Raw genomic sequence first — 57,671 nt, forward strand, 5'->3', positions numbered from 1 at the left:
GAATTTGGAAAGATACATATTAATCTTTTGTGTTTTCATTCGACTCATGTATAAAATATTTTAAATATCCGTTTGTTGCTATAAAGCTTAGGAGAAAATAAATAATTGCTATATCCAAATATGAACTATTTCCTGAGTATAAGCCTAAACAACAAATAAATAAACTTACAATAGTCGTAAAACTGTTTAACAATAATAGCTTGGTAAAAATATCTGTTTTCTTAATAAATAGGTAGGTTATTAAGCAAATAAATAACGAAATAATCATTAAAAAGATATTAAGCATAATTTAAAATAAGTATATATAAATAATCACCTATAATACTACAAACTGCAAATAAAATTAATTTAAATTCCTTAAATAATTTTAATATTATGTAATCTTAACCAATCTTTACATTATGAAATAGCTATTGTGATAAAAATGTTATAAAAATATGTTGCTTTCTTTTACATTCGGCATTAACGTATTAACATTAATATTTTTAAGGTAAATTGTAATGTCACCAATAGATGTTTTAATAGTAGACGATGAAGAGGATATACGAAATATCATTGCTGCAATTTTGAAAGATGAAGGCTTTAACCCTAGGGTTGCCGCTAATAGTACTCAGACTCTTAAAATACTATCCGAAAAACCAATCTCTGCTGTTATACTTGATATTTGGCTTCAAGGAAGCGAAATGGACGGCCTTGGAATTTTAGAGATAATTAAAAAACGCTATCCTTTAATACCAGTAATAATTATTAGTGGTCACGGTACTATAGAAACAGCAGTAAATGCTATCAAAATGGGGGCTTATGATTATATAGAAAAACCATTTAATAATGATAAATTAGTTATTTTACTGAAAAGAGCTTGTGAAGTAACAAAGTTAAAACGTGAAAATATAGATTTGAAATCAAAGGTTATAGATAAAACTGAATTAGTAGGTAGATGTTCGGTAACTCTAAAATATAAAATGGAAATAGAAAAGGCCGCTAGTTCTAGCAGTCGTATAATGATTCACGGTAAAGTTGGTAGTGGTAAAGAACTTGCAGCAAGGTTAATTCATAAACAATCTAAAAGGGCTAATAATCCATTCATTATTTTCAGCCCCACCTGTATGACTGCAGACAAAATAAACCAAGAATTATTTGGCGAAGCGGAAAAACAAGCAAATAATAATAAACGTCCTACTATCTTAGAATTTGCTAATAACGGTACTTTATATATAGATGAGATTAGTAATATTCCTATGTCTATCCAAGTAAAATTATTAAAATTTCTTAAAGACCAAACTATCACAAAACCTTGTGGGGGCAATATTAAGGTTGATATAAAAATTATTACCGGCACTTCTAAAAATATCCAAGACGAAGTTAATAACGGTAAATTTCTAGAAGATCTATACTATCGTCTTAATGTATTCTCTCTAAAAGTACCTGCATTATATGAAATAAAAGAAGATATACCATTACTTGTAAAATATTTTGTTAAGCAACTTTCAAAATTTTCAGGTTTAAAAGAGCGTGCCTTTGCAGATGAAACTATTGCAGCTCTTCAATCCTATGAATGGCCAGGCAATATTAGACAATTACGTAACGTTGTTGAATGGACTTTAATTATGAATCCGCTAACTACAGGTAATAATGAAATTATCAAACCTTATATGATACCTTCAGAAATATTAGCAAATAGTGCTAATCTTACAAAGCTTGAAGATAGTTTTGATATGTTAGCTATGCCGCTTAGAGAAGCCAGAGAAGTTTTTGAGCGTCAATATCTAGCGGCACAAATGAGTCGTTTTAACAACAATATTTCAAAAACATCATCATTTGTCGGTATGGAAAGATCGGCTTTGCATCGTAAATTAAAATTATTAAGCTTACATGTACCTACTGCAAATAGAATAAAGGAAGAAGAATATGAGGCAGCAAATACTTAAAGTCATATCCATAATTATTATTTACTTGTTATTAAGCAGCTGTTTTGAATCTACCCGTGATGCAAATGGATTACTTACAGATCACCAAAGTACGGTAATTCAGAATTATATAATATCACAAAATTCTAAAAAACTTCAAGTGAACCTTAAAGAGAAGTTCGGTTCAAATTTAAAAGGAGTAAAATTAATAGGAGTTAAACTAATAAATGAAGATTTATCAGGAATAGATTTAACTTCCTGTGAAATATTACGTACTAATTTTGCAGGTAGCAATTTAGAAAAATCTATATTAACAAATGCTATAATACAAGAAAGTCATTTTGCCGATTCAGTAATAAAAAATATTTCCGGATATAATGCTGACTTTCGAGGTTCAATTTTTAACAAAATAACATTACAAAATACAAATTTTGTTCAATCAAATTTTAGTGATACTGCATTTAATAAAACTACTATAAAAAATGTTAACTTTGAAAACTCTAAATTTAGTCATGTATTATGGAGCAATACTACTATCGATGGTGTTAATTTTCAAAAAGCTAACCTAAAGAATAATAGCTTTAAAAATACTAATATAACAAATTCAATATTTTACGGTACGGATTTAGAAAAAAGTGTAATAAATAATACCAATTTTACTAATAATTATTTTGAATCTAGCGACCTAAGTCAAACTAAATTAACAACAGTAATAATTAAGGATTCTAACTTCACACAAAGTATTTTTAATGAAGTAAGCTTTAATAATGTACAAAGTAACAATTCTTTCTTTTCATACGCTTCCTTCCAAGATTCAATATTACAAAATATTATTTTTACTAAATGTGATTTACAAAACAGCACAATTAGTAGTGCAGTTTTAAATCAGTTTAAAATTGATAATAGTATATTAAATAATATGAGTCTAAACAATAATAAATTTAATAATTTATCTATAAAAAATAGTACTGCTCATTTTGTAAGGATTAATAAAACTAAAGGTTCAAATCTTACTTTAGATAATATTAGCTATACTAACAATATTTTTAGCAATAATGATTTTAAACAATTTATAGTAATTAATACCGATTTAACTGGCAGTGAAATAATAAACTCAAATATAACTAACGGACAATTTAATAATGTAAATTTTACTAAAACTGTCATACAAAATGTAAATTTTACAGATGTTAAAATTAATTTAGGAAATTTAAACCAAGTAGCTCTAATAAATTCCAATCTAATAAATACTATAGTTATTGATTCTACCCTTTCTAATTCACAAATAAATAATATTAACTACCAAGCATATTCTAGTTTTATTAATACTAATGTTTCTAATAATATTATTTTAAATAGTGATAATTCGAATAAAACCCTACCAAATAATATAATAATACACTCAGCAAAAGATCTACAAAAAATAACTAACTTAGCAAATATGAATTTAACAAATTTTGATTTGAGCAATTTAATATTTGATAGAGTAGATTTTTCAAATAGTATTTTTAAAAATGCTAACCTAACAAATACGGCAATTAAAAACTCTTTCTTACAAAACGTAGATTTTTCTGCAACAACAATTTCTAAAACAGATTTTTCAAACTCAATATTAACAGATAGCATATTTAAATCAGCTAAAATTGATCAGGCTAACTTTAGTAAAGCTGACCTAACAAACGTTGATTTTAGTGATGCAACAATTAAAAATACTTCGTTTAACGAAGCTAAGATAGGAGGAATGAACGGGGTGGAATAATTTATTTAAACATCATAGCTAAACAACTGCAAAGAGTACAGCAATACCATGCAATAAAGCCAATCACACAACGTGGCAATGAGTATACTTCACGTAAATAAAAATTAGTAGAAGACAATCAACTTAAAAAAGAGCAAGGAGTCTATAAGCTGAGGAGCAAAGCATAATACGAGCACTGGAGGACTGACAAAAACAATATATCCAATTTTTCAAGTTGATCAAGTATATGTCCTACATTTGGTTGCTTTTTAAAAACCTTACTTTAGTAGAAAAATATTAAACGGTATAAATGCATTATTATTTATAAACGTAGGACATTGTTTCTTCATTCTATTAATCATTTGTTGTTATTTAAGATTATTTTCTTTTGTTTTCCGGCTATCCTTTTATAGATTTAGTAGTTTAATCAGTTTCTACAAATATTTCCTGAGGAGTTTGTAGCTGATCAATTTGCTCAATAATGTTTTAATCTTCTTTTATCTTTGGTTTTACTCCTTTCACATCAATATATTTTATAACTTTTTTAATTTTATTTAAGATTCTTTTACTTGTTTTTGGAAAATTTTTGGGGCAATGACTTAATCAAGTTAATAAAACTACTACATATTTCTTTTAGAATATTAACTGCAGGTAAAGCTATTTTCTGTATTCATACATAATATTTTACATAACCCGCTAGCAACAACCTAATATTTTAGACTCATATTCTTAGACATAGGAGATTTATGTCTAAGAATATCCCTAACTTCAGTTAGATTATTAGCTAAATAAAGTAATGCTTTTTCTCCTCTAACTTGGTAGATTGATTAGCACATAACTAGCTATATCTGCCTGAACATCTATAGTATCAATAAGTATTATATTTTTAGTATCATTAAAAGAAAGGATGTCTTTGTTTGCGTTATATGGCTATCTTCTCTTAATTTATCTAGCACATCATATAGTTTATAAATACTTATCCAACACATCCGACATGATTTTACGAGCTATTGGGGCAGCTGCTTTACTCCCCCCTCCCCCATGATCAATAAAAACAGTAATGGAATATTGAGGATTATGATAAGGAGCGAAACCTAAGAATAAGGCATGATTACGCCTTTTCCAAGCAATAGAATCACGGCTTAAATCGTCTTTAGCATTTAGTTTACTTTGTACTTGAGAAGTACCTGTTTTACCAGCAAGTTTCCTATTTTCCCCTAGAATTCTATTATAGTACGCTGTACCTCCCGCAATATTAACAGTATTATATAAACTGTCTTGTATTATTTTGATATTTTCAGGCTTAATATTGACATTATAAAATTCCGGATTATTTTTTAATATTCTGGGTGTATAGAGCTTGCCATGGCTTGCAATAGCTGTAATAAATCTTGCAAGCTGAATTGGTGTCACTCCTAAAAATCCCTGCCCAATTGCTAAATTAAAACTATCCCCTATTGACCAAGGCAACTTGAATTTTTTCTTTTTCCATTCTTTGGAAGGGATAAAACCCGTATTTTCAGGAGCTAAATCAATACCGGTCTTTGAACCAAATCCAAATTCTCTGGCAACTTCAAGAATTTTATCCGGCCCTATTATTCTTGCTAATTCATACATATAAATATTACAAGAATGTTTTAAAGCAGACATCATATCAAGAGTACCATGTCCACTATGATTCCAACATCTAAAGCTATTAGTATTCAGGGCAGAGCTACCATCACAAAAAACGGTTTTATTAGGATCAATCCCTAGTTCAAGGGCTGCAAGTACAGTAATTATTTTAAAAACTGAACCTGGAGGATATGAGTTTTGTATCACCTTATTAATTAAAGGTTTATACGGATCTCCTGTTAAACTTTGCCAATAATTTTCAGATAATTTACTGAAATTATTGGATTCAAAACCTGGTGTAGAAGCACAAATTAATACGTTTCCGGTTCTAGTATCCAGCACTATTGCTGAAGAACCTTTAGGATTTAAATATTGCCATATCTTTTGTTGAAGAGAAGCATCAATATTTAAATATATATCTTCACCTGATTTAGTAGGGGTACCTGATATTTCTCTTACCTGTTTACCGTAAGCATTGACTTCTACTTTTTTATAACCAAATTCTCCTCGTAATTTGTTATCATAATATTTTTCAATACCGGACTTACCTATATTAAAATCACTTAAACTATATATATTTAACTCTTTCTTCTCTTGCTCATTTATTTGACCAAGATAACCTATTAAGTGAGAAGTAACACTTGAAAAAGGATAAAACCTCAAATATCCTATATCAATAAATATTGAAGCTAGTTTATGTTTTTGTTCTTCAATCACTGATACTTGCTGCCAATCAAGCTGATCAAATATTACTAAAGGTACATGACGACTAGATTTTTTAATCTTTTGTTTAATAAAATTAAATTTTTCTAAAGATAAATTTAAAATATTACTAATTATTTCTAATTCATCTCTATAATTATTATTAATGCTTCTATCTATTACTAGTTGATAGCATGGTTTATTAGTAGCTAGAATATTGCCGTCTAAATCATAAATGCTTCCTCTACTAGGAGGTAGTACAACAAAATTAATACGGTTTTTATCTGATAAAGTCTTATATTCTTCACTTTTAATAAGCTGTAAATAAAACATTCTTATTCCAAGCAAAGATAAAAATCCGAGTTTACCGACTCCGATTACAAATGCCCTTCGTGAAATTAACTCACCATGTAGTATTTTTTTATTTAGCATACTTCTTAAAGTAATTCATAGGCGGGTCAAGTATAAGACGAACTAAATTATAAGAAAATATAGTTGTAAAAAATTGAAAGGAAATTGTTAAATATCCGTCTGTGTCTAACTTTTTGATTGTTACTAGTAAATACTTAAAATATAATATAAATAAACAATAAACGCAAAAAATAATGAAATGTATCAAATAATTTTTAGTTACACAATATTTTGAAGATACTTTATAAATCATATATGCCAATAAAAAAACTAAAGAATTTGTACCGATAGGTGTCCCACTTATTTGATCTATCAATAGACCGAGGAAAAACATTCCAAAAATATTTAATGAATATAACGACATAAAATAATAAATAAATATAATTTCTACCGCCGGAAAAATTCTGCTTTGAATATTTATTCTATAACTTACCAACGGAAATAATATTATAAAAAAACATAATAAAGCAAACAATAATTTTAATATTATTTGTAAGCTATTTTTATATATTTCTTGTTTTATTTTTAACATAAAGAGTTTTTTATATTATTTTGTCGGCAATTGTCATGTTACAGTTTGATTGGCAATTAGGTTGTCATCCCGCGACTTAATCGCGGGATGACAACAAGAAATCTAATGAACCCAACAATCAAACCATATCCAACGTGTACAAAATATAAATTAATTTTCTATTTTGTACAGTGTAAAAAAATGAATATAGACTCTACTAATTCACAACAAGTTTATTCATTAAATTTCCATTTTTTGACATAAAAAACCTCCTTTTTATCTTATAAGTAAAGATTAATTTTTAACTTTCCTCTTCATTTTGTTCTATCGGTTCTAAACCATATAAAGATATCATACGTTCAAAAACTCTACCGGCAGTCGGAGCAGCCGTCCAGCTTGCTGTCGCAAAACCAAAGCTTTCTTTATTAGGCTTTGGTTCATCAAACCTGATAAAAATAACATATTGCGGATTAGATGCAGGTAGTACACCTAAAAATGATGAAGCTCTACTATTTTTAAGATATTTCTTTTTACCTCCTGCACCTTGTGAAAGTTTTTCTGCTGTACCTGTCTTGCCGCCAACAAGATAGCCTTTGACTTCTGCCCTTTTGCCATTACCTTCTTTTACTACCGATCTAAATAATTTCTTCATTTGGGTAGAGGTATTTTCACTAAAAACCCTTGTACCTATTACTTTTTCATCCTTTCTTTTTAATAAAGTAAGATCATATAAAGTACCGCCGTTAACAACCGGTAACATTGCTCTAACAAAATGCAAGGGACTAATTGAAATGCCATAGCCATACGACATAGTAACACTCGTTAACTCATTCCACCTTTTTTCGGAAGGAAATAACGGCGTACCCCGTTCCGGCAATTCTATTTGTAACTGATCTAATAACCCTAATTTTTTTAGATATTTTTTAAAATTGCTTTTGCCAATTTCAAGCATAATTTGACTTGTACCAATATTTGAAGAATATAGAAAAATCTCAGGTACACTATGCCACCCTTGCCTTGGCGTATAATCCTTAAGCTGGAACCCTCCTACTTTCATATAACTAATGTCATAAGCATCGTTCATATTTATTGCACCGGTATCAAAACCGACTGCCAGAGTTAATGCCTTAAACACTGAACCCATTTCATAAATGCCAAGACTTGCTATATTAAATAACTCTTCTGGTCTTGCTAAATTAGGATGATGAGGATCGAAATCAGGCTTATTTACTAATGCTAAAATCTCGCCGTTATTTGGATTGGCAATAATTCCTACTGCTCCTATAGCATTAAATTGCTTTAAAGTTTTATCAATCTCCTCACTTAAAATACTTTGCAACCTTATATCAATTGATAATTTAAGTGGCTCTTTCCAGTTCCCTGGTTCATTTAATGCATGATCGGAATTAGTTAAATACTTATCATAAGCGAGTTCTAGGCCACTAAGCCCCACCGAATCTCTACCTACATAACCGACAACATGGGACAATAAATTAGAAAAGATATAAATTCGTTTCTGCTCTTCTTCAAAATCAAAACCCAGTAACCCAAGACTAGTGATTTTTTCTTGCTGACTAGGTAATAAATCTCTTTTAACCCATATAAAATTTTTATTTGACTTAAGTTCTGCAAGTAATTTAGCTTTATTAATATCAGGTAAAATTTCCGCTAGCTTTTTTACAGAAGTTTCAGGATCAAGTACTATTTGTGGATTAGCAAATAATGACGCAGAAGGTAGATTAACTGCTAATAAATTACCGTTACGATCAACTATTTCTTTTCTAAATTGATTATTTTTTTTACAAGAATTGAGATTCTTATCGTAAACACTAGTAGCAACAATTATTAACCTATAAGATAAAGTACAAAAAAGAAAAGAAAATCCACAAATAACAATCAATAATCGGATTTTTATATTTTTACTACAAACATTCCAAATTATTAGACTTTTAATTGCAGGTTTCCATTTTTCTAAAATATATTTCATAAAATAAGTTGTCATCCCGTGACTTGATCACGGTATCTATATATAAATATTAATTTTTTGGATACCGCTCTAACAAGTGGCGGTATGACAATCACTTCACCCTACTCGAAACAGTCTGTATATACTTATTATTCGTAATTCTTCTATAACGCCATTTACTGTCCTTAGGAATACTAATATTATGAACAACTTTAATATTTTGGGTAGTAGTAGGTAGCAATGGATCCTTTATCATTTGATAAGATTTAACTGTTTCTAATTTTAAATAAGCCGCTACAAGCTTTTTTAGCCTAGCCGGTGACATTAGATAAGCTTGCTCTGCTTTTAAAATATGAATATTATTATTCTCACTATTTATTTGTTTTATAACACTATTTAATTGATAATCAAGGGTTGAGACCCGCTCCTTTATGCTAAACAAACTACATACTGCTATAATTGTTATCAATAATGTTAAATAATGGAATTTTCTTATACTCATAACTCATTTACTCATATATCAACTTTTGCTGCCCGCAGCTTTGCCGATCTTGCTCTAATATTCAATGCTACTTCTTTATCTGACGGTGCTAACACTTTGTTAGTAATAATCTTAAGCCATTTATTTGGATTAATGACCGTATAGTCTTTAGCATACTTTGATCTTGCTACCAGCTTTTCCGAATTTTCTTTAAAGAAATTCTTAACTATTCTATCTTCTAAAGAGTGAAAAGATACCACAACTAAACGTCCGTCTTTATTTAATATATTCTGCACATTTGCTAAAAATCTTTCTAATTCTCTCAGTTCATCGTTAATATAAATCCTAATAGCTTGAAAGGTTTTAGTTGCAGGATCAATTTTGCTTTTTCTAAATCCTATACTACTCCTAACAATCTCGGCTAACTTACCTGTACTATTAATTCTCACTGTTTTTCTATATTCTACAATTCTCTTAGCAATTCTGCGTGAAAAATGTTCATCACCATACTTGTAAAGTATGTCGGCAAGCTCCTTTTCTTTCACCGTATTTATAAATGTATCTGCACTTAACCCTTGTCCGCTCATACGCATATCTAATGGGCTGTCATGTAAAAATGAAAATCCTCTATCTGCTATATCTAACTGCATTGATGAAACACCCAAGTCTAGAACTATCCCATCAAATTTTTTGTCCTTAAGCTTTGTAAAACAATCCGCAAAATTCGTTTCTATAAAATCAAACCTAATACCATAATTTTGTTTAATTCTTTCAGCTATTTTAATCACATGCGGATCACGATCTAAAGCTATCACATAGCATTTACAGCTTTCTAATATTGCTTTGCTATACCCTCCTGCCCCAAACGTACAATCTAAATAAGATTCACCATCTTTTGGAGCTAAATTTGCTAGCATTTCATTTAGCATTACCGGTATATGAGATTGCGGCATTAATTTGCATTCCTTAGAGTTAACCGTTTTTCATGGGCAATTTTTTGAGCAGAATTTAAATATTTCTCAAAATTCTGTGGCTGCCAAATCTCAAAAATCACTCCCTTACCTACAAAACATGCTTGCTCCTCAATCCCTGCATGATGCATTAAAGACTGTGGCAATATAACTCTTCCCTCACCGTCAAACGAAAGTTGTACAGCTTCCCCAAATATTATGGTCTCAAATGCATCACGTTCCTTAGAATAAGGATCAAGTCTTTCAATCATTTGCTTTAATTTTTCTATATGCGAAATACCACACACCTCTATACAGTTATTCCTAATCGATGGATAGGCAATTACGCCATTAAATAATTCTTTTCCTAGTACCGCACGGTAATTCGCCGGCACCGACACCCGACTCTTTTTATCAACACCATTTATATACTTCGATAAAAATACATTCATTGGTATAGCCTGGGTTAATTTGGGATTTAATGGAAAATTATAGGATATTATAGGAATATAACGGAGTCAAGGGTTTTAATAACTTAACATTTAAAATATTGACATCAGTTTTAAACTAAGCTAGTTTAAAATCAGTTAAAAATTTAAAGGTTGAAAATGCAAGTAGTTGACATCCCAATGTAAAAACTCATTTATCCAAATTAATAAAATGAGCTGCAAACGGTGAAGAAATAATTTATGTAAATCAGTCAAGCCTACAGCTACAGTCAACGTGTATCATATAATTCTAAGAAGCAACAACGTAAACGTAGATGTTGGAAAGGGAAAGTTGTTATAAAAGAGTATTTTGATAACTTACCCAATAATTTTATAGATTTTTTACCTATTAGATACACATATTTTATTGCAGTGATTAAATAATGATAAACACCTGCCACATCAAATAGCAGAAGTTATAGCTAATCCTTATAATATAATTTTTGTAAGCAGTATCAACAAAAAACACGGGAGATTAATATTAAAAAATCTTTAGGAAAGCTAGAAGCTCCAAATAATCTAGAAAAAGCCATTAAGGTTAATGCATTGAAAAAATTACTGATTTCTACAGCTCATAGCACTTAATATTGCAAACTTGCTGTTATATCATAAAAACCCATTTGTATAGATTATTAATAGCCCAAGCAATAGTATAGAGGTTTAACCTTACTAACTTGTAATACTCACATATCTAAATATTCAGACATACGATTAAAGCTTAATAATATTAATTAAGTATTTTTACAATTTTAATATAATCAAGATTAATGAGACCTTTAAAAAGGTATTGATTTATTAATTTGTGTTATATCTTATTTTTAATATAAATAAAGGTTAATTATACCACAATTTGAATGTATAGCTACTTTACTTAGATCATTAGGAAATTACTTCTATACTCTACTATCATGCATTTATAAAAGATAATACTACCAATCTCCTAATAGATTTTGAAGAATGTGACAATAACACAAATTATAAATTTTATAATTGGGCAAGTATTAATGAGAAAATGTCCGGAAGAAAATAAATATACTAATTAACTCCATAATAAAAGATAGATACAAAATAAATTTTGTATTTTAGTTTTAAAAATTTTCGGTTTCTATTTTCGGCACCACTATACGATGTTATCGGGAATATAATAAAAGATTCAAATATACCAACTTTTTAATATAGGCTCTAATAATACCAAAGATTATATTATTTTTCAGAAACTTTACTTCATAGGCTTTAGTACTAACCATACATACTGTGCCGGATTTATTATATTTGATTCTTCCTTAACATTTTTATCATTTACTAAAGATGGAGTAGTAACAATTTGTTGTGTACTTTTTGCCATATTAGCTATTTTTAAAAATACAAGAATATTGTAAAAAGAATAAAAAACTTTAGACCAAACTAATGATTACTACTTATATGCTTATAGGATATACTAAGTAAAAAAGAAAATAAGTTTATAGAATATCAAGATAATATATATAATCCTGATAAAGATATTTATGAAAAAAATAGTATATTAAAAAATAATAACCTATATAAAAACTTAACTTAAATTTATGCTTAAAATACCTATAAATAATATTATCGTATTCATATACCTAATATCTATTCTACTCATTGGTATATATTACCGAGCTAAACATAGTAGTTTTAAGAACTATGCAAATGTTGAAAGCACAGTACAAAATAATAAACTATTACTAATAGCTACAATATTTGCAAGTTCTGTCGGAGGTGCTACCACATTCGGCATTATGGAAAAGGTTTTTTTAGGGCATGAATATTATGCTTACGCTCTTATACTTACAATACCGATAGATATATTAATTGCGATCTATGTAGTACCTCTAATTGCCAAACATTATGGAGCCGAAAGTATCGGCGATATACTAAGTACATATTACGGTAATATAGGTCGTTTTATCGGAGGAGTTAGTTCAGTTATAGTTTCAGTAGGGTTTTTGGCTGCTCAAATAAGTGTAAGCGGCTATATTTTTCAATATATCTTAGCAATAAATTATGTGAACGGGGTAATTTTAAGCTATAGTATAGTACTTATATATACTACAATTGGCGGTTTTCAATCTATTGTTTCCACTAATTTTTTACAATTTTTGGCGATGATAATCGCTATACCGACCATAACTTTTATCAGTTTAAATAAAATTGGTTTTGTAAATTTTATTAATAACTTCCAAAATGCAAATTTTGATCAAAGCAACTTACTGTCTTATACGATTACAGCAGCTTTAAACTTTAGCGTCATGAATCTATACCCTACATTTATCCAAAGAGCTTTAATTAACAAAAATTCAATACAAACTACTAAAGCAATATATGCAAAATCCGCTATATATTTATTCTTTTTAATTTGCATCACTTTAAACGGTTTAATTGCTTATAAGCTTTACCCAACCCAACAGTCAAATTTAGTATTACCTTATTTAATCAACCAAATCATCCCGCCTTTAATTCAAGGGATAGTCATGAGCGGCCTCTTAGCTGTTGTTATGTCTACTGCCGATTCTGATTTAAATGTTACTTCTATAGCTCTTGTTAAAGACATAATTAACCCTATACTTAAAGTAAAAAATCAGCATAAATTATTATTAATCGCCCGAATTATCAATATCCTAATAGGAAGTCTTGCAATAATTGTAGCCTTAAAATTTAATAATGTAATTGACTTAGTAGTGTTCTTCACCGGTTTTTGGGGGCCTGTAATATTAGTACCGTTAATAACAACACTTTTTGGTATCAGAGTATCTGAAAAAATAATGTTCTTATCATCACTTAGTGGAGCAGCCACTTTCTTAATATGGGAATATTATTCTCTATATCTAAAATATTTTAACCTCAAAGGAGTATTTGTAGGAACAATGACTAGCCTGATAATATTTATTTTAGGGCAGTATTATTCTAACTTCATTGTGAGAAAAGATTAATAATTAAATTATGAGGATCTTATGTTTAGACACAATAGTATCATTAAAAACGAAGAAGAAAATAAGTGCATAGCTATTCCCATTAAAAGAGAGAATGGTTTTATAAGATTTAGATACCATACAATTTATCAATGTTAAAACTGGATATTTACCTTGGACAACCCCTTATGCCCTAGACAGATCTTTGCATAAAACCTCTTCTCCAACAACAGAGAAAATATCGGTCATAATACATTACCGGAAATAAAAGAAAATGCTTCTTCTTAATTGGAATTACAGTAAAAAAACTATTGCGTGATAGCCCATTTCTGTAAAAGTGGGAATCCAATAACCACAATGCATAAGTACTATATAGTTTCTAAAACTAAAAAGTTTAAATTGCTTTACTTTTTTGAATTCGCACTTTTAAAGAAATGACCTTAAACGTTTTTCAAAACCATACAACTAATAAACATTTCTAATATCATGAGTTATAAATATTTATTTTATAACTTATATTAAAGCTACAACTTTTTTAGGGATAAAATTATGGCTCTTTACACAAGGTTGCAAAACATGATCTAAATGTTTACTATTATTGACGAGACAAATGAAACTCCTGAACCTATTTATAAGTGGAAGCGTAATAATTAATTATATTAAAAAAGGACTCAGAAGGATTACAAGACACTTGGATTATTTATTCTGTACCTAGTTATCAATAATAAAGCTATTAAAGAACCATGAGCAAAATGTATTAGTCATGAAGAATTTTAAATCATGAAATTCTGTGATATATAATAAAAAAGCATTAGCTGACAAAGTTAAATTAACTGCAGCTAAATTAATATAAAGTACAATAATTATGTAATGATTTAGTTAACCAGCATTCTATAAGCATTAATTTACAAGATCAATTAGTTATAAAATATTAGAGGATAAAAAATAATTAGCATGTGGGGATATGATGAGTAAGTCTTTGATTATATCTGAAGTAATTGAGATTTAATATGGCATTTGAAAAATATACAAATATAAAATGGAGTATGAAATGAATCTAAATTAAAAAATAATAAAACTAAAATTAGGGTTACTAGAATTGGCCAAGAGCCTTGGTAGTATATAATCAGCATGCAAAGCATGGGATATATTTTAGAGATAGCTATTATAGATTTAAAGAACCATATGAAACAGGTGAAGAAGACACATCATATGAGATTAATTGCAAGAAACCAATAATAGCTAATAGAGTAGATCTTGCTATAGAGAAAGCAGTGTATGGTCTAACAATAGATTGTTCAACTTATAGTTAATTAAGGGTATCAAATGAGTTAAAGAAGAAGGGAATATTAGTATTACCAGGAGGAGTAAGATCAATATGGCTTAGAAATGTAACAATTTAAGGCTTATAACTCAAATGGCTCAATATCATTCTAACTGAAGCACAGATACAAACTTTAGAGAAACGTAAGAATAATAAAGAGATACATGGGAGATATAACATCCAGATTATCTTAATTCTCAAGATACTTACTATTATGATCAACAGTAAATTCCTGTACTGCGTATTTTAACTGGTATCGGTGCAAATACAAAGGAAATATAGAGCATCATGCATTTGAACTATTTTTTTGGTATAGAAGGAATAGAGAACTATAACCAAAGTATATTCTCCTCAAACAAATGGTATTGGTGAAAGATTTCATAAAACTATGAAGAATGTATTTTTTTGACATGGGCACGAGACAGAAGATCTATTCTTCTCTTGAATTGCTATAAAAAGATCTAAATGAGTGATTATTTAATTATAATTATATGAGACTACATTCTGGAAATATAGTAAGACTCATATGCAAACTTTTGAGAACAGTAAAAAGCTGGCTCTTGAAAAGAAATAATGAGATACTATCTTTTAAGTATTATGTTTAACAGCAACACTTAACTGACAAATATTCTAATAATTTATAATAGTGTATGTAAGATTAAATCTTGATTAGTTAAACTTATGCAATGTTCTAAAAATCAGCTCAGCAAGTGATTTACTAATTCCATTGACTTTAACAAGCTCATCTATAGTTGCATCGCACACTGCTTTGTATGAACCGAAGTAATGCAGCAATGATTTTTTACGAGCCTCACCTATACCCTCTATGTCATCAAGACTTGATAATTTGATGGCACGCGATCTACCTAGTCTATGATTCCTTATAGCAAAACTATGAGCTTCATCTCGTAAGATTTGCAAATATTTCATAACTGACAAATTCTTATCCAAAGTAAATACTTCCTTACCTATCATATGGAATTGCTCAAGACCAGCATTTCTATCAGAACCTTTTGACATACAAACAAAAGGAATATTTATTTTAAATTTATCCATTACCTCTTTAACAACGCCTAAATGTCCCCTACCACCGTCTATAATCATTAAGCTTGGCAATTTATATGACTCTTGATTTAATCTTGTAAGCCTCCTTGTTAGAACTTGTCTTAACATCTCATAATCATCACCCACCACAACATTGTATATACCGTTGGTGTCATCCCATGGCTTGACCACGGAATCCAGATTGTGTATCAATGTACTCGATCCCGCGATCAAGTTGCGGGATGACAATGAGAAAACCCGATATTCCTTTTTATCAAAACCTGACTTACTGGCAACAACCATAACTCCGACAGCAAACTTACCTTGAATATGACTATTATCGTAAATTTCTATTCTTTCAGGAATCTCAGAAAGATCAAATAATTCTTTAATTTCAAGCATAATCTCTTGATTTTTTGTAAATTTCTTCAAATATTGCTCAATAGAAAACAAAGCATTTGTTGTGGCATTTTGAACTAGCTTGGCTTTACCTCCACTAATAGGCATTATAATATTGAGTTTAGTAATATTATTGATTTTCTTAATTGCTGCTATAACATCCTCTTTATCATCAACCTCATTATTAATAATAATCTCCGATGGTAATTGTTGTTTTTGATAAAATTGCAATAAAAAATATTTTAGCACTTCCTCTTTAGTGCTATTTTCTGTGGAAGTAGGAAAATAAGGAATATTACCACATGCCTGCCCTGCCCTATATAAAAACACTTCTACGCAATAATGTCCGTTCTTTTCTACAATAGCGATTATATCTGCATCTTTAACAATATCTGAGATACCTGCTTTAAGCTGCACATAACTAAGTGCTTTAATACGATCTCTAATTTCTGCTGCCTCCTCAAAACACATCTGACTACTTAGCTCTTCCATCTTTTGAGATAGGTTCTGTTGGAGTTCCTTAGTACAACCTTGTAAGAAAGCTTGCACCTGTATTACTAGCTCTGCATAATCTTTTTTATTTATCTTACCGACACAAGGAGCATAACAACGTTTTATTTCATATTGTAAGCAAGGACGAGTACGTGAATTAAAGTAATTATCTGTGCAGGAACGTAATTTAAAAATTTTTTGTAGTTCGGTCAAAGTAGTATTAACCGCCGTAGGCGAAGCAAAAGGACCAAAAAACTTGCCATCACTTAGAATTCTACCCCGATATTTTAGCAATTGTGGAAAATCATGATCTAAACGTAACTTGATAAAAGGAAAAGACTTGTCGTCCTTAAGAAGAATATTAAATTTTGGCTGAAATTTTTTGATTAGCTGCGCTTCTAAAAGCAGTGCCTCAACTTCGGAATTAGTGATGCTATATTCTACAAAACGAGTATTTGCAATCATCTGAAGCGTCTTATTATCTAAATCTAGTTTAATATAATTAGTAAGACGCTTTTTTAAATTTTTAGCTTTACCGACATAGATAACTTGCTTGTTAACGTCATACATTCGGTAAACCCCTGGACATTCAGGAGCATCTACAAGTCTAGATTTAATTAACTCACTTCCGGTAGCATCTGAGGTCATATATAGGGTATCCTATGTCATGCCCGACTACACAGGAATGACATTAAATTATTTGTTGATCCATGTAATAATGTTGCTAATTCCTCACTGTATTATACGGATTGTCATTTGCTACTTTAACATCCACTGTTTTTCGTGTATTATCATCAAAGAAAAAAGTTATTTTAAAACTGCTTCCTACATTTAAAGGTCCTTTTAAATCATAAAGCATAATATGCATACCACCAGGCTTAAAATCAACGTTAATATCACCAGAAATTAAAAACGGATAATCTACTTTTACCATCTTACTAACACCACTCTCATCAGTAATTGTTTGATGCAGTTCTATTTTATTTGCGATATCTGCAGATATATTCACTAAATTATAACTACTACTTCTACTATTTACTAATGTAAAATACATAGCAGAATTGCTAACCTTACCTTGTACATTTGCTGCAGTAGGTCTTGCCCAAGGCTGTATAAAGTTAACAGCTACCGCTGCAGGTAATAGGTTAATGGACTCATAAGAAGAATTTGTAGAATTAGGATTTTGAACTGTTTGGTTATCAGCATAGCTTACCAGACAAATTAAAGTTATAAAACTAATTAACAATGTTTTTAGCATCATAATACCTTAGATAAATTAAAATAAAATATTAGCATAAATTAAATATAAATCTAGTTTTTTAAAAGATATTTTTTGTACACTTCTTGCGGTAACCTCTCTATAGTATAATGATCTAAAAAATTTATTAATTGTTTTTCGTCTGTTTTTCCTGTTTCACTTAACATCCAACCAACCTACTGCTTTACGCATTAAATCATGTTTATTGTTTAAGAGTAATTTTGCTATTGCAAAAGTCGTATCTAATTCATTATTATTGATAAAATACTAAGTAACAACATAGCTATGCGTATTTCCTAAAGAATTTTCGATTTTTGTTAATGTAAAACGGTAACCCTTTTCTTTACCCTATAAATAAGCTCTGATTATATGATGGACTAAAGCATCTCTAAATTCTAATTATTTACGTGTTTTATATTGCATAAAATAACTAATGCTCAAAATCTTTCTTCATTAAATTCTGAAGTAATAAGCCGACTTAAATTATCTAATTGCTAAATAATAACTTTTAGCTACCTTATGTAAAGTTGGCACGATAACTCCAATAACCCGATCATGCTCTCCATAATCTCCTTCCCTAGTTTTGAAGAATAGCGTTCTACATTCTAAAGAAATAGTATCTAAGCTAAGCAAAATATTCCCAATTTGTTGTAAATTTTCTCTCATGCTCAATAAGCCATTTTTTACGATCTGGCCCTGAACCGTAACCACCAAGCTCACCGTTATTGTTGATGATGCGGTGACACGGAATAATTATAGCGAATTTATTTGCACCATTAGCATTTGCAACGGCTCTATAAGATCTTTCCCTACCCATTACTTTAGCTTGAGCAAAGTAACTTCTTGTTTCACCATAAGGTATATTCATTAGCTCTTGCCATACTAATTTTTGAAACTCGCTTCCTAAAATATATATAGGCGTATCAAATTTTTTTAAAGTACCGGTAAAATACGATTTAAGCTCCTCTTCGATTGATGAAAGCGGTTTAGTGCGACCTTCAATAATAACTGATTTTGTTTTAATCTTAAGTCTCTTAACTTTATTCTCTACTCCTTTACTTTCAGCAAAATCGAGCAAATAAAGTCTCTCTTCATTGCTAATTGCTAGGATGGAACCAATCGGAGTATCAAGCCAAGCTGATTTTAAAACATTATTAATTTTCATATCCATATTGTAGACTGTACAAATAAATAACATTAAGTTACATTCAACAAACAATATAAAAAGCCCTAAATTAACCTATCATTTCTTATACGCTTTCTTATGCACTAGACACTCTAGATAATAATTTATTAAAACAAAATGCAACAGTTTATCTATAAGAACAGAATTATGAGCCAGTACGGCAACACTGATAATTACTTACTATAAAAGCACTTTAGAAATATTAGGAAATTATTACAATAACCCGGCTATAGATATTATATAAATCTTGATAGCTTAAAAATTCTACGTTATTGTAAAGAAAATTATACATTGTTTGTATATTATCTTCATTACTTAATAATCAATAGCAAATTACAAAAGTAATTCACTATTTACGTTATTTAAACTAAATCATTTAACTTAATGCTTTTTTGAATCAATTAAACTTTTCACAACATCACTTAAATTTTCAGTATTAAAATTAATCCCCAATTTCTTTTTTACACATAATCATTAAGTAAATATCAAAAAATGCTTATTTATAGTATTGTTTGTCCAATGAATAATCATTTTTTTCTTAATGATCTTATAAGTATCAAGAGCAATTTTCACATTCGTTTCATACTGATTTTAATATATTTGATCCTGTAAGAAGTGAAATAATTTGCTATAAAAAGCTGTTATTGTTTTATTGTTGCCTAATTCAATCGGCACATCATTTTTAAATTTAGATCTTATTTTTTAAACTCTATAAAGCTGCATATTCTGTAAATGTTATCATAATTATTTGTGTTATTTATAAGGGTAGATAATTTTTGATAAAGACAGGATCGCGATATTGATATAATCCTTAATAGAATCTTGTATTTGATTAAGCCATATCTACGACCATGATATCTGTTCTTTTAATAAATTTTTCAAACATTTCATTGTCAAAAATGTTAAACACTGCAGTCTTCGTAATATAATCGATAATAACACACTTATCAAACAATTTTATTATTTGACTAATATATTTTTTATCCGGTTTTTCTTTATAATGCTTTTCCACTATCTCTTTGAGGTTATTAACGCTTTTCATTCTGTAGTTCTTGTAAAGAAACTTCAGATAATTTATTAGCATTAGAGGCTATAGACATTAGATTTTTATTCAATAAGAAATAAAACTGATTGCGTAGCTAAATACTATTAAAGCTGTTCAAAATCCAAATCATTAGGCACATTTATAAAAATATTTTTAATTTCTTGCAGTAATAGAAAAAGTTCTTTTAACTTATCATCTGTACAAAAAATATAGCATCTTCTAAATCTTCTTTATCAAAATTGTTCAAACCATAATTTTCATAAATTTGATATGCTTGTTTTAATTTTATTCGATAACCATATATATTCAATTATGTACCTGTTGTATCTTTACTTTAACTTTCCCTTTTTCTCAAATAGACGATTTGTGCTAGCAATTGCCTATAAAAGACTATGTTTTTATAATTCTTTACATATGTAAATCATAATATTACTAATAGTATCTTTATAAAATTTGTTGAATCCATCACACCAAGAAAAATATCACAAGTAGCACTATTCATTTGATCAGTCATATCCTTATTTTATGATAGATTATATAGGTTAAAAATTGGAAAGACACCAATCTAGCTTTCATAAAACAAGATAATAAAAATACTTATCCAAATATTATGTTTATTTATAATTCAAAATTAATGGTAAAATATTTAGCTATAAATAAAAACTTACTTAATTAAAAAATTATTTTATTTGCAGCATATGGATTTTAAAAAAATTAGGATAGCTGAGAAGCCTAAAGATACTTGGTGGAGATGAAGGGAATCGAACCCTTGACCCTCTGCGTGCAAAGCAGATGCTCTACCCCTGAGCTACATCCCCAATTATTTGTTAGTGAGATTTAGGAAATGAAAATATTAAGATAAATTTTTAACTAGTCCCCAAGGTAATGGTTGACCGTTACTTCCTATTACTAAATCTCCGGAAGATTCATATTCGGCAGCTAGAAAAGAATTTTGAGCAGCAATAAGCTTTACTGGCTTGATTTTCTGACCGTTATGAAAATATTCTTTAGCTTGTTCCCTAGAAGTCGGGTTATTTTTGGAGGCAGTTTTTGCTTTAGCTTTAGACATATACCCTTAACTTTTTCTTAAACTTGTGTGGATTATAACACTTTTTCCTAAATTTGTCAATAACTACCGTGTTAAATATATATTACATCAAAAATTATTATTGCTATGTTATTACTTTTTCACCGACTAATGTTATTTTAAATTCTGCTATTTTGATACCATTTTTTCATTATATATTAAAACCCCACTCCTCTAAATTCTACTTTTACACTGATGATGATATCAGCGCCACCATATGATATAAATAACAGCTTATATATTGCATCATCTTGAATATCTTAAGAAGTATATAAACGACTATATCTTGTGCAATATCTAGAATTTGCTGCACTTAAACTTAAGTCTAGTACTAATTATTACAAGAACATTTGGGTAAAGCGGTTTCATCTATTCATTTGCACCATGACAATATTTATATTTCTTACCTGAACCGCATGGGCATAGCTCATTACGGGATACCCTACCCCAACTGGTAGGATCTTCAGGATTTCTATCTTTTGGGTCAATGCGTGATACAATAGGTTTAAGATCTGTCTCAATGCTACTTCCTGCATTATATTTACTAAATGCTGGATCTTCCCGACTTTCCTGCATATTTTTTTGGAGTTTTTTACGATCAAGCAAAACATCTTCCTTTTGAATATGTTTTAAGTCAATATGGAAGTGATATACTGTTTGAATAAATAATTCTTTTAAATTATTAAGCATCTGCTCAAATAAATTAAATGCTTCTCTTTTATACTCGCTAAGAGGATCTTTTTGTGCATAAGCTCTAAGAGATATACCTTGTCTTAAATGATCTAAGCTATATAAATGATCTTTCCAAACTTGATCAAGAGTAGTTAGTAAAATATATTTTACAGCATTATGCATTAACTCGCTACTGTAAGCTTCTTCTTTTGACTTATATATATCATGTGCAACTTGTATAACAGATTTGGTCATTTCTTCTTCCGTTACATCATTTTTATTTACTAAATTATGATCAAATTTTATAGAAAAGACACGATGTAATTCTAGACTTAAATTGTCTATATCCCAATCTTCTCTGTAAGATCCTGGTGGCATAAAAGTTAGCACTATTTTTTTGGCGAGCTCTTCAGTAGTACTATTTAAGAAACCATAACTATCTTTAGATTTGATAATTTCGGTACGTTGCTCATATATTATTTTACGTTGGTCATTCATTACATCATCAAAACGTAATAAATTTTTACGTATCTCGTAATTATGGCCTTCGACCTTTTGCTGAGCTTTCTCAAGTGAACGACTAATCATCGGATGATGAATAGCCTCTCCGTCTTTTAATCCAAGTGTTCTAAGAACCCCTGATATACGTTCTGAAGCAAAAATACGCATTAAATCATCATCAAGCGATAAAAAAAACTTAGTTTTGCCTGGATCACCCTGTCTCCCTGATCTTCCTCTTAGCTGATTATCTATCCTACGGCTTTCATGTCTTTCCGTACCTATTACAAATAACCCACCCGCTTCAATAACCTGCTTCTTTTCTTCAGCAATTTGAGCTTTTATTTCAGCTATTTTAGCTTCATAACTATGATCTTTATCCAGCTGCTCTATTAACATTTCAGGGTTACCGCCAAGCATAATATCAGTACCGCGTCCTGCCATATTAGTTGCAATCGTTACTGCCCTAAACCTACCTGCTTGAGCAATAATAAAAGCTTCCTGCTCATGAAATTTAGCATTTAATACTTTATGAGGGATTTTTTCTTTATTTAAAATGCTTGAAAGTTCTTCTGATTTTTCTATGCTTATCGTACCAACAAGTATAGGCTGACCACGATCATAACAATCTTTAATCAGTTTTAAGATAGCATCATATTTTTCTTTTTTACTACCGTAAATCTCATCATCAAGATCAATCCTTGTTACTTTGTTATGGGTTGGCACTGCAACTACATCAAGATTATATATGTCTTTTAGTTCAGGTGCTTCGGTCATAGCCGTACCGGTCATACCTGATAATTTAGGATAATTACGGAAATAGTTTTGAAAAGTAATGGATGCAAGAGTTTGGTTTTCATTTTGAATTTTCACATTTTCTTTTGCTTCTAATGCTTGATGTAACCCTTCCGAATATCTACGTCCCTCCATTACACGACCGGTAAACTCATCTATAATCATTACTTTACCATCTCTTACTAAATAATCTACATCGACGTCAAACATATTATGAGCTCTTAAGGCTTGGTTAACATAATGCACTAAAGTTAAATTCTCAAAATCATATAAACTGGAACCAGACTTTATAATATTTTCTTTACTTAAAAGCGATTCTATATGTGTAATACCCGGTTCCGTTAAGTTGATAGTTTTTAATTTTTCATCTTTTTCAAAATCACTTGCATTAAGCTTTCTTATAATTTTATCAATTTTACCATATAATTCTGAATTATCATTAACCGGACCTGATATAACGAGTGGCGTTCTAGCTTCATCTATCAAGATCGAATCAACTTCATCAATAATAGCAAAATTAAAAGGACGAAGTACTCGCTCTTGTATGCTATACTTCATATTATCTCTTAAATAATCAAAGCCAAGTTCATTATTTGTTGCATGGGTAATATCAGCATTATAGGCAGCTCGTTTTATCTCATCAGGCATACCGGCAACAATACATCCAACCGATAAACCTAAAAAGTGATAAATTTTACCCATAGATGCAGAATCACGACGTACTAAATAATCATTAACTGTCACAATATGTACTCCTTTTCCGGTCAAAGCATTTAAATATGCAGGAAGCGTTGCAACTAATGTTTTACCCTCACCGGTACGCATTTCGGCAATCATGCCTCGATGTAATATAAGCCCCCCTATAAGCTGAACGTCGAAATGACGCATACCACAAACTCTTCTAGCTGCTTCCCTCACTACTGCAAATGCCTCATATACTATATCGTCTAAAGTTGCTCCATTTTTAAGCTTTTCTTTAAACTCTACAGTTTTATGCTTTAACTCCTCATCTGACAATTTTTGTATAACAGGTTCAAGCGAGTTAATCTTTGTAATCTCGGAAAATAGTTTTTTTACAGTACGATCATTTGCAGTACCAAAAAATTTTGTTAATATAGAAAGCATTAAAGTCCTTTGATATTTTTAGTATTTTAGTACTTAAAATATAGGCATATTTTATAAAATTATCAAATGTTATAATTTTATTTAAATGAATAATTTTTGATTGAAAAGTATTTGTTTACTAAAAAAATTTGTAAATTATTATTAATAAATAAAATATTCTCAAATAGTTATTGACGGTTATATATTATTTTTATAAAATTTAAGCTTATGTTTAACACAATTACGAGTCATAAATGAAAAAATTATCTGTTATATTTTTATCAGTTAGCATGCTTTCCGGCATTGCTTTTGCCGATAAAGATAAGGTAGTTGCTACCTATAAAGGCGGTGAAGTAAAAGAATCGCAAATCATGAAAGAATTTAAACCACAGCTTAATATTCAATCAGGCGAAACAATCAAAAGTTTCAATGATTTTTCACCACAAGATCAGGAAAAATTAATAAAAATTTATGTTAATAATATTTTATTAAAAGAAGAGGTTGCTAAGTCAAACATTACATCCTCTAAAGAATTCCAAGAAAAACTTGAAAATGCCAAAAATCAATTAGCTCAACAAGAATTACTAGCAAATTATATAAAATCTCACATTACGGATCAGATGTTCGATGACGAGTATAATAAATATGTTGACAATCTTAAAGGTAAAGAACAAATAAAAGTTGCTCATATTTTAGTGAAATCCCAAAAAGAAGCAAATGAAATAAAAACTAAATTAAGCAAAGGTGGAAATTTTACTAAGCTTGCAGAAGAGTCATCTCTTGATAAAGCTTCAGCTTCAAATGGTGGCGTTATTGGTGACATTATACTAAATCAACCTGGACAGTTAGTACCAGAATTTGAAAAGAAAGCTTTTGCTTTAAAAGTAAATGAAATTTCAACTCCTGTAAAAACCGATTTTGGCTGGCATATTATCAAAGTACTTGAGAAAAAACCTGTTCCTATCCCAACAAAAGAAGAAGCAAAAGTAACTATTGATAATATATTAGCGACAGCAATACTAAAGAAATATATTTCTGATTTAGAAGCTAAAGCCGATTTAAAAATTATGTTACCTAAAGCAGATGGCAAAGCCAAAGAGTAATTATATTTAATATCATTCCTGGTGGAGCTGGATCTACATAGATCGGATCAAAACACATCTTTAATTCCAGCAACTACTGGAATATTAAGTAACATCCTAGCGAACCTGATTGCGGGACCCAACTAAAAATACTAAAATCATTAGTGCTTTAAATTGTTTTTCGGATCCCGTGGTCAAGCTACGGAATGACACCAAACAAATTTCCTGATTCACACACAATACCCGCTTTACTACAAACCCTCAACCACAGCAAATGCTACACATACAGGATAATCATCAGAAAGAGAAAGGTGAATATTAAAAGAAGAATATTTTTTTGTATAGTCTGAACTAACTTCTGCTATAGGCTTGCCTAAATCATCATTTATTATAGTAATATCTTGAAAATTTATACCTTGACCTATACCGACTCCAAAGGCTTTACTAACAGCTTCTTTAGCAGCAAAACGCTTTGCTAAAAAAGCAGCACGGTTGTTTGATTTACCCAATAAATCAAACTGTTTTAATTCCTTTAAAGTTAGAATTTTTTTAGCAAAAAGTTCCGGATATAAATGTAATATTTTTTCTATTCTAGGAATGTGTACTATATCAGTACCGATACCGATAAACATTTACTTATCTGTTTCATAATATTCACCGTTCTCATCAATAAAGATTTGATCATCTAAATCAGAATAATCTTCACCGATATAAACTTCAGGTAAATACTCAAATTTTTCTTCTACATTTTCCAAGTCATCTTGATTAACAAGCGGCTCTACCATAGTTCTTGTACACAGACTATTTATTAAGTCTTGTTCTAACTGAGCTATCGATACTTTTCCGGCAGCAATTCTACGTAATGCGATAACAGGGGGCTTATCACGCTTTTCTTTTTTGCTTTGACTAGTGTCTACTTTATAATTTAATAATTTAGCATATCTTGTTGCTAGGACAACAAGCCGAAACCTATCTGATATAATTTTATTACAATCTTCTGTCGTAATTCTTGCCATAATTCTGCTCCGTTTAAAATATTATACTACAAAATAAATAGGTAATGAGTATACGCGCAGATCCACTACAAAAAGAGCTAAAAGTCCACAAGGCAAGAGGAACAGAGCATATACTTAAATACGTGAGTACCGTAGCTCTTGTAGAACGAAAACACAAATTTTGAAAGTGCATCGAGTACGTTATACCCTTTTTATATCCGCACCGCAATTACTTAATTTTTTTTCTAAATCTTGGAATCCACGATCTAAGTGATATATTCGGTGTAATACCGTTTTGCTATTAGTACTAAGACCTGCTAAAATTAGTGATACGGAAGCTCTAAGGTCACTTGCCATAACTTCTGCTCCTTTTAACATTTTTACACCTCGAACTATAGCCTTATTACCTCGTACTACTATATCTGCTCCCATTCTACATAATTCAGGAACATGCATAAAACGGTTTTCAAAAATATTCTCAGTGATCATTGAAACACCGCTGCTAAGCGTCATCAGACTCATAAATTGAGCTTGTAAATCTGTAGCAAATCCAGGATATGGATTAGTTTCTAAATCAACTGAACTTAACTTTCCTGCATAAATTACCTGCACACCATTATCTATAGGCACAACTTTTATACCTGTTTCAATAAGTTTTAAAGCTATATTTTCTATAATACGATAATCAATGCCACAAATTTTCACATTACCTTTAGTAATAGCTGCCGCAAACATATACGTACCGGCTTCAATACGATCAGACAGTACTTTATAGCGTGCTTTATTTAAAGAATTTTTACCTTTAATTGTTATTTCACTAGTACCGACACCTATAATATCAGCGCCAATTTTAATAAGACAATTACATAAATCAACTATTTCCGGCTCTCGGCCACAATTAAAAAGCATTGTTTCACCTTCTGCTAAAACAGCTGCAAGTATTGCATTAATCGTAGCACCAACTGAAACTTTATCAAAAACAAAATGTGTGCCTTTTAAAGGTCCTTTACTCGAAGCGTTAATATAACCACCTTCTATTTCAATTATGGCCCCCATAGCTTTTAATACTGCAATATGCATATCTACTTGCCTTGCCCCGATAGCACAACCGCCTGGAAGCGATACTTTTGCTTTACCGTATTTGGTAAGCAAAGGACCAAGTACCCAAATCGACGCTCTCATTTTACGCACTATTTCATAATCTGCAGTAAAGTTATTTATATTGTCAGTATTAATTATAAGCTCACATTCATCTTGGTGTTCTATTATTTCAATATCTGCTCCGTGACTTCTTAGCAAATCTTTCATAGTACTAACATCTGTTAATTTTGGGACATTAGTAATATGCAGTTTATCGGTAAGAATAGATGCTGCCATAATAGGTAGCACAGCATTTTTAGCACCGCTAACATTAATACTACCTCTGAGAGGTTTACCTCCGTGAATAATTAATTTCTGCATAAATTTTTTATAAAAATGTTTAGATTATTCTTAACTAGAATTATTGTTATGTGGACTGGACAATACGCTTGGTTGTCATACCGTAACTTGAACACGGCATCCAGAAAAAAAATTAATAAAGATTGAATCCAGCTATCAAGTTGCAGGATGACAATGGAATAATTGATCGACACGCGCAAGCTCATTGCAAGAATTACAAAGGCTACACATCTAAATTCACGACATTCAAAGCATTCGCTTGGATAAATAATCTGCGAGGTTCAACAACGTCACCCATTAAAGTAGAGAAAATTCCCTCTGCTTCATCAACTTCTGCAACTCTTACCTGAAGCAAAGTTCTTTTTTCAGGATTAAGAGTAGTGTCCCATAGCTGATCAGAATTCATCTCACCAAGACCTTTAAAACGCTGAATATTTATAGTTTTTTTCCCACATTCTATAATGGTATTTAACAACTGACTCGGTATTAAAATATCGAATTCCTGACTTTTCACTATAAGCTTTAATTGCTTATCAAATATATCAAAAATCGTTAAAGCAAGCTGTGATATTTGTACAAACTCAAATGATTCCAACTGCTCTTTCAACAATATTTTACTCTCTTTTAAACCTCTGCTAAAACGGAAAAACTCTATTTTATTGTCATGTTTTAAAACTCCCCAATTAGTTTTATCAGGTGACTCTTCTAAGCTATTTAAAACATCTAAAGCTTTTTTAAGCATTAAATCACCTTCAGCCTCAAATATTTTGTTATTAAGTAATTTATGAATCGCAAGAATTTCTGTAATTGAACGATTAAATTTTTTGCTAGCATGATCAAGCAACTTGTTAAACTTAACTACTTTACTAATTAGGTCTTCTAAATTATCATCTACTAACTGCTCTTGACCATCTAGAATTAATGTTGCATCATTGATAGTTGATTTTATCAAATAATCTTGCAAAACTTGCTCATTCTTTAAATAAAGCTCGGCTGCTCCTTTTTTTACCTTATAAAGCGGGGGTTGGGCTATATATAGATAACCTTTATTTATTAGCTCCGGCATATGACGATAGAAAAATGTGAGCAATAAAGTTCTAATATGCGCGCCGTCAACATCGGCATCAGTCATAATAATAACTTTATGGTATCTAAGCTTTTCAAGAGAAAATTCTTGGTTATCAACACCAGTTCCAAGAGCCGTAATTAATGTACCGATTTGATCAGAACCAAGCATTTTATCAAACCTTGCTCGCTCAACATTTAAAATTTTACCACGCAGAGGTAATATAGCCTGAATCTTACTGTCCCTACCCTGCTTTGCAGTACCACCCGCCGAATCACCCTCTACTATAAACAATTCTGAAATTGCAGGATCTTTTGCATGGCAATCTGCAAGTTTACCGGGTAAGTTCGAGACATCTAAAACTGATTTTCTTCTCGTTAACTCCCTTGCTTTTCTAGCAGCTTCACGAGCATTCGCCGCTTCCATAATCTTAGCTATAATTGCCTTTGCTTCTGCCGGATGCTCTTCAAACCATTCAAGCACCTTTGTATAAACGACATTCTCAACAATAGGTCTTACCTCAGCACTAACTAGTTTGTCTTTTGTCTGAGACGAGAATTTAGGATCGGGAACTTTAACAGAAAGCACACAACATAGCCCTTCCCTAGTATCTTCACCATTAAAGTCATATTTAACTTTTTTATTAAGACCCGTAGTATCAAGATAAGCAGTAATAACACGTGTTATAGCTGATTTAAAAGCACTAAGGTGGGTTCCACCATCACGCTGCCTAATATTATTAGTAAAACATAAAATATTTTCATAATATGAATCATTCCAGTGCATTGCAAACTCAAGTTTTATACCAGACTCAGCATTATCTACATTAACTATTATACATGGGTGGATAGCGTGCTTCGCTCTATCTATATATTTCACATAAGCTTCTATACCACCTGTATAATAAAACTCTGCTTTCTTAGCTTCTTCAAAGCGATTATCTACTAATAAAATTTTTACGCCTGAATTTAAAAAAGCAAGTTCACGAAGACGGTGCTCTATAGTGCTGAAATCAAATTCTATATTAGTAAATGTTGCGACAGACGGGAAAAAAGTAACTTCTGTACCTTTTTTATCAATATTTTCTTTGACAATCGCAAGCGGAGCTTCCGTTGTACCATTATTAAACCTAATTAAATACTCCTTATTATTACGCCATATACGCAACTCAAGCCACTCAGAAAGAGCATTTACCACCGATACACCAACACCGTGCAGACCGCCTGAAACTTTATAGGAGTTCTGATCAAACTTACCGCCGGCATGAAGCTGCGTCATAATAACTTCAGCTGCCGATATGCCTTCCTCTTCATGAATTTCGACTGGTATACCTCGCCCGTTATCGGACACGGTTACTGAACCATTTTTATTTAATACTACCTGGACTAAATCGCAATAACCAGCAAGTGACTCGTCAATAGCGTTGTCAACTACTTCATAAATCATATGATGTAAACCCGATCCATCACCAACGTCCCCGATATACATTCCAGGTCTTTTTCTTACGGCTTCAAGACCTTTTAAAACCTTTATAGAATCAGCACCGTATGATAATTTGTTAAATTTTTCTTCAATTCCCGACATAATCTTTTTATATTTGGCTCTATTATTTGTTGCTAGAAACAATGAGAATTACTATAACGTAACTTATTAAAATAGTAAAGTTTCTTAATTAAAAATTAGTGAGATAACATGAATATATTAAAGTTAAAAAATCTTTTCGATGTAATTGATGATTATGATGTGTTTTTATTTGATCTTTGGGGCGTAATAATTGAGGGAGAGCATACATATCAAAATGTTGTACAAAATATTAATAAACTTATTAAACGAAAAAATGTATATTTTGTCACTAATGCCCCACAAAATATTTTTTTACTGCATCAAACAATTAAATCCTGGGGATTAAATGCAGAACCAGAAATGATCATTAGCTCAGGTGCAATAGCAGTGCAAATGATCCTAGAAAGTAAAGAGCGGTTCGGCATAAAAAAACCTGTAATATATCATTTAGGACATTTAGAAAATGATATATTAAACGAAATTCAATATCCTATTACCAATGATATAGAAAAAGCTAATATTTTCTTAATGACTATTTATAGGGATGAAAACGAAAATTTAGACTTAAACGAGTTCGATGAATTATTTAAAATTGTTGTAGAACGTAAAATGGTCAATATTTGCGCTAATCCTGATCTTGGAATCAATCAACACGGTGTTTATAGATATTGTAGTGGCTATTATGCTAAAAAAATAAAACAACTTGGTGGAAAAATAATTTATAGCGGCAAGCCGTACAAGGAAATATATAGCAAAATTTTTAAAGAATGTCTTAATACCCCTAAGAATCGTATTTTAATGATTGGGGATACTTTTTACACTGATATACTTGCAGCAAATCGCCTTGGTATAGACTCTGCCCTAGTATTAACCGGGAATTCTAGGAAATATCATATTAATTTTGATAATATTGATGAAAAACTGGAGAGTTTAACGAAATCTGCTATCAAACAATCGATTATACCTAATTTTATGTTGAATTTATCGTGATCACGTCATAATTTTCCCAAAGCCAATAATCCTTAATGTCACCCCGCGGTTTTACTATAGGGTCCAGTCTTTATTTTATGTTTTTTCTGGATCCCACGATCAAACCGTGGGTTGAGAGTACAACAACTCTATTGATATTATACTTATAATCTGCTATAGATTAAAACTTAAGCGGTCGTGGCGAAATTGGTAGACGCGCAGCATTGAGGGTGCTGTTCTGAAAAGATTGGAAGTTCAAGTCTTCTCGACCGCACCATTTCACTGGTTTTTACACGGTTAAATTGCCTCTCTACTATAGTTGTCTCTTTATCTTTGTCTAAGATCATTGCGCTCAAATTTTCTGTTTTGGCATTTCAGATTTTATGTTTATTCCTAACTTTCTGTTATTTTACCAAATGTCCTGTTTTATGGCACAATTATATTGATTCTACGTCCAGTGCATCCTGCTGAGTCTCATAGGCTAATAACGCTCTCACTATACCTAAAATTTTTATTTCTTATAGCAGAATAAATACAAGGTTCATATAAGATATTAGGATTAACACCTGATCGCAATAACTTTTGAACTGCTTCTAAATTCTTATCTTCAATCACAGCAATCAATAATTCTTCCTTATTATTCATAAATTGCACCATAATATATTAATAAAAGTACATGAATAAAGATATGATATTAGATTTGTCAATATTATCCAATATAACTCTTTTGCTGAATAAAAAATCTATTGCTTATTTGTACTCTGTGATTTATATTGATTAGCAAATTGTACACCACCTTGCGTCAAACCTAACTAAATCAGTTTTAAATAATTATAATTAACTAAGTCTATACTAAACTATTAGGTAAATAGGTTATGCCTAATTTCAATATATTTAAAAGCATTTTACCTGATCATCATGATCAATTTGCTGAGATTTTTGATCAAATTAATGATCTGCTCGAAGATCATAATTATGATGCTGCGGCAAGTAGACTGGCCGAACTTCATTATGCCGATTTAGCAGATTTCTTAGATAATCTTAACAATAAAACATATAAAATAATTATTCCTTTATTACAGGATAAAATTAAGCCTGAAACGTTAGTATCGTTAAACGCTTATAGTAAGCCTCTAATAATAGAAACTTTAGGCATAAAAAAATCTGCAGAATTAATCAATAAGCTAGTTATAGAAGATGCTATTGAAGTAGTAATTGATCTAGACAATGATATAAAAGATCTTATCCTAAGTAACCTTACTAAAGAAAAACAACACCAAATTACTGTAGGTTGTACATACCCCGAAAATACGGTAGGTAGAGTAATTGAGCGAGATTTTATTAATCTTCAAGAAAACTGGACGGTAGAGGAATCATTAAATTTTATCAAGAACGTAAAGAACGACTTTTATGCTGCTATCGTCACTAATAATAAATTACGTCCTATCGGTATTATTTCTCTCAGCACACTAATTAAAGGCAAAAAAAATGAATTAATAAAAGATTTGATGAGCAAAGATTTTAAGCTTGCAGATCCTTTTACCGACTTAAATGAACTAAGCTTTATTTTTAGACAATATGCTTTAACTATTGTACCAGTAGTAAATAAAAGCGGTAAATTAGTAGGTAGCGTATCAATCGATAATATAATTTATATTATTGAAGAGCAAGCTGGAAAAGATATATTATCATTAAGCGGGGTGCATACTCAGGATACTTTCTTCAATGTATTTTATACTGTAAAACATCGTTTTCCCTGGCTCTTTGTTAATCTAATCACTGCCTGCATGACCTCACTTATCATTAACCATTTTAATGACACTATTGCAAAACTTGTAACACTTGCAGCCACTATGCCTATTGTAGCCTCGATGGGCGGTAATGCCGGAACACAAGCCATGACCGTTACTGTTAGAGCCCTTGCTAATAAGGATATCCATTATAATAATGTCAATAAAGTTATATTAAAAGAAATAGCCGTATCAGCTTTTAATGGTTTTGTACTTGCAATTATTGGCGCAGGACTTAGCTTTATAATGTTACTTGACTTAAATCTTAGTGTAATTTTTGCTATTGCAGTTATTTTAAATTTCTTAATCGCCGGATTATTCGGCTCTGCTATTCCTATAATACTACATTACTTTGATATAGACCCCGCTGCAGGCTCCGGTGTATTTCTAACAACCATAACCGATGCTTTAGGTTTCCTAACTTTCTTAAGCCTTGCGCATATTTTTTTAGTGTAAATTTAGTGTTTTACAAATAAAAATATATACATATTATAGCAAGCAGTATATATAACTCCAAGACATTTATATATACCACAACTTGTATACCGATTTTAAGTCGGTATTATTATACTCATAAGATATGTCATGATCTATCTGCATATTCTGATTATTATTAGCACTAACTATAGCAATAGCTGCTCCAAGCCAAAATACAATAAGCTAATCAAATCAAAAAGAATTAACAAGTGTTCCTACTGCCAATACTACTACGGTTGCAACCTAAAGTTATAACAATAAGCAAAGCCACCACCCCAATAACGTTGAGGAATTGTTGTCATTGGGGTTAGATAAAGTGCGACAACCTAAATGTCTCCCCATAGAATATATCTCCTGAACGGTCATCCAACACGCAGTTACTACAACCAATTACAGTATAAGTTTTTAAATTAGCCATTATTAAGACAATAAAGTGACATTAAAAAAGTTGTAATAATGACTGTTACCTTACAACCTATAGCATCTCTAACCGCATATTAAAGCACTGATAGCTTAATACACATGTGGGACAATATGAAATAGCAGAATCATAGAGAAGCAGCATGCATCGGCTTCAGGAAACAATAGAGTGCTAAGAAGCCCCACCATATGTACACATGAGATCAAAGTATTCAAGAAGTGTACCTATTGATAGTAACCATACAGCTTCTTTTTAATTACGGGCTAAACCTCTTTACCCCTTTTGAGTCACTTAACATATTTTCTTTACAAATTAGTTTAAATTAATAAAGAACTACACTGTTTTATAAAAGCAGAAACACTAGATCTTAGGTCATTGCCTCAAAAAGGTTGATATCGTTATTGCTAAGAAAAATTGAAAATTTGAACAAAGCAAAGAGAAATAATGAATACTATTAGTATTCTTATGGATTGTCAAGTTCTGAACAAATGCTCGTAATAAAAGTATTTAGCAATGCCAAAATTTCTAATTTAATACTTGCAATTTGTCTTATAATTACTTATTATTTAGATTCGCTTAGATTAAAAAGCACTAAGGCGTTTTAATGTAATGAATTTTACCCCTTAAACTTTTTATATTAAAACGCCTTTATTTTATTTAAGCGGGTGTAGCTCAGGGGTAGAGCGCTACCTTGCCAAGGTCGAAGTCGAGGGTTCGAATCCCTTCACCCGCTCCAGTTACCTTTCACATTCCCACGAAAACGGGAATCTAAAAAGCATATAAAAAAAATTTTTATTTATTTTACCAAATATGTTATTTTATATTAAAGTTATTTTTTCTAGATTCCTGCTTCCGCAGGAATGGCATCGGTAAGCTTATTATAATTTTTGGAGCTATGCAGCAATATCAATCAAGCTATGGATGTATTATAAATTCAATTTTCTAAGCCATATTTTTTCTTAAAATCTTCTCATAAAATTACTGCTTCTACTTTTTCTTCTATATCACTTTCTATTGTTTAACGTATAATAATATATCATTTTGGTCTATCAATTTTCTTAACAAAGATTAGAAAGTATAATGTCTAGCTCTTTAGAAATTCTAGTAATTACAACTGTCATAAAAATAGCAACTTATCATTTTTCAGTAGTTTATATTAGATAAACTACTTTTAAATACACAATGTATTACCTTTGATTAACTTTATATTTGTATTTTACCCTTGCATAAAAAGTATTAGATAGCTATTTTTATTTTATTGCAACAATTCGGAAATTATATATGTCAGTAAGTATGCAAGATAATCAGGCAAATAATAACGACACTATAGAAATACAGGAAACAGATGTAGTGCCTATAGAAACAAATTCTCTACAATCGGGGTTAATGAGCTTAATACCAATGATTTTAATTTGTGCTGTCTTTTATTTCTTACTATTACGTCCACAAGAAAAACGTCGTAAAGAAAGAGAGAAATTGGTAAGTAAAGTTAAACACGGTGAAGAAGTTCTAACAAGTAGCGGCATTTACGGCATTGTGTCTAAAGTGAGTGAAAATGATCCTAATATTGAGATTGAAATTGCTAAGGATGTACATATTAAAGTTTTAAAAAGTGCTATTATCGATATCACCAGCCACTCTAAGACAGCACAGGTTAAAAAAGGAAACAACAAAAATAATAAAAAAGATAGGAAGGTCAGCGGTGCAAAATCTTCCTAAGTGGAAAATTTTTCTTTCAATTATATGTACGGTTTTTGCGGTTATTTGTGTCTTACCTAATTTCATGCAGGTAAACTATCAGTTTCTGCCTCATGCTTCAATAAATCTAGGGCTTGATCTTAGAGGTGGGGCCCACTTATTACTCGATGTTGATTTTGATACCTACTTAAATGATTCAATGGAGAATCTTGCCGACACTTTACGTAAAAATTTGCGTGAGGATAAAATCGGCTATAAAAATCTGTTAGTTAACAAAAATAACATTCAATTAGAATTAAGAACATTGGCAGAATTAAAGCAGTTAAAGAAAATAATTCATAAAATCGATTCCGAAATTATAGTTGAAGTTAATGAAAATAAAATAAAGCTTAACTACAGTGATTATAGATTAAATGATTTACTTAGCAAGGTAGTAGACCAATCTATTGAGATAGTTCGCATGAGAGTTGATAGTACCGGTACTAAAGAGCCAACAATACAAAAACAAGGCAATAAGCATATATTACTGCAAGTTCCTGGTGAAGAAAATCCTTCTTATCTAAAAAACATATTAGGCAAAACTGCTAAGCTAACCTTTCATTTAGTTGATGAAAATGCTAATATTGAAGAAGCAGTAAAAGGACATGTTCCTGTAGGTTCAATGCTAGTTAAAGGAGATAGCGAAAATCATGGAGAGTATTATGTAGTTATCAAGAAAAAAGTTGTTTTAGGTGGGGATCAACTGATCACAGCTTCAGCTTCTTTTGATCAAAACTCACAAGCAGTAGTTAGTTTTTCTTTTAACAATTTAGGTAGTAAAATATTCGGTGAAATAACTAAAAATAATACTGGTAAACGCCTTGCTATAGTTTTAGACAATAAGTTACTAAGTGCCCCAACGATAAATGGGGCAATTATGGGCGGAAGCGGCATAATAACAGGAAATTTTACTGTCGAATCGGCAAATGAGCTTGCACTATTATTGCGAGCCGGCTCTCTCCCTGCCCCGCTTAACATTATTGAAGAAAGAAATATAGGGCCAAATTTAGGGGCTGATTCTATAGAGTCGGGTAAAAAAGCAGGACTTATAGGATTTATAGCAGTATGTATATTTATGATTTGGTCTTACGGTGTACTTGGTTTATTTGCCAATATTGCCTTAAGCCTTGCACTATTATATATTCTAGCTTTACTGTCACTGTTCCAAGCTACTTTAACTCTACCTGGAATTGCAGGAATAATACTAACTATGGGTATGGCTGTTGATGCTAATGTATTAATTTATGAAAGAATTAAGGAGGAACTAAATAAAGGTGTTTCTAATCTTTATGCTATTAGAACCGGTTTTGAATCTGCGTTTGCTACTATTCTTGATTCTAACCTAACTACTCTAATCGTTGCCTCTTTACTTTATATATTTGGAGTAGGGGCAATAAAAGGTTTTGCCGTTACATTAACTATTGGGATCATATCCTCAATGTTTTCAGCGATTATCATTACCAAATTATTAATAGATATTTGGGTAAAATATTTTAAGCTTAAAAAGCTAGGTCTGGTGTAAAAATTATGAAAATGCAATCAAATGTTATAAAAATAATTATAATAATCAGCTTACTAATAGGAGTAGTAGCATTATATTTATTGCTATCTTTAAAAACGCCTAAAAAACCACTTGCCGGTCAAGTTAATATTTATGAAGATAACGTAAAAATCGGCGGTAATTTTGAGCTAATAAACCAGAATGGGGAAATATTTAATAGTGATGAATTAAAAGGCAGCTTAAGTCTCATTTACTTTGGATTTACTAGTTGTCCCGATATATGCCCGACCTCTCTAAACAAAATGACAGAGATTGTAGAAGTTTTAAATAAACATAAAATAGTTATAATACCTATTTTTATCACTATTGATCCAAAACGTGATACCCCTATAGTACTTAAAGAATATCTAAAACATTTTCATCCAAAATTTATAGGTCTTACTGGGAATGAACAGCAGATAAAAGATGTAACTAATAAATTCAAGGTTTTCTATGCTCGTGTAAATAATGAGGATGATGACCCGAACTATATGCTTGATCATTCATCTTTCACCTATTTAATGGATACAAATGGAAAATATCTGAAGCATTTCTATTTAGATTCTTCACCTAAAGAAATTATAGAATTTTTAAGAAATGAATAATTATATATTAGTAGCATATTTATTTACCTTTTTGGTTTTAGCAATATTACTAATCGCAAGTTTTTTAAATTACAAATCACTGAAAAAACAAGAAAAATTTAATGCACAAGAAAGTAAGAAATAGATTAATAACAATAATTATTTGTTTCTGCTCAGCATTTTTAGGAATTGGTATTATACTTTATAATTTAGAAAAAAATATAGTATTTTTTTTGCCACCGTCAAAAATTAATACAATAGAACATGGCAAAGAACTAAGAGTAGGTGGACTTGTTAAAACAAGCTCTATAAATAAAATTGCTGCTGATAAGATAAGTTTTATTATTACCGATAATATTAAGGATTTAGAGATATTATACCAAGGTGTACTGCCTGCCCTATTTCGTGAAGGACAAGGAATTATTGCTATCGGGTGCTTATCGGACGGGAAGTTTATAGCAAAACAATTGCTTACAAAGCATGATGAGAATTACAGACCTACTAGGTAATCATATTGTCATATCCGTGGCCTAGCCTATGAACCAGGCTGTCACCATATGGCTTGGACTACAGGGTCCAGTTTAAAAAATTATGATATTACCCTAAGTTGTTTTTTAGATCACACGATCAAGTCGCAGGATGACACTTGAAAGGCTGATTCTCTATGTAATAATCTTCACGGGAATAACATAAAATAGATGTAGAAATGACATCAAAGCTATATAAAAAATAACCAATCAAATAAAAATATGTTTATAGATAAAATAAAAGCAAAAGCAAATAATGATGAAATAAACGTAATTATAGAAATTCCGATGAATAGTGGACCAATCAAATATGAATTTGACAAAGAATCAGGAGCAGTTTTTGTTGATCGCTTTATGCAAACCACTATGAGTTATCCATGTAATTATGGTTTTATTCCTAATACTCTTTCAAATGACGGTGATCCAGTAGACGTACTAGTTATATCTAATCATGCCGTAGTACCTGGGTCTGTTATTAAGTGTAGAGCCATCGGCGTATTAATGATGGAAGACGAATCAGGACTTGATGAGAAAATAATCGCAGTACCAACCTCAAAGATTGATATTACTTTTGATCATATTAAAGTGCTAAATAATCTATGTGAAATGCTTAGAAAACGTATAGTTCATTTCTTTGAGCATTATAAAGATTTAGAAAAAGGTAAATGGGTTAAAGTTACCGGATGGGAAAATAAAGCAAAAGCAGACGCTTTAATCAATGAAGGCATGGATAGGGCTAGTCGGAGTAAGAATTTATAACATTGCTCGTATGACATTCGATGTCATTCTCATGTGGCATTGTTGATTGGATCAATTTTTTGGTCATTGCAATCAATTTACACCTAAAGAGAATGACATTAATCGATTTTTAAAAGATAGGATAAAAATAAATAGTGACATTATTTCGTTCAGGAGCCGTAGTAGCTTTGTGCACATTAATTTCTCGCATATTTGGCCTCGTGCGTGAACAATTTATCGCATCATTATTTGGCGCTACGCCTATAGGCGATAGCATTAATGTTGCTTTTAAACTACCGAATCTATTTAGAAGAATTTTTGCAGAAGGAGCATTATCCAGTGTATTCATTCCTATTTACAATGAAAAAATGCTGATTTCTAAAAGAGCAGCCAATAATTTTTCAGGCGAGGTCTTTACGCTTCTACTTCTGACATTAATAATCATAATAGCATTAATGCAAATTTTTATGCCGCAATTAATGCTGTTTATTGCCCCTGGCTTTCACGGTAAAAAGGAAAAGTTTGAGCTTACTGTATTTTTATGCCGCATTACTATACCTTATTTAATATTTGTTTCATTAACGGCTTTACTTGGCGGGATACTAAATTCCGTAAAGAAATTCACTGCGTTTGCTTTCTCACCAGTTATTTTAAGTTTATGCGTAATAATTTGTACTTCAATGTTAAATGATTACATGGAATCTACCATTTCAATCAGCCTATCTTTAATAATTGCCGGCATATTACAAGTTTCTTTTATGCTTGTCTGCGTGAAAAGAGCAGATTTAAACTTTCCGATAATTTTTAACCCAAGTGACTCCGATTTAAAAAAGCTTCTAATTAATATGGGACCGGCGACCATTAGCTCCGGCGTTCAACAATTGAATCTTTTTATATCACAATCTATTGCTAGCTTTATTGAAGGTGCTATTTCAATATTAGCTTATGCTGACCGGATTTATCAATTTCCTTTGTCAATAATAGGTACTAGCTTCTCTACTATATTGTTACCTGAGCTGTCAAAAATCTATAAATCAAATGATATAGTATCTGCAAAAAAAATACAGAATAATGCTATTAGAATGGGATTATTATTATCATTGCCTGCTACATTTGGTATTATAATTTTATCTCATCCTATCATTAATATAATATATGAAAGAGGAGTTTTCACGAACCAAGATACTACAAATACTGCCGAGGCTATTTCTGCATTTGCTCTTGGACTGCCTGCTTTTATTTTGGCAAAAATTTTAACCCCTATTTTTTATGCTAACGGAGATACTAAAACACCACTCAAAATAACCTTATTTTCAATAATAATTAATACCATTATGAATTTGCTACTAATGGATTCTTTGAAACATATTGGTATTGCCATCAGCACATCTATCGCAGCTTGGTATAATCTAGGTTTATTATATAGCTATATTACAAGACAAAATAAGCTACACATAGAAGCTGATATAAAACTTTTTTGCAGTAAAATTTTATTATGCTGCATCATAATGTCTGTTGTCATTGCTTTAATAAAACATTATTGTTTAGAATATTTCTATTCGGAATATTTACTGATTAAAGTCTGTATGCTAGGCAGTACAATTGCAGTGGGGATCGGAACATTTTTCGGCACAGCATATTTATTAAAAGTTGCTTTATGATAATAACAAGAAATAAACACCAATCAAATTATCAGGATTTGCTAAAAACCTTATCTATTATAGCAATGATCATTGATCATATAGGTTTATATCTATATCCTGAATTAACAATTATGCGGGTTATCGGTCGTACTGTAATGCCAGTGTGTTGCTTTTTTGCCGGTTATAATTTTCACGATAAACCAAAAACTAAAATAATAATAGCCGGCATTTTGCTACACATATATACTACTGTATTATTTAAACAGTTTATTACTACAAATATTCTAATACCTATCTATTTAGGACAATGTTATATTTACTATTTTCGTAAGTCTTTAATTCGCTTTTTTTATAGAGGTTATTGTCATGTAATTATAATGGTAATATTATTTTATATTAGTTGGTATTTGGTTGACTACGGTACTCTTGTAATTGCTATAATGATCCTTGGATTTATTGCAAAACATGAACAACAAAATTTAAAACTTTGTTGTTTTATAGCAATTTTTAATACGTTCCTGCATTCCACTTTTTTTACTCTTGCAATTCCCTTAAGTAAGTTTAATTTTTCAAATACTGATTTAATTTTAAATCTTAGTTTCTTAACAATTACCTATATATTAATGATCATAAGCAATTATTCACAAAAAATAGCTGTAAATTTAAAATGGATAGGTCGAAATATTTTATATATTTACTGCATACAGATTATGATCTTACAATTTATATTCATATATAAATACACATATGGTTTTAAAAATTGGTAAGTAACCGTTAATAATTAGTGCCAGTCGTTCTAGATCAATATATTTAGATAATATTGATATTACTTATATAGATTTGATAGATTGTCTAATTTCAGATAATGAACAATATAAAGAGCAATTTAGAAAAACAAACTCTTTGAAGTTAAGTTAGATAGTACCGCGCAAAACAATAAATTTCTTAAACGTTTTCGGATTGGTCAGATGCATTTTAGAAAATGGTTCTAGCAATAATAGCATTTTCGGAAACAAAAAAATTTAAACAACTTGCATAGAAGCATATCACCAATGAATTTGGACACAATGTAGAATTATTACAAACTCTAGAAAATGTTGAAGCCCCAAACTCTATTTTGAGGCCATAGGTTCTTGGTTTACGCTAAAAATGATGACTCTTGGAAATAGTGAGCGGACTGTACTTGCTATACTTGCACATGAATTATAGTATATAGAGTCTTATACTACTATATTTTATACAAAACTAGGCTCAATATTTTATAAAGTAAAAAAACATTTCAAAATACATATGCATCTTGATCCGGAACATGAACAAATCAGTATAGATTTATTATATTAATGATTCTTCTTTACTCGCTATTCAAAAAAAAGCTGGGATATGATTTAAGATTCGTTTACTAAACTTGCTGAAATCACACAGGATTAGCTTATCTTTCTATATTTTCATTTTACGTCATTCCTGTGGAGGTATTGTTGCATGGATCAGTTTTACCATCATTGCATGGCAATTAACAAAACAATTCAATAAAAAATTTTGTACATCAGAATTTTTTTATTATCTTTACAGATTGCCAAGCTCCTTTTCATCACTTGCAATGACAATTTGGTATCCACATAACAACACCAATAACAAATGGGAATGACATATTGAAACTAAACCAACTCACCTACTTGTGATTTAGCAAAGAGTTTTATCTGAAAGTCAACAAAATCCAAATTATCTTTTGATCCTATTTCTGCAAATTTATTAGCTTTAAGAAGCAAGTCATAATGCTCTACTAAATCGGCGAAGAAAAATGCGATTTCGCCGCTTTGTTTTACTCCTAGAATCTCACCGCTACTTCGAAGTTTTAAATCCTGTTCAGCAATATAAAACCCATCATTAGTTTGTTTCATTATCTCAAACCTGCCTCGTGCAACTTTCCCGAGTCGCTTAGGATTATATAACAATATACAATATGACTGTAAATTACCTCGCCCTACTCTACCTCTAAGCTGATGAAGTTGAGCAAGGCCAAATTGCTCAGCATTTTCAATAATGATCAAAGTTGCTTCCGGTACGTCTATTCCAACTTCAATAACAGTTGTTGCAATCAATATCTTAATTTTACCTTCCTTAAATTGCTTCATTATGATATCTTTCTGCTCGTTCTTCATCTTACCATGAATAATACCGGTATAGCCTTGATAGATATTTTCGATAGCGTTAAAGCGGTTCATCACATCCATTAATAAATTATCCTCTTCTTGTTTCTCTCCCCTCTCTATCAACGGACATATCCAATATATCCTCTCACTTGCAATAAGCTTCTTATTTATCGCTTCTATAATATGTCCTATTTTATTAGTCGACATAATATTCGTTACAATAGGTAGGCGATTTTTTGGTTTTCCTTGAAGTTTAGAAATAGTCATATCTCCAAACATGGTCAGTGCTAAACTTCTTGGAATCGGTGTTGCGGTCATAACTAAAACATCAGGATTTACCCCTTTATTTATTAGATTCAAACGCTGCTGTACTCCAAATCTATGCTGCTCATCGATAACTATATAACCTAGTTTTTTAAAACTGACTTTTTCTTGAAATAAAGCATGAGTACCAACCAATATTTCAATTTCACCATTTTCAAGCTGAATCATAATATTTTTACGTTTTAGCCCTCGTATCTTGCCTGTAAGTAATCCAATTCTTATATTAGTATTTTTTAAGGCTTTAACAAAAAACTCGTAATGCTGATTGGCAAGCAAATCGGTTGGAGCCATAAGCGTTGCTTGAAATCCAGCTGCTACCACATTTACCATAGTAAGCAGAGCTACTAAAGTTTTACCTGAACCAACATCACCTTGCAACAATCTCATCATTGCTACTTTACCGCTTTGATCAAGTTCTATTTCTTCTATAACTTGCTTTTGGTACGGTGTTAATTCAAATCCTAACTCATTTAATATATTGACTTGAGTAACTGCAGCTTTAGGGAAAATATTACCTTGTCTTCTACTTATTTGCGCACGTACATTAAAAAGAGATATTTGATTGGCAATTAGTTCTTTAGCTGCTAGGTGTTTTTTGGCGTTATTTAAATACCACACCTTGTCATCCCACGGCTTGACCTCGGAATCCATTTTTTCTGAGTTTCCACTTTCACAGGAATGACATAAAGAATGCAATACCTTTAAATTCTGCAATATAACATCTAAATAATCCTTTACCTCTTTATCTTCTAGCACCTTGCATTTCCCTTCAAATATATCTATTGCTTTTATGATATATGAATACAGCTGTTTATTACTAAGTAGATATGTTAAAGAATAAATAGGCTCCTTTTCTTTTGCAAGTTTAGGATTCATAATAAATTCAGGATGCGAAATCTGTAAATGATGATCCAAAAATTGGACTTTACCGCTGATAATATGGGAAGTACCAACCTTTAACTTATTAAAAATAAATGGAGGTGGTCTATGAAAAAATACTAATAACAAAGAACCGGTATCATTACTAGCCATAATTTTAAAAGGCTTGTTACTTTTTTTTGGTAAACTAATGCTCTCAATTACAATTTCTGTTTGGATTATTTCACCGTCTCTAACTTCGGTTAAATTAGGCGATAATATTTTATTTTGATATGAAACAGGTAGATAAAATAATAAATCACGCATATTATTAATACCAAGCCTTTGAAGAGCAGATACGGTATCTTCGCGTATATTAATGAACGTTTTTACAGAAGAGAATAAGAATTTTTCTAGAACAGTTAACATATATAGTCATACATCATTATCTTATATATATGACTATATATTATTAAAAGCAATAGACTATAAACATAATTTTAACTCTAAACAGATCTGAAGATTTTAAAGGCATATCTTCTAAATCTTACTGTTTTATAACCGCCTGAGCAAACTATTGCAAATGTTTCATTTAAATTTAAGCTAAATTCAAAAAATTAACTGCCCCAAATCTACCTTGTTTACAATTCGCCTGTAAAAAGAGTAGTGGTTAATATTTTAGGCTGATTACAAAATGCCTCTTCTAAAGCTAAACTAACAAAATTGAATTCGATTAATTTATTTGCTTTAATTCCAATACTGTAAGACTTAAATTTCTGATTTATGCCGTAATTAATATTAATTTGCATATATTGTTATACACAAAAAAATAGTTCACTAAAACATATGGAGCACTTATCACTCAGTAGCCGGTAAATATTTTACTTCTCCCAAATCAAACATTGGAATATTATTAAGTTTAGTATTTATTATAAATGAATATCCTGAATAGAATAAAAATGAATCAAATAAATCTAAATAAACATATAAATTAATTTTATATGGAGTTAATTGCTTTGACATATGCATTTATATAATTACCGCTTTTATCTTTATCATTAAATTTATTACTAAAATATATCCCAAGCTTGATCTCGCCTTATCTATAAATAACATATGCCATCAGTAGGATTAATGTTGTTACCTATCATATATCTTATTTTTAATATTTTCAGATAGTAAATAACTTGCTTGAATCCTCCCTGTATTAACAATTTATGTATGAAATTGCGAAGCATTAAAATCTTTAGTGTTAAAATATGTTCTACTCTCAAAACGGTCTACCTCATAATTTTGTTACTTTTAAGTCAAATTCTCTTGCAGCACACAACACAATATGACCGCCTAGATTACCTACCATCATCCAAGATGTAGTAAGTACATCTTGTAATATAACTTAAGATATTTATAGCTATATTAGCTGAATCGGCAAATATAATATCATCCAAATTGACTGGAAACTTCTATCAATGACATAGCAACATCGCTATTTGTCCTTGAGGAAATATCTTTATTATAAGTAACTAAGTCTATAACCTCTTTGAGAATTTTCTTGAATTATTATATCACCATCAATATTTGATTCAGTTGCTAATACTAACTATAAATATAAAAAAATTAAGCAGCGATGGTTAATTTAAATTTATTTAATATCATATCATTATATTAATCAAAAGTAACTATAATATATAGTACTTTAAATTTATAAATTATTTTTTAATATATTGAACTCTCGCATGTCCTTGACTTCTTTTAAAGATCCTTCTAATTTCTTAAATAATAGATATTAAATAATTAAAAATTTATGAATAAAATCTATCCTTCAGCTTAAACTGCTCTTGAAGAACTGCTCTAGGCATGACTATAATATTCAGTGGTTTTGGTTTTTATAGTATTCCTAAATTATTTAATAAATGCACTTCTTAAAAGCAATGTTCATAATTTAACAATTAAGCACTAATTTGTAGTATTGACAATTTCGGACTCAGATTACTTCTTTAAGCTACACAAACAAAAAATGATTTCTCTTCGTATGTTGGAGAAAATAAGATTTGCGAACAACAATATCTTGATAAAATCTTAGAACTTTAGCTGAGCAAATTAGAGCAGCGTGCATGGGAATTACAGCTTTTTTACTAAAACCAGTATCGGTACAATTGTAGAGGAAGGTAAAGAAACAAAGGAATTTAATGGCAAGAAATATATAATGGACAATACAACTTCAAGCTGACCTTGCTATTATTCAAGGCTTGAAAGCTAATAAAATCAGCAATGATACAATAACAAGAAATTTTAATGTAGTACTGCTTTAAGCCACGGTTTGTAAAAAGTAGAGGCACTAGTTGAGGCATGAGGCAGGGAACGTGACCATAATAATATTGATACACCTAATATTTTCATATAGCGATTAATAGTAGGTGACCAATATGAGAAACATATTGAGCAAGTTAACCATAAGAAAATAATAAACTATAGAGTAAAGAAGAAATTTATCGAATAACCACAGAGGAACTTAAAAAATGGTTATATTTCAATCTTGGTATAGGTATACCTAATCATATTGCAAACTATATTCCTAAAAGGATGAATGTAATATTTTAAAGAGAAACTGTTATACTTCTTGGTATAGGACCATTTCTGTATAAGGTGAAGAAGATCCTCATTTAATTAACGTTAAGTACACTATACACTGCATTATCTGAAAGTAGCAATTTCAACAGTAACTTTGTATTTTGCATAATCAGAGAGACTCGCATATTGAGCTCACTATTTTAGGTGCTATGCAAGTCTCACAAAAAGGTGCTCTTGCCAAATGGACTATCCAAGGCAAAAATAGTTAAGTATATGGGAGGAACTATGGATTTGGTCGCTAACACTATTAAAGAGTAGTAATAATGGAACATAACACAAAGGACTGTGGAGCTAAATTATTAAAAGAGTACCACTTTCCGTTAACAGACAAAAAAGTAGTTAATAAAAAATTACCTATCTTGGAATTTTTGATATTGATAAAGATGAAATATTATTAGTTAGAAAAGTCGACTATGTTACAGTTGAAGAAATAAAATCTAAAACCGCAGCCGAGTTTAACATAGAGAATAAAATGGTAAAAGTAGCGTATATTATTAGTGGATACGGTCATACTGCAAAAGTAGCTAAAGGAATAAATAAGAGTGTAAAAGAAACAGGAACAAATGTTTTTATTATACAAATAAATAAAGATAAACTTGACAATATTGATTAGGATTTATTAGACAATGCAGATACTATAACTTTTGGAGTCCCAACTTAATATTGGGAATTTAGAAAAACCATTTAAAATATTTACTACTTTAACAATAATGAGCTGATCAGCAATGGCAAAACAAAATAGCTTTAGCTTTTACTAGCCCTACTTCTTATTCAGGCGATCAGTTAGTTATACAAGCATTCAACAATTACTTCATTTTGCATTGTATGATTTTGGTTGGACAAGATGAAGCTGCTGCCCATTATAAGATGACTGATTCCGACAAAATTAACAGGTTGCTGGCCAGAATTTATGATTCAATCTAACCACAAATCTCCCCACTGATTACTCCTACCCAAGGTGATCTAAAAACTGGTAATGTATTTGAAGAAATTTAAAGCGTACTTCAGTATCGTGTTCTATGTCATAACAAAGCACACTTAAAGAAATAATTTCTTAATTAACTTCTCACAAATGATGTTTTTTTTGAACTTTTGTCACTTACAACTTTTTGAGCATGCTTAGCATTTCTAGCATCTCTTTCTCCTTTAGTTTTTAGAACCTTTGATTTAGTACTCACATCACTCCAGTTACCACTATCACTATCGATTTCACTGCCACTACTGCTATCACTCATCTCCATAGCGACTCTTCGTGCTAAAATTGATGCAAATTCATTATTATTAATATTCTGAGCAGGCTTACTAAGAGAATGTGCAACCGGTTTCCCTGTATTAGGGTCAAATTCAACTTTTTTTAGTTTGTGCTCACCTCTTATGGATTGCAGCAGTAAATCTCTAGAGTCCTGTACCTTTGCATCCATTTTTACAACTTTTCTTAGGTTTTTTGGTCCTACTATTTCTTTCATTAAATCAGCAGTATCTATAGAAGGATGTGGTTGGTTTTCTGGTTTTTTAACTGTAGTAGCTTCTATAGGCTTAGATAATGTCTCAGTCTGAGCTGGAGGCATAGGTGGTGGAGGTGGTGGAGGTGGTGGAGGTATATTATTTTCCAAAGATTCAGTTAGAGACAAGGTTGTTAATATTGGTTCCTTTTTTGAAGTCATATTATGCTTTGCAAGATTACTTACTACCTTTTGCAACTCTTCGTTGTCAGATAACTTCACAATTATATCATTAATATTACTTTCTTTATTTTCAATTAATTCATCAAATTTATGCTTTATTTTATATAATTGTTCATCAATCTTTCTAATTGTTCTAGTATTATTTTCTTTATTTTTTGCCAAAACCTGTTCACTATTATTTACAAAAACATTTTTAACATTTTGCCAAATATTATTTAATTTTTCAAAAAATGTATAAGGGACTTCTTCCCTAATTTCAGCAACTTGTTTTTGTATTTCTTTAAGCTCTTTAATATTGGAATTTTCAGATATTAAATTTCGGATGTTTTGTTTTGTAGTATTTAAAGAATAATATTGCTTCTCTAGTTCTTCAGCATTAATGAATTGTAAGGGATTTGTTATATGTAGCGCCGAGAATCGTTCAGGTTTACTCTTATAACTAAAGAATACTTCTGCTAATCTTTCTCTTTGATCTTTAGATAAATCTTTTTTTGCTAAATCCTCAAAATTTTTTTTGATTTCTTCTTGTAATACTTGCTTTAAAGGTGCCGATTCTTTCGTTATATTATATATCTTATTATCAATATCTTTTAATATCTTGTCATTACGCTTTATTGCTTCGCTTGTTAACTGCTCTTCACTTTTTATAAAAATATACTTTATATTAGAAACTGTTTTTACAAACATTTTAAACCAAGGCAATGATCTGTTATGTTCTCTTTCTAGCTCTTTAGTTTTATTTTGTATTTCAATTAAACCTTGCAACTTCTTATTTTGTTCACATAATTCGTTTACTTGTCTTAGTATCGTATTTAAAGCATTATTTTCTTGAGTTAATAATTTATTTATATCTGTTTCTTTAACCATTATCTACACTTACTATAAATGAATCCATAAACTATAGTAAATTTCTAGTACAAAAGCAAACAAAAAGTCAGTTTTTATGTTAATGTATTCTTGATAAATGAAAATTAGATAGATGAAGTTTAATTAGTATCGTTAACGTAATTTTATAGATGATAAGCCGACAAGAGCAAATATAACTGAAATAATCCAAAATCTTATTACGACTTTTGATTCTGCCCAACCGTGCTTTTCAAAATGATGATGTAATGGTGCCATCTTAAATATTCTTTTGCCTTTAGTAGCTTTAAAATAATATACCTGTAAAATTACAGATGCTGTTTCCAGAACAAATAAGCCACCAACTATACTTAATACTACTTCATGCTTAGTAATAACACTAATAATGCCAAGTATACCACCAAGACTTAAACTACCGGTATCACCCATAAAAACTTCTGCAGGCTGTGAATTGAACCATAAAAATCCAAGGCAACTACCGACTAAACCCGCACATAACACTGTTAATTCTCCGGTATTCGGTATATAAGTTAGCTGCAAGTAGTTCGAGTAAATTAGATTTCCTACTAAATAACTTATTAAAGCAAAAGAACCGGCAGTAAAGGCAATAGGAACGGTAGCAAGCCCATCCAGCCCATCCGTTAGATTCACGGCATTAGAAGAGCCAACTATAACAAATATAGCAAAAACTATATAAAAATAACCAAGATCCAAGCTTAAATTTTTAAAAAACGGTATATTAAGCAAATGACTCGGATTTTTATCTGTATATTCTAGTAAAATACATATGATTAAACTAATAATTCCTTGCAATAAAAGTTTACTTTTGCCTCTTACCCCATAATGGCTGTTTTTAGTTATCTTAGCATAATCATCTATAAACCCTATAATACCAAAACTAATAAAACCAAATAATGTAATCCAAATATATTTATTAGTTAAATCAGCAAGTAATAAAGTAGCAAGACAACTAGATAAAATAATTATAATACCCCCCATAGTTGGAGTACCTGCTTTCGTTTGATGTGATGCAGGTCCGTCTAAACGTATAGGCTGACCGTTTTTTTGAAGAGTCCGTAAAAATTTTATCAACATTGGACCTGTGGTAAAACTAAGGATTAGAGTTATAATAACAGCAAGACCGCTACGAAAAGTAATATAGTGAAATAAATTCGCTATATGTGAATTATGAATATGAGGTAGTAAAAGATTGTATAACATTTGTAGATTTAAAGTATATTTTGTCGCAAAGGTATTGTGACATGGTTCGAAAAACGTACTCAGTATCATTATGATCAAATCAAAGGATGACAACCATTTCACCAAGCCCTACAATATTAGAAATATCCTAAAGTATTTATTTATAATAATCAACAATCTTATCAAGTTTTATACCTCTTGAACCTTTTATTAATATAAGTTCATTATTTTTAAATAAATCCGTTATATTTGGAATTAATTCATCAACATTTTTAAAAAATTTTTTAGCTATTTTGGAAGGTAGTAAATCATAAATATATTTAGTATTTCTTCCTACTAAAAAAACTTTAGAACAATCTGCATCTAGTATGTACGGTACTAGCTCTTTATGTAATGCCTCTGAATTTTGTCCAAGCTCTAGCATATCACCTATTATAGCGGTTTTATTTTCAGCAGGTACTTGTTTTAAATATTCTAATGCAGCTTTCATTGACTGCGGACTTGCGTTATAGTAATCACAAATTATACAACAATTTTGTATATTGATAATTTCCCCTCTTCCTCTAGTAGGAGTAATATTTGCTAAGTGATTTACAGCTATATCTAAATTTTTACCTAGTATATCGATAATTAAAAGTACACCTATATAATTTTCGGCAAAATGCCGAGGAATGAACGGTATAGTTATCTCTAGGGGTTTATTATTTATCTTATATTTTAAATGAACTTGCTTGCCTAGATTTACATATAAGGTTAATTCTGCAGATGTATTATGCGATGCACCGAAATTATATATTTTATCAATAGATAGATTTTTTAATATTGATAATATTTTGTTATAGCAATTAGTATCGGCATTAATAATAGCAATATCATTTTTACTAAAACTTTCAAAAATCTCACATTTAGCTTCAGCTATATCCTCCAGTGAGTTAAAAAACTCTAAATGAGCTTCCGAAATATTTGTAATCATAGCAATATTCGGCTTTAATATTTGAACCAGCTCCCTTATTTCGCCTTTATGATTCATGCCGAGCTCAAAAATAGCATATTCCGTATAATCAGGCATTGAAGCAAGATTAATGAGTAACCCCAAATGGTTATTGAAGTTACCTCGGCTAGCAAAAACTATACCTCTTATATAATTTACTTTTAAAGGTAATTTGTACATCAATCCAGTACCTGCATCCTCAAGTATTTTTTTGTACACTACAGTGCTGCCTTCCGTGTTTCCTTCAAATTCCTTTTTATTAGCTTCGTTATAGAAGAGATCTAATGATTTATAACTAGTCTCAGTTAGTAAGGTTTTTAAAGCTCCTTTAGTAGAGGTTTTACCGACACTACCAGTGATAGCTATGAATTTAGCTTTTGAAGATCCGCGTTTATACAAAGCCATTTTTTGTAAAGCTTCAAAACAATTATCTACTAAGATCATTTTGTTTTTATCTACTATATCTATGTGCTTGCTAACAATAACGACACTTGCTCCTTTATCTATTGCATCTAGAACATAATCATGACCGTCACCATTACCTTTAAGTGCTATGAATAAATCACCGTGTTTAACGTCTTTGGAGTTAAATTGCACTTCATTACAATTGATAGAATTAGATATTGTTATACCTAGTGCTTTACTTAGTGTTTCAGAGTTCCAAATCATATGTTAGTTTATATTATTATATTTCAGCATTATTGGTTTTTACTCTGTCATTCCATAGCTACAACCACAGAATCCAAAAAACAATTTAAAATACTAATACTTATTAGTATTTTAAGCTGGGTCCCGTGATCAAGTCACATCATTACAATTTATATACTTCTTCACAACTTCAGCATCATCAAAAGGTATTTTCTTATCACCTATAATTTGGTAATTTTCATGACCTTTGCCGGCAATTAGTAATATATCGTATTGTTTTAAATTATTTACACCATATTTAATAGCTTCTTCTCTATTTTCTATTTCTATATAATGTGCTTTATCTATACCGCTTATGATTTCAGCTCTAATAAGCTTTGGATCTTCAAGACGTGGATTATCATCTGTAATTATGACGTTATCGGCAAGTTTTACGGCTATTTGCCCCATAAGACTTCTCTTTGTTTTATCACGATTGCCTCCACAGCCAAAAATTACATTTAACTTACTGCCTAGTACCTGAATATTTTTTAGCTCTAGTAAAGCTTTTTCAAGAGCATCGGGAGTATGAGCATAATCAACAAAAATGTTAGTGTTTGCTATTCGCTGCATTCTGCCTTTTACCGGTTTAACCTCTACCAAAGAACCTATAACTTTATCAAGAGCAATACCGGTATAATACCCACTAAGAGCAGCAATCAATAAATTGCTAGCCTGAAAACTACCGACTATTGACGTATTAAAACTATATTTACTATTATTAAATGTAAAATCAATACTTTGTCCGTTTAAAGAACTATTAACTCTAGTTATTTTTAAACATCCATTTATTCCAACGGTTATAAATTTAATATTAAGCTTATTTAAATAAGCTTTAATCAACTCTATTTCTTCTATATCAGAATTTAATATGGAAATAGAGTGCGGTAATAAATGATCGGTAAATAATTTTAGTTTAGCAAGTAAATAATTTTCTTTTGTATGGTGATAATCTAGATGATCCTGACTAAAACTAGTAAAACATGCTATATTTACTTTTTCTTCCCCAAGTCTTGCTTGATCAAGACCATGACTAGAAGCTTCAAAAGCTAAATATTCTATACCTACTTCAGCTAAATTATGTGCAATTTTTCTAAAACTTAAATAATCGAATGTGGTTAATTCTGGTACATCATGTATAAAGCAATCACAACCAAAAACTTCTACGCCTATCGTACCTATAGATGCAGCTTTCTTTCCAAGTAATGAATATAATTGAGCTATATAAGATACTACAGAACTTTTGCCATTAGTACCCGTAACGGCTATCAGATTCTTTGGTTTCTTAGAGTAAAAGATTTCTATCACTTCATATAAAGCTTTGCGTAAATCTTCTACATAAATTACTTTATTTATAGCAGTATTTTTTTCATTATCTGTAATTACTAATACTGCACCTTTATTTAAAGCATCATTTATAAAGTCATTTCCATCAACATCTTGTCCTTTTATAGCAAAAAAGACCTCGCCTTCCTTAATGTTTCTAGAGTTAGTCGACAAACCTTTTACGTTATGTTGTTGAAATAATTGTTTTAGATCGAAGAGCATATAGTTTCAATTAAATAGATGTCATTTTTATAATTTTTATTTCATTCCCGAGAAAGCTGGAATGACATCCTAAATGTTCATACTACATATATAGGCGCAAACCACAGCATGATAATGTCCTCAAATCACCGCTAAAGTCCAAAGTAATCGATTTGCCTCAACAATTATATTTTTATCTACTAATTTCTTGATAAATACTAACCTATTATCAGGCTTTATTTTAGCTTGAGAATGATATATGCTAACAAATTTTAGAATTTTATCAGCCATATCAGCATTTTTATAAAATTTAATCACAAACCCGTTATCTCCTGAATCTAGATTTTCAATATTTAACTTAAAGCATAATAACTTTATTTTTACAATATCAAGTAAATTATTAAACTCAGTTGGTAGTGAGCCGAATCTATCAATCATCTCATCTTTAAATTTCTCTACTTCTACCTCATTACTTAAATTACCTATTCTCCTATATATCCCGATTTTGAGAGCTGAATCGGATACATAGTAATCTGGAATAAAGACGGATAATCCCAAATTAATAGTTGGGATAAACGGTTGTTCTGAAACAATCGGTTCATCCTTAAAAAGAGCTATTTGTTCTTCCAGCATTTCTTGATAGAGTTCTGTACCTACTTCTCTAATTTGTCCTGATTGTTCTTCACCGATCAAATTACCGAAACCTCGTAAATCCATATCATGGCTTGCAATAGTAAAACCTGAACCTAAAGCACAACTATTTTGTATTATCTCTAAGCGTCTTAAGGAGTGCGACGTCATTTTTTTATGACTTTCTACTGTTAGATAAGCATAGCCTCGCATTTTACCTCGACCTATTCGACCACGTAACTGATATAACTGACTAAGACCAAGCATATCTGCTTTATGTATAATCATGGTATTTGCACCTTGTATATCAATTCCTGATTCTATAATAGTAGTTGAGACTAGTATATCAAATTTACCAGCATAAAACTCGCTCATAACCTCATCAATTTTATTAGGTGGCATTTTTCCATGAACTATTTTATAGCTTAATTCCGGCACAATTTGTTTAAGCTGTTGCTCAATATTAAGGATATCGCTAATTCTTGGAACCACATAAAAGCTTCTTCCACCTCTAAAATGTTCACGTAATAATGCATCTCTGATAATAACGGGATCAAAAGGCATAACGGATGTACGCACTTCTAGCCTGTTTAAAGGTGGCATTGCAATAATGCTTAGTTCTTTTAGACCGGTCATTGACATTTGAAGTGTTCTAGGAATCGGTGTTGCGGACATTGTAAGTACGTGAGAGGAAGATTTTAATTGTTTTAAAAATTCTTTTTGACCGACACCGAAATGCTGTTCTTCATCAATTATTAACAATTTTAAATTAAAAAATTTTGTATTTTTATGTAATAAAGAATGAGTACCTATTATTATATTTATTTTACCGCTTTCAAGTTCTGATCTTATAATCTTTGCTTCTTTAGCACTAATAACGCTGGACAATTGTTTGATATTTAAACCAAAACCCTTAAACCTTTCTATAAATCTTGAAACATGTTGACTACATAAAATAGTTGTCGGTACAACTACAGCTACTTGAGGCAAATATTCATTTAAAGATTTTGCTACCATAAAGACAGCACGCATGGCTACCTCTGTTTTACCAAAACCTACATCACCGCATATTAACCTATCCATTAACATACCACTTCTTAGATCTTCTCTAATATCGTTTATAGCGTTTAATTGGTCTTCTGTTTCGCTGAAAGGAAAATTAGCACAAAATTTATTATATTCTTCAAGATCAAATTCAACGGAAGCATTAGCATGAAGTTTTCTTTTAGCTGCTACTTGTATTAAATGCAGTGCTATCTCTTTTATACGGTTTTTAAGTTTTGCCTTACTTCTTTGCCATGAGACGCTACCAAGCTTATCAAGCTCTGCATTATCATTGCCATATTTCTTTATTACCTCTATATTTTCAACGGGTATATATAATTTATCATTACCGGCATATAAAATCTTTAAGAAATCATGCAGTTTGCCTTTAATTTCTAAAGCTTCCAGCTTTAAAAACTGCCCTATCCCATGATCTTTGTGAACAACAAACTCCCCTTCAACTAAATTATCAAGCTCTAACAAAATATTTTTAAGTTTTTTATTAGTGTTTATAGAGCTAGGTTTTTCTTTTAATAGTTCGCTTACTGTAATAAATAAATATTCTTTAGTATAAAAACTTTGATTTAAAGGTAGTAGGGCAATATTTATTATACCTATTTTAACCTCATTTAATTTATTTATTTCATTATATGTATATTCATAATTTTGGATAATGCTTTTCACTCTCTCAAGACCGCTTAAAGAAGCTGCACCTATCACGATTTTTTTAGAAGAATGAACTTTAATAAGCTCAAATAATTTATCAAAAACCGTTTTCTTTTCTATAAAACTTGTAGAGCTAATATTTTCAATTAGAGTTGCTTTCTCGGAATTTTCATAACTAATTAATATATTATTCTTTTGTTCAAGTAATTCAATTATTTCGGAGACAGTGAAATATAACCTAGTCGGGGAAAGAGTAGGATAGAAACTATTAAATTTATTCGCCTCTGATCTTACCGAATAAAAATTGTTATAACTATGTTCAAACTCTAAAATAGCCTTTTTTGATAAATTATCAAATATAATAATAGGATCGTTTAGGTAATCTACTAAGTTAGAGTAGGAATTATAAAATAACGGGAGTAATTGTTCATATCCCGAAAATTGTCTTCCCGATATTACCGCCTCATATAAAGAATTATCAGTATAGTTAACTCCAAAATGTCGTAAATAATTATTCTTAAAATTACCTATAGTTTCGCTGTTTAACACTATCTCATTTGCAGGACTAATAACTAACTCTGTGCAGGATTTAGTAGAAATTTGCGTATCAATATCAAATTCTTTAATAGATTCAATATAATCCCAGCTAAAATTAATTCTATAAGCTTTAGGACCGGGCAATATTATATCAATGATTTCACCTCTCACTGCAAATTCCCCGACATCAATAGTACTCGTATTTCGCTTAAAACTATTTTCTACTAGAAACATAGCAAGTTCATCTGTAGTAAATTTCATTTTAGGGGATAATTTCAAAAAGTACTTAGAAAAAAAATCTTTCGGGGGCAATTTGTTTAATAAGTTCGCTGCATGAGTGATAAGTAGTTTACTGTTACTATTATTTGTTGTTAGCTTAGTTAATGTTTCTGCACGTTTAGATAAAATACTAGGACTTGGAGATGCATGATCATACGGCATAGTATCATAACTTGGAAAATAATAAATATTTTCATTAGAAGAAAAAAATAAAGCTTGCTTGTATAATTGCAACACATCTTCTTCATTGCTTACACTCAAGATAAAATCTTGCTTAAGATTCTTAGTAAAATTATCAATTGTAAAAAAAGATTTGGCAGTTGCCGGGAATTTTTGTTGTAACATTATGGTAGGAATTTATACTTTAGCTATTTTGCGTAATTTATCAATTATTTCAATATCTAGATAAGAAGGCGCAGAAGAT

General features: G+C 30.5%; 46 protein-coding genes, 3 tRNA genes and 6 pseudogenes (2 of these 55 only partly in view). 21 read left to right on the plus strand and 34 right to left on the minus strand.

Features of this window, described 5'->3' with window-relative positions; genetic code table 11:
• A pseudogene (gene ubiH, locus AAGW17_RS04915) lies at positions 1-39 on the minus strand (2-octaprenyl-6-methoxyphenyl hydroxylase); it reaches 1,247 nt to the left of the window's first position.
• Positions 20-286 carry a monovalent cation/H+ antiporter complex subunit F gene (locus tag AAGW17_RS04920; RefSeq protein ID WP_347938882.1) on the minus strand — a complete coding sequence of 89 codons (267 nt, stop codon included), beginning with the start codon at positions 284-286 and terminating at the stop codon, positions 20-22. The pseudogene ubiH and the gene AAGW17_RS04920 overlap by 20 nt, the downstream one beginning before the upstream one ends.
• Before the next feature lie 214 nt (positions 287-500).
• Here AAGW17_RS04920 and AAGW17_RS04925 point away from each other — a divergent pair, with 214 nt between their 5' ends.
• The gene (locus tag AAGW17_RS04925; RefSeq protein ID WP_347938883.1) at positions 501-1,928 is read left to right on the plus strand and encodes a sigma-54-dependent transcriptional regulator; all 1,428 of its coding nucleotides are present in this window, start codon (positions 501-503) and stop codon (positions 1,926-1,928) included.
• Entirely contained in the window at positions 1,921-3,666 is a 1,746-nt protein-coding gene (locus tag AAGW17_RS04930; protein WP_347939431.1) for a pentapeptide repeat-containing protein, read from the plus strand. Before AAGW17_RS04925 ends, AAGW17_RS04930 begins: the two co-directional genes overlap by 8 nt.
• A gap of 231 nt (positions 3,667-3,897) precedes the next feature.
• Here the strand turns inward: AAGW17_RS04930 and AAGW17_RS04935 are convergent.
• The 8 genes and pseudogenes from AAGW17_RS04935 to AAGW17_RS04970 all read right to left on the minus strand — a co-directional run.
• Positions 3,898-4,604 (minus strand): annotated as a pseudogene (locus AAGW17_RS04935) (hypothetical protein); the annotation flags it as partial.
• Positions 4,605-4,611: 7 nt separating this feature from the next.
• A complete protein-coding gene (gene mrdA / locus AAGW17_RS04940) occupies positions 4,612-6,393 on the minus strand; it encodes a penicillin-binding protein 2 (RefSeq protein ID WP_347938884.1) in 1,782 nt (593 codons plus the stop codon).
• Positions 6,383-6,904, minus strand: coding sequence for a hypothetical protein (locus tag AAGW17_RS04945; protein ID WP_347938885.1), 522 nt, complete (start codon positions 6,902-6,904; stop codon positions 6,383-6,385). The genes mrdA and AAGW17_RS04945 overlap by 11 nt, the downstream gene beginning before the upstream one ends.
• A gap of 280 nt (positions 6,905-7,184) precedes the next feature.
• Complete coding sequence (locus tag AAGW17_RS04950) at positions 7,185-8,870, minus strand: peptidoglycan D,D-transpeptidase FtsI family protein (protein WP_347939432.1); 1,686 nt, start codon at positions 8,868-8,870, stop codon at positions 7,185-7,187.
• 91 nt (positions 8,871-8,961) lie between these two features.
• Positions 8,962-9,351 carry a cell division protein FtsL gene (gene ftsL / locus AAGW17_RS04955; protein WP_347938886.1) on the minus strand — a complete coding sequence of 130 codons (390 nt, stop codon included), beginning with the start codon at positions 9,349-9,351 and terminating at the stop codon, positions 8,962-8,964.
• A gap of 11 nt (positions 9,352-9,362) precedes the next feature.
• Positions 9,363-10,283, minus strand: a complete 921-nt coding sequence (gene rsmH, locus AAGW17_RS04960) for a 16S rRNA (cytosine(1402)-N(4))-methyltransferase RsmH (RefSeq protein ID WP_347938887.1) — start codon at positions 10,281-10,283, stop codon at positions 9,363-9,365.
• Positions 10,283-10,732, minus strand: coding sequence for a division/cell wall cluster transcriptional repressor MraZ (gene mraZ / locus AAGW17_RS04965; protein ID WP_347938888.1), 450 nt, complete (start codon positions 10,730-10,732; stop codon positions 10,283-10,285). The genes rsmH and mraZ overlap by 1 nt, the downstream gene beginning before the upstream one ends.
• A 1,255-nt stretch (positions 10,733-11,987) precedes the next feature.
• A complete protein-coding gene (locus tag AAGW17_RS04970; RefSeq protein WP_347938889.1) occupies positions 11,988-12,113 on the minus strand; it encodes a hypothetical protein in 126 nt (41 codons plus the stop codon).
• A 217-nt stretch (positions 12,114-12,330) separates the two neighbouring features.
• Between AAGW17_RS04970 and AAGW17_RS04975 the strand changes: the two genes are divergently transcribed.
• The gene (locus AAGW17_RS04975) at positions 12,331-13,719 is read left to right on the plus strand and encodes a sodium:solute symporter family protein (protein WP_347938890.1); all 1,389 of its coding nucleotides are present in this window, start codon (positions 12,331-12,333) and stop codon (positions 13,717-13,719) included.
• Positions 13,720-14,767: 1,048 nt separating this feature from the next.
• A pseudogene (locus AAGW17_RS04980) lies at positions 14,768-15,587 on the plus strand (integrase core domain-containing protein); the annotation flags it as partial.
• Positions 15,588-15,691: 104 nt separating this feature from the next.
• Here AAGW17_RS04980 and uvrC read toward each other — a convergent pair.
• The 10 genes from uvrC to secA form a co-directional block, all read right to left on the minus strand.
• Positions 15,692-17,605, minus strand: a complete 1,914-nt coding sequence (gene uvrC / locus AAGW17_RS04985) for an excinuclease ABC subunit UvrC (protein WP_347938891.1) — start codon at positions 17,603-17,605, stop codon at positions 15,692-15,694.
• Positions 17,606-17,681: 76 nt separating this feature from the next.
• Positions 17,682-18,215: a copper chaperone PCu(A)C gene (locus AAGW17_RS04990; RefSeq protein ID WP_347939433.1), complete on the minus strand. Its 534-nt coding sequence runs from the start codon at positions 18,213-18,215 to the stop codon at positions 17,682-17,684.
• Positions 18,216-18,371: 156 nt separating this feature from the next.
• Entirely contained in the window at positions 18,372-18,476 is a 105-nt protein-coding gene (locus AAGW17_RS04995; protein WP_347939434.1) for a DNA alkylation repair protein, read from the minus strand.
• A 222-nt stretch (positions 18,477-18,698) separates the two neighbouring features.
• Positions 18,699-18,881, minus strand: a complete 183-nt coding sequence (locus tag AAGW17_RS05000; protein ID WP_347938892.1) for a DNA alkylation repair protein — start codon at positions 18,879-18,881, stop codon at positions 18,699-18,701.
• Complete coding sequence (locus tag AAGW17_RS05005; RefSeq protein WP_347938893.1) at positions 18,841-19,386, minus strand: methylated-DNA--[protein]-cysteine S-methyltransferase; 546 nt, start codon at positions 19,384-19,386, stop codon at positions 18,841-18,843. The genes AAGW17_RS05000 and AAGW17_RS05005 overlap by 41 nt, the downstream gene beginning before the upstream one ends.
• A gap of 847 nt (positions 19,387-20,233) precedes the next feature.
• Positions 20,234-20,443 carry a hypothetical protein gene (locus tag AAGW17_RS05010; RefSeq protein WP_347938894.1) on the minus strand — a complete coding sequence of 70 codons (210 nt, stop codon included), beginning with the start codon at positions 20,441-20,443 and terminating at the stop codon, positions 20,234-20,236.
• A 187-nt stretch (positions 20,444-20,630) separates the two neighbouring features.
• Positions 20,631-20,756, minus strand: coding sequence for a hypothetical protein (locus AAGW17_RS05015; RefSeq protein ID WP_347938895.1), 126 nt, complete (start codon positions 20,754-20,756; stop codon positions 20,631-20,633).
• A 433-nt stretch (positions 20,757-21,189) separates the two neighbouring features.
• Positions 21,190-21,264 (minus strand) — tRNA-Ala (locus AAGW17_RS05020).
• A 35-nt stretch (positions 21,265-21,299) separates the two neighbouring features.
• Positions 21,300-21,515, minus strand: a complete 216-nt coding sequence (locus AAGW17_RS05025; RefSeq protein ID WP_347938896.1) for a hypothetical protein — start codon at positions 21,513-21,515, stop codon at positions 21,300-21,302.
• A gap of 387 nt (positions 21,516-21,902) precedes the next feature.
• Positions 21,903-24,623 (minus strand): preprotein translocase subunit SecA, encoded by a 2,721-nt coding sequence (gene secA, locus AAGW17_RS05030; protein WP_347938897.1) that lies wholly within the window; start codon positions 24,621-24,623, stop codon positions 21,903-21,905.
• Positions 24,624-24,856: 233 nt separating this feature from the next.
• Here secA and AAGW17_RS05035 point away from each other — a divergent pair, with 233 nt between their 5' ends.
• Positions 24,857-25,705: a foldase protein PrsA gene (locus AAGW17_RS05035; protein ID WP_347938898.1), complete on the plus strand. Its 849-nt coding sequence runs from the start codon at positions 24,857-24,859 to the stop codon at positions 25,703-25,705.
• Positions 25,706-25,935: 230 nt separating this feature from the next.
• On the opposite strand, the gene acpS is transcribed toward AAGW17_RS05035, so the two are convergent.
• The 4 genes from acpS to gyrB all read right to left on the minus strand — a co-directional run bounded on the left by acpS (position 25,936) and on the right by gyrB (position 30,769).
• A complete protein-coding gene (acpS, locus tag AAGW17_RS05040; RefSeq protein ID WP_347938899.1) occupies positions 25,936-26,316 on the minus strand; it encodes a holo-ACP synthase in 381 nt (126 codons plus the stop codon).
• Positions 26,317-26,700 (minus strand): DNA-directed RNA polymerase subunit omega, encoded by a 384-nt coding sequence (rpoZ, locus tag AAGW17_RS05045; RefSeq protein WP_347938900.1) that lies wholly within the window; start codon positions 26,698-26,700, stop codon positions 26,317-26,319.
• 180 nt (positions 26,701-26,880) lie between these two features.
• Positions 26,881-28,140 (minus strand): UDP-N-acetylglucosamine 1-carboxyvinyltransferase, encoded by a 1,260-nt coding sequence (murA, locus tag AAGW17_RS05050; RefSeq protein WP_347938901.1) that lies wholly within the window; start codon positions 28,138-28,140, stop codon positions 26,881-26,883.
• Positions 28,141-28,342: 202 nt separating this feature from the next.
• A complete protein-coding gene (gene gyrB, locus AAGW17_RS05055; protein WP_347938902.1) occupies positions 28,343-30,769 on the minus strand; it encodes a DNA topoisomerase (ATP-hydrolyzing) subunit B in 2,427 nt (808 codons plus the stop codon).
• A gap of 108 nt (positions 30,770-30,877) precedes the next feature.
• On the opposite strand from gyrB, the gene AAGW17_RS05060 reads away from it, so the two are divergent.
• Positions 30,878-31,738: a TIGR01459 family HAD-type hydrolase gene (locus AAGW17_RS05060; protein ID WP_347938903.1), complete on the plus strand. Its 861-nt coding sequence runs from the start codon at positions 30,878-30,880 to the stop codon at positions 31,736-31,738.
• A 171-nt stretch (positions 31,739-31,909) separates the two neighbouring features.
• A tRNA-Leu gene (locus tag AAGW17_RS05065) sits at positions 31,910-31,994 on the plus strand.
• Positions 31,995-32,191: 197 nt separating this feature from the next.
• On the opposite strand, the gene AAGW17_RS05070 is transcribed toward AAGW17_RS05065, so the two are convergent.
• Positions 32,192-32,374: a hypothetical protein gene (locus tag AAGW17_RS05070; protein ID WP_347939435.1), complete on the minus strand. Its 183-nt coding sequence runs from the start codon at positions 32,372-32,374 to the stop codon at positions 32,192-32,194.
• Positions 32,375-32,592: 218 nt separating this feature from the next.
• On the opposite strand from AAGW17_RS05070, the gene mgtE reads away from it, so the two are divergent.
• From mgtE to AAGW17_RS05125, 11 genes and pseudogenes are all read left to right on the plus strand, one after another.
• The gene (gene mgtE, locus AAGW17_RS05075; RefSeq protein ID WP_347938904.1) at positions 32,593-33,963 is read left to right on the plus strand and encodes a magnesium transporter; all 1,371 of its coding nucleotides are present in this window, start codon (positions 32,593-32,595) and stop codon (positions 33,961-33,963) included.
• Positions 33,964-35,066: 1,103 nt separating this feature from the next.
• Positions 35,067-35,141: transfer RNA gene (locus AAGW17_RS05080), tRNA-Gly, on the plus strand.
• A 545-nt stretch (positions 35,142-35,686) separates the two neighbouring features.
• A complete protein-coding gene (gene yajC / locus AAGW17_RS05085; RefSeq protein ID WP_347938905.1) occupies positions 35,687-36,124 on the plus strand; it encodes a preprotein translocase subunit YajC in 438 nt (145 codons plus the stop codon).
• The gene (gene secD, locus AAGW17_RS05090; RefSeq protein WP_347938906.1) at positions 36,108-37,664 is read left to right on the plus strand and encodes a protein translocase subunit SecD; all 1,557 of its coding nucleotides are present in this window, start codon (positions 36,108-36,110) and stop codon (positions 37,662-37,664) included. The genes yajC and secD overlap by 17 nt, the downstream gene beginning before the upstream one ends.
• Positions 37,665-37,669: 5 nt before the next feature.
• Positions 37,670-38,287 carry an SCO family protein gene (locus tag AAGW17_RS05095; protein ID WP_347938907.1) on the plus strand — a complete coding sequence of 206 codons (618 nt, stop codon included), beginning with the start codon at positions 37,670-37,672 and terminating at the stop codon, positions 38,285-38,287.
• Entirely contained in the window at positions 38,280-38,411 is a 132-nt protein-coding gene (ccmD, locus tag AAGW17_RS05100; RefSeq protein WP_347938908.1) for a heme exporter protein CcmD, read from the plus strand. The genes AAGW17_RS05095 and ccmD overlap by 8 nt, the downstream gene beginning before the upstream one ends.
• Positions 38,389-38,775 (plus strand): cytochrome c maturation protein CcmE, encoded by a 387-nt coding sequence (ccmE, locus tag AAGW17_RS05105; RefSeq protein WP_347938909.1) that lies wholly within the window; start codon positions 38,389-38,391, stop codon positions 38,773-38,775. Before ccmD ends, ccmE begins: the two co-directional genes overlap by 23 nt.
• A gap of 240 nt (positions 38,776-39,015) precedes the next feature.
• A complete protein-coding gene (ppa, locus tag AAGW17_RS05110; protein WP_347938910.1) occupies positions 39,016-39,552 on the plus strand; it encodes an inorganic diphosphatase in 537 nt (178 codons plus the stop codon).
• Between the two features lie 134 nt (positions 39,553-39,686).
• Positions 39,687-41,208: pseudogene (gene murJ, locus AAGW17_RS05115) on the plus strand (murein biosynthesis integral membrane protein MurJ).
• The gene (locus AAGW17_RS05120; RefSeq protein ID WP_347938912.1) at positions 41,189-41,941 is read left to right on the plus strand and encodes a TraX family protein; all 753 of its coding nucleotides are present in this window, start codon (positions 41,189-41,191) and stop codon (positions 41,939-41,941) included. Before murJ ends, AAGW17_RS05120 begins: the two are co-directional and overlap by 20 nt.
• A gap of 67 nt (positions 41,942-42,008) precedes the next feature.
• Positions 42,009-42,563 (plus strand): annotated as a pseudogene (locus tag AAGW17_RS05125) (hypothetical protein).
• Between the two features lie 266 nt (positions 42,564-42,829).
• Here the strand turns inward: AAGW17_RS05125 and AAGW17_RS05130 are convergent.
• The 3 genes from AAGW17_RS05130 to AAGW17_RS05140 all read right to left on the minus strand — a co-directional run bounded on the left by AAGW17_RS05130 (position 42,830) and on the right by AAGW17_RS05140 (position 45,529).
• The gene (locus AAGW17_RS05130) at positions 42,830-44,935 is read right to left on the minus strand and encodes an ATP-dependent DNA helicase RecG (protein ID WP_347938913.1); all 2,106 of its coding nucleotides are present in this window, start codon (positions 44,933-44,935) and stop codon (positions 42,830-42,832) included.
• 212 nt (positions 44,936-45,147) lie between these two features.
• The gene (locus AAGW17_RS05135) at positions 45,148-45,315 is read right to left on the minus strand and encodes a hypothetical protein (protein WP_347938914.1); all 168 of its coding nucleotides are present in this window, start codon (positions 45,313-45,315) and stop codon (positions 45,148-45,150) included.
• Positions 45,316-45,364: 49 nt separating this feature from the next.
• Entirely contained in the window at positions 45,365-45,529 is a 165-nt protein-coding gene (locus AAGW17_RS05140) for a hypothetical protein (protein WP_347938915.1), read from the minus strand.
• A gap of 1,087 nt (positions 45,530-46,616) precedes the next feature.
• Between AAGW17_RS05140 and AAGW17_RS05145 the strand changes: the two genes are divergently transcribed.
• The 3 genes and pseudogenes from AAGW17_RS05145 (at position 46,617) to AAGW17_RS05155 (ending at position 47,750) form a co-directional block, all read left to right on the plus strand.
• Positions 46,617-46,736 (plus strand): CoA-transferase, encoded by a 120-nt coding sequence (locus AAGW17_RS05145; protein ID WP_347938916.1) that lies wholly within the window; start codon positions 46,617-46,619, stop codon positions 46,734-46,736.
• 257 nt (positions 46,737-46,993) lie between these two features.
• A pseudogene (locus AAGW17_RS05150) lies at positions 46,994-47,594 on the plus strand (CoA-transferase); the annotation flags it as partial.
• 15 nt (positions 47,595-47,609) lie between these two features.
• Positions 47,610-47,750: a hypothetical protein gene (locus AAGW17_RS05155; protein ID WP_347939436.1), complete on the plus strand. Its 141-nt coding sequence runs from the start codon at positions 47,610-47,612 to the stop codon at positions 47,748-47,750.
• Positions 47,751-48,195: 445 nt separating this feature from the next.
• Here AAGW17_RS05155 and AAGW17_RS05160 read toward each other — a convergent pair whose 3' ends face one another.
• From AAGW17_RS05160 to AAGW17_RS05185, 6 genes are all read right to left on the minus strand, one after another.
• A complete protein-coding gene (locus AAGW17_RS05160; RefSeq protein WP_347938918.1) occupies positions 48,196-49,689 on the minus strand; it encodes an Arp2/3 complex-activating protein rickA in 1,494 nt (497 codons plus the stop codon).
• A gap of 132 nt (positions 49,690-49,821) precedes the next feature.
• Positions 49,822-50,907, minus strand: a complete 1,086-nt coding sequence (gene mraY / locus AAGW17_RS05165) for a phospho-N-acetylmuramoyl-pentapeptide-transferase (protein ID WP_347938919.1) — start codon at positions 50,905-50,907, stop codon at positions 49,822-49,824.
• 136 nt (positions 50,908-51,043) lie between these two features.
• Positions 51,044-52,546, minus strand: a complete 1,503-nt coding sequence (murF, locus tag AAGW17_RS05170) for a UDP-N-acetylmuramoyl-tripeptide--D-alanyl-D-alanine ligase (protein WP_347938920.1) — start codon at positions 52,544-52,546, stop codon at positions 51,044-51,046.
• A gap of 129 nt (positions 52,547-52,675) precedes the next feature.
• On the minus strand, positions 52,676-54,112 hold the full coding sequence (locus AAGW17_RS05175) for a UDP-N-acetylmuramoyl-L-alanyl-D-glutamate--2,6-diaminopimelate ligase (protein WP_347938921.1): 1,437 nt from the start codon (positions 54,110-54,112) through the stop codon (positions 52,676-52,678).
• A gap of 120 nt (positions 54,113-54,232) precedes the next feature.
• Positions 54,233-57,592, minus strand: coding sequence for a transcription-repair coupling factor (gene mfd / locus AAGW17_RS05180; RefSeq protein WP_347938922.1), 3,360 nt, complete (start codon positions 57,590-57,592; stop codon positions 54,233-54,235).
• A gap of 12 nt (positions 57,593-57,604) precedes the next feature.
• Positions 57,605-57,671, minus strand: partial view of a succinate dehydrogenase assembly factor 2 gene (locus AAGW17_RS05185; RefSeq protein ID WP_347938923.1) — the final stretch only. 197 nt of this gene lie beyond the right edge of the window; the window shows 67 of its 264 coding nt (coding positions 198-264); its start codon lies off the right edge, out of view; its stop codon occupies positions 57,605-57,607.

The sequence above is a fragment of the Rickettsia sp. Oklahoma-10 genome (assembly GCF_039954865.1).
Classification (GTDB): domain Bacteria; phylum Pseudomonadota; class Alphaproteobacteria; order Rickettsiales; family Rickettsiaceae; genus Rickettsia; species Rickettsia oklahomensis.

Coding starts and splice junctions, on each gene's coding strand:
- AAGW17_RS04945 (WP_347938885.1), bottom strand. CDS start 6,904: ATGTTAAAAATAAAACAAGAAATATATAAAAATAGCTTACAAATAATA.
- AAGW17_RS05060 (WP_347938903.1), top strand. CDS start 30,878: ATGAATATATTAAAGTTAAAAAATCTTTTCGATGTAATTGATGATTAT.
- secA (WP_347938897.1), bottom strand. CDS start 24,623: ATGCTTTCTATATTAACAAAATTTTTTGGTACTGCAAATGATCGTACT.
- murF (WP_347938920.1), bottom strand. CDS start 52,546: ATGATTTGGAACTCTGAAACACTAAGTAAAGCACTAGGTATAACAATA.
- rsmH (WP_347938887.1), bottom strand. CDS start 10,283: ATGCCGCAATCTCATATACCGGTAATGCTAAATGAAATGCTAGCAAAT.
- ccmD (WP_347938908.1), top strand. CDS start 38,280: ATGAATAATTATATATTAGTAGCATATTTATTTACCTTTTTGGTTTTA.
- AAGW17_RS04950 (WP_347939432.1), bottom strand. CDS start 8,870: ATGAAATATATTTTAGAAAAATGGAAACCTGCAATTAAAAGTCTAATA.
- AAGW17_RS05035 (WP_347938898.1), top strand. CDS start 24,857: ATGAAAAAATTATCTGTTATATTTTTATCAGTTAGCATGCTTTCCGGC.
- AAGW17_RS05095 (WP_347938907.1), top strand. CDS start 37,670: ATGAAAATGCAATCAAATGTTATAAAAATAATTATAATAATCAGCTTA.
- rpoZ (WP_347938900.1), bottom strand. CDS start 26,700: ATGGCAAGAATTACGACAGAAGATTGTAATAAAATTATATCAGATAGG.
- AAGW17_RS05140 (WP_347938915.1), bottom strand. CDS start 45,529: ATGTCAAAGCAATTAACTCCATATAAAATTAATTTATATGTTTATTTA.
- murA (WP_347938901.1), bottom strand. CDS start 28,140: ATGCAGAAATTAATTATTCACGGAGGTAAACCTCTCAGAGGTAGTATT.
- AAGW17_RS05025 (WP_347938896.1), bottom strand. CDS start 21,515: ATGTCTAAAGCTAAAGCAAAAACTGCCTCCAAAAATAACCCGACTTCT.
- mgtE (WP_347938904.1), top strand. CDS start 32,593: ATGCCTAATTTCAATATATTTAAAAGCATTTTACCTGATCATCATGAT.
- AAGW17_RS05135 (WP_347938914.1), bottom strand. CDS start 45,315: ATGCAAATTAATATTAATTACGGCATAAATCAGAAATTTAAGTCTTAC.
- AAGW17_RS05000 (WP_347938892.1), bottom strand. CDS start 18,881: ATGAGAGAAAATTTACAACAAATTGGGAATATTTTGCTTAGCTTAGAT.
- AAGW17_RS05010 (WP_347938894.1), bottom strand. CDS start 20,443: ATGAAAAGCGTTAATAACCTCAAAGAGATAGTGGAAAAGCATTATAAA.
- ccmE (WP_347938909.1), top strand. CDS start 38,389: ATGCACAAGAAAGTAAGAAATAGATTAATAACAATAATTATTTGTTTC.
- AAGW17_RS04990 (WP_347939433.1), bottom strand. CDS start 18,215: ATGCTAAAAACATTGTTAATTAGTTTTATAACTTTAATTTGTCTGGTA.
- mraZ (WP_347938888.1), bottom strand. CDS start 10,732: ATGAATGTATTTTTATCGAAGTATATAAATGGTGTTGATAAAAAGAGT.
- AAGW17_RS04975 (WP_347938890.1), top strand. CDS start 12,331: ATGCTTAAAATACCTATAAATAATATTATCGTATTCATATACCTAATA.
- AAGW17_RS04920 (WP_347938882.1), bottom strand. CDS start 286: ATGCTTAATATCTTTTTAATGATTATTTCGTTATTTATTTGCTTAATA.
- AAGW17_RS05005 (WP_347938893.1), bottom strand. CDS start 19,386: ATGGATATGAAAATTAATAATGTTTTAAAATCAGCTTGGCTTGATACT.
- mraY (WP_347938919.1), bottom strand. CDS start 50,907: ATGTTATACAATCTTTTACTACCTCATATTCATAATTCACATATAGCG.
- uvrC (WP_347938891.1), bottom strand. CDS start 17,605: ATGACCTCAGATGCTACCGGAAGTGAGTTAATTAAATCTAGACTTGTA.
- AAGW17_RS04925 (WP_347938883.1), top strand. CDS start 501: ATGTCACCAATAGATGTTTTAATAGTAGACGATGAAGAGGATATACGA.
- mrdA (WP_347938884.1), bottom strand. CDS start 6,393: ATGCTAAATAAAAAAATACTACATGGTGAGTTAATTTCACGAAGGGCA.
- ftsL (WP_347938886.1), bottom strand. CDS start 9,351: ATGAGTATAAGAAAATTCCATTATTTAACATTATTGATAACAATTATA.
- ppa (WP_347938910.1), top strand. CDS start 39,016: ATGTTTATAGATAAAATAAAAGCAAAAGCAAATAATGATGAAATAAAC.
- AAGW17_RS05175 (WP_347938921.1), bottom strand. CDS start 54,112: ATGCTCTTCGATCTAAAACAATTATTTCAACAACATAACGTAAAAGGT.
- AAGW17_RS04970 (WP_347938889.1), bottom strand. CDS start 12,113: ATGGCAAAAAGTACACAACAAATTGTTACTACTCCATCTTTAGTAAAT.
- mfd (WP_347938922.1), bottom strand. CDS start 57,592: ATGTTACAACAAAAATTCCCGGCAACTGCCAAATCTTTTTTTACAATT.
- gyrB (WP_347938902.1), bottom strand. CDS start 30,769: ATGTCGGGAATTGAAGAAAAATTTAACAAATTATCATACGGTGCTGAT.
- AAGW17_RS05120 (WP_347938912.1), top strand. CDS start 41,189: ATGATAATAACAAGAAATAAACACCAATCAAATTATCAGGATTTGCTA.
- AAGW17_RS05130 (WP_347938913.1), bottom strand. CDS start 44,935: ATGTTAACTGTTCTAGAAAAATTCTTATTCTCTTCTGTAAAAACGTTC.
- AAGW17_RS05155 (WP_347939436.1), top strand. CDS start 47,610: ATGGTAAAAGTAGCGTATATTATTAGTGGATACGGTCATACTGCAAAA.
- AAGW17_RS05070 (WP_347939435.1), bottom strand. CDS start 32,374: ATGGTGCAATTTATGAATAATAAGGAAGAATTATTGATTGCTGTGATT.
- yajC (WP_347938905.1), top strand. CDS start 35,687: ATGTCAGTAAGTATGCAAGATAATCAGGCAAATAATAACGACACTATA.
- acpS (WP_347938899.1), bottom strand. CDS start 26,316: ATGTTTATCGGTATCGGTACTGATATAGTACACATTCCTAGAATAGAA.
- AAGW17_RS05160 (WP_347938918.1), bottom strand. CDS start 49,689: ATGGTTAAAGAAACAGATATAAATAAATTATTAACTCAAGAAAATAAT.